Raw genomic sequence first — 56,270 nt, forward strand, 5'->3', positions numbered from 1 at the left:
CCCTCCCCCGCCATTATCCCTGCCCTCAAGCTCTTCTCACCGTCTTGCACTGTTTTTTCAGCAGTCCCCCAAACCAAGACACCCCCGTGCCCACAGCGCTGTGGACCCACCCCACTCCATGCCGAACTGGGTCGTGAAACGCAGCCGCGCCAATGATACTCGGATGGCAGCATCCCGGAAAAGTCGGTCAGCGCGGGGGTTTTTTTTATCGCGGGAGTAGCTCAGCTGGTAGAGCACTACCTTGCCAAGGTAGATGTCGCGCGTTCGAATCGCGTCTCCCGCTCCAACTTTGCCCCCCTCCATCAGAGGGGGGCTTCTTCGTGCCTTCTTATCTATAAAGCAGCATACGTAGGTCAACTGATGGAGCCATTTTTCAGCCTGAGTACGGCAGAATAGAATCAATGTTCGAGTTCGAGATTCAGCACCGGGATGGTCGTGCACGGGTGGCACAGTTTCACACCCCACGTGGCACTGTTACCACACCTATGTTTATGCCTGTAGGAACACAGGGCACAGTCAAAGGGATCAGTCCACAGGAATTGATAGAGATCAAATCTCAGATGATTTTGGGCAATACATATCATCTGATGTTGCGGCCCGGCGAAGAGCTGGTGAAGGCGCACGGCGGGCTTCCCGGATTTACAGCCTACCCTGGCCCTTTCCTGACCGATTCCGGCGGCTTTCAGGTCATGAGCCTCGGCCACATGCGGAAAATTACGGAAGAAGGCGTCACCTTCAAAAGCCATTTGGACGGCAGTATGGTTAAACTGACGCCTGAACGCAGCATAGAAGTGCAGCAGGCATTGGGTGCAGACGTCATCATGGCGTTCGACGAGTGCCCACCCTTTCCAGCAGAGCGGGAATACATCACGCGCAGTCTGGAACGTACCATTCGCTGGCTGGAGCGTTGCGTCGCTGTGCAGCATAATGACCACCAGGCCCTATTCGCCATCGTACAGGGCGGCATTCACGAGGACTTGAGACAGCACAGTCTGGATTTGACGCTGTCCTTTCAAACGCCTGGATTCGCTATAGGCGGCCTCGCGGTGGGTGAGAGCAAGGCAGAAATGTATCCAGCAGTTGCCTTCACCGCCGCCCGGCTTCCAGAAAACAAGCCGCGTTACCTGATGGGTGTGGGACATCCGGAAGACCTGGTCGCGGGTATTGCTCTGGGCGTAGATATGTTCGACTGCGTGTATCCAACCCGCACCGGACGCTTTGGTTACGCCCTCACCGACGATGGACGATTGAATATGAACTCTAGTGCCCCCAGAAAACAGCTGGAGCCGATTGACGCCGACTGCGACTGCTATGCCTGCAAACATTACACCCGGGCTTATCTGGCGCATCTTGTCCGGGCAGAAGAATTGTTGGCTCCGAGGATGCTGTCCTTGCACAATTTGCGCTATTTACACCGATTGGTCGAGCGGGCCAGGGATGCAATCGCGGTGGGTGAGTTCAGACAGTGGGCCACCACCTGGGCTGAACGCTACTTCAAGGGGCAGATTCCGGACTGGTTTCAGGCCACACTGCAGCAAGATCAAGTAGGCACAAGGTAATCAGACGAATTCTGATCATTATTGCGGTTTAATGAGAGAGGTAAGGATTGGCCAGCAGACTCAACGGTTGATCTCAGAAACCTTCCCAAATTAATCTCACAGTAAGAAAGCGGTCAGATAGCGTCCCATACGCTTAACTTGCCTATATTGCCGCCCCAGGTGTCTCGGGATTGCTCTCTCTGGCGATGACCTTGCTAACTGCATTTGTGAGAACTTCTTCGCACTGTTTTTCTCATAGACCTTCACAGGTTGGTCAGAAACACGCGTTATGGCCTAAAAATGGATGTTTATGTCCCTCTCAGGGTTGACCGTGAGATCTTCATGCCTGTATCATCCCCATGATCTGAACTTCTCACGGCCCTAGGGTTATGGGCGGTCAGGTTGCGCGAAAGAGACATGACACGGTGCCTTAGTTCGGGAGAGGAAACCCGGCAACTCGCCCCATCGTCATCTTTAGAGCCGGATCAGGTTTCCGACGCGCGACACCTTTTGGGGGTTTTCATGATGAAGAAGAGCTTGTTGGTTCTCACCGCCGCGTTGTCTTTCGGCTTCGCCGCCGCGCAAGACACCGCACCTGCCGCACCCGCGCAGGCACCCACCCTGACCGACGTTCCTGCTGGTCACTGGGCCAAAGATGCTATCGACCGTCTGGTCGAGCGCGGCATCATCCTCGGCTACCCCGATGGAACCTTCCGCGGCACGCAGAACCTGACCCGTTACGAAGCCGCCGTGATCATCGCCCGCGTGCTGGATCAGATCCGTACCGGTGAAGTGGTTGTTGCGCCTAACGAAGGCGGCATCACCGCCGAAGACCTGACCGCGCTTCAGAACGCCATTCAGGAACTCGCCGCCGACCTGACCGCCCTCGGCGTCCGCGTCAGCGACCTTGAAGAGAACGCCGTCAACCGCGACGACTTCACCCGCCTCGAAGCCCGTGTGGAAGAACTCGCTGGTGCTACTGGCGACGAAACCGCCATCACCGGCATTCAGACCCAGATTGACGAACTGAGCGCCCGCGCCGACGACTACGACACCCTGCGTGCCGATGTTGACGACAACGCCAGCTCCATCGCTGCTCTGAACGACCTGACCGTGTTGCTGAACCAGGACATCCTGAACCTTCAGGACCGTGTCAGCGCCGCCGAAGCCGCTCAGGCCGACTTTGTCACCCGCACCGACTTCGACAACCTGTCGGGCCGCGTGACCGCCGTCGACAACCGCGTGACCGGCGTTGCTGGCCGCGTGACCACCCTGGAAAACGCTCCCAAGTTCAGCGTGAACGGCACCATTGAAGCGACCTATGGACGCCTCGCTTTGATCAGTGGTACCCAGAACTTTGACGTTGATCGTCTGACCCGTCAGACCTTCGCTGATGGTGTGTTCAGCAGCGGTGCGGATTGCAATGATGCAAATGGCGTATTGGCCAACTACAACTCGAATGTTCGTTGTGTTGACACAGCCAATCAGGTCTTCAGTGGTGCGGGTGTTAGCTTCGGCGTAAATGCCAGCAACCTGACTACTGCCAACGGTGCCATTGTGGTCAACAATGCTTCCATCAACTTTTACACCAACAATGAAGGTTCGGGCACCAGCGATGTCACTGTAAACATTGACAACGCCAGCGCTAGCGGTACCATCAGTGGACAGAAGTTCGATGTTACTTACCAGCCGTACGACAGTAAATTCAAGTTCAATGACTACTTGTTTGCCAACGATGCCGATGCCGATAGCATTATCAAGCGTCGTGGCATTGTAGCCAACATTGAGGCCACTCAGCTGCCTCTTGCTCCTAAGTTAACCATCGTCGCTGGTAGTGCAACCGACGCTGCAGCGAACATCAGTGGTGTTGGTCTGCAGGGTAACTACTACGGGGTACGTGCCAGTGTCAATCCTGGTGGAATCGGCACCGTTGGTATCGCCTTTGCCCAGAATGATGGCAACCGTAGTGCTTATGGCGTTGACTATGACGTCAAGTTTGGTCCAGTAAGCGTAACGGGTGTTGGCGTTGCCAGCATTCCTAGCACTACAGCTAACTTCGTGGCCGGTGGAGGTACCCTGCAGAGCGCGTTTAATGCTGCTGACTTGGCTTTCTACACCGATGTCAAGGCTGACTTGGGTATTGTGAAGGCTGCAGCGAACTACCGTGCCATTGAGCCTGCTTATGCCGATGGTGTAGCCAGCATGTCCAGCAATTACGCCAAGTACTACACGCGCTTTAGTACCAATGGTTACCCCTATGGTGCAAACCAAGTCGGCTATGGTGCAGCTGCCGCAACCAACCTCGGACCGGTATCTTTGGCTGCGTACGTCGACAGCTCTACACCTTACATTGCCACTGAGCGCAACACCAGCTTCGGCGTTGCTGCGGGCGTTAAGCTGGCTGCCTTGAGCCTCACAGGCTTCTACAACCGTTCCACCAACACTACGAGCGCGAGAACTGCTCTTGCTGCTGGTGGCTACGACATCGGCTACAGCTACATGGACACTGCCGCTGTACCTTTTGGTGAGTCCAGTACTTTTGGCGGCGTTCTGAAGCACGATGGTGCAGCCTCCAACGCTTTGATTCCCGGTTTGACCTTCACTGTTGCCGACGCCTTCTTCTATGACCTGCGCCGCGACAACACGGCAACGCCCAGTACGACAGACACCCTTGCTGCCACCGCCAATGACTTCCAAGTCTACGGTAGCTACAGTGGAACCTTGGCTGGCATCAAGATTGAGCCGTTTGCCCGCTACCACTTGTTCAAGACTACAAATGACGCCCCTGCGTTTGATCAAGCAGCCACAGTCGGCGCAACGGCCACCTACAACACTGTGAAATATGGTGTGAAACTCAGCACACAGCCCTTGACTGGTGTACCTCTTCAGCCCAGTGTGTTTGCTAACTTTGCCAACCGCATCACGACGGCAGGCAGCACCCCTCGTGCCAACAGCACTACTGAGCTGTTTGCTCAGGGCGGCGTGACTTTCAACCAGTTCTTGGTTCCTAACATGACGGCCAGCATCGGCGGTGCTTATTACCAGGGCTTCGGTGTAAGCGATGGCAACGGCGCAACTTACTTGGCTTCTGCTACCAGCGCAAGCGGCGTCAGCGCTACCTATAGTGCCGCTGCAGACCGTATCTACAACAGCCCCAACGCAGGCCCCTTCGGTGGCAACGCATTTGGCGGCAACAACACTGGCTCGGCCAACGGTAAGGTATACGGCGTATTCGGCCAACTCAGCTGGAACGGCCTCGCTGCCAACTACGGCGTGTTCCGCAACACCGACCTGAACACCAACGCTACCAGCGTTGCTCAAGGCTTCAAGGTCAACTACACCTTCAAGTTCTAAACCGCTCTTCCCTGAGCCATCCGGTTCAGGATCAGCAACAGCAAAGGCCATCCTTCGGGGTGGCCTTTTTGCTTGCCTGTCTTGGCTGCTTGGTTGAGAGTGACACAGAACCGCTAAACTGCTGATTATGCTTGCTGTGTTTGGTCACCTGAATCCCGATACCGACGCCATCTCCGCCGCCTTGGTTTATGCCCGCCTTCTTACACGGCAGGGGACAGAGGCGCAGGCTTACCGCCTGGGCGAATTGAACTTTGAGACGGCGTTTGTGCTGCGTGAGCTGGGAGTGGAGGCACCTCCGCTGCTGCCCCAGCTTGCGCCCGGCTCAAAGGTGGCCCTCGTGGATCACAACGAGAGCGCTCAGTCGGTTGCCAACCTGAGTGAACTGGACGTTACGCGGGTGGTGGATCATCACAAATTGGGAGACCTGACCACCTCGCAGCCCGCTTACCTGCGTTTTGAGCCAGTGGGCTGCACCGGCACACTGCTTCTCAAGCTGCATCTGGAAGCCCATCTGTCTGTAGAGGTTATGGATGCCAAACTGATGCTGAGTGCGATTCTCAGCGACACGCTGCATTTTCGTAGCCCGACCACCACTCAGGCAGACCGGGAGGCAGTGGCCTTCCTCGCACCGATTGCGGGCGTGACAGATGTCGAGGCCTACGCACTCGCCATGTTCGCCGCCAAAAGCGATCTGGGTGATACACCCGCTGAAACGCTGCTGAGGATGGACTACAAGGTCTTTCCCTTTGGTGACCCGGCCCAGCCTCAAACGGTGGAGCGTTGGGGTCTGGGCGTGATTGAAACGACCAATCCTGCTTACGTGTTCGGGCGGCAGGCCGAATTATTGGCGGCCATGGATCAGGTTAAAGCTGCCGATGGGCTGAACGGCGTGCTGTTGAGCGTCGTGGATATTCTGAACGAGTCCAACCGCACGCTGGTTCTGAGTGCTACAGAAGAAAAAATTATGCAGGAGGCGTTCGGTGTGCCGACGGTGGGGCAGGTGGCCGATCTTGGCGCACGCATCAGCCGTAAAAAGCAGGTCGTGCCCACGCTTGAAGCCTACTTTGCAGCCAGAGCTTGAGCCTGCCTGATCTGCCCAACTCTGATCTGCCGGTTTCAGACCTGGACTGGCTGTTTGCCCGGCAGCGGTTTGGAGTGCATCCGGGTCTGGGAAGGGTGCGGGCGTTGCTGGCGCGGCTGAACAACCCACAGCAGGCTTACCGGGTGGTCTTGGTGGGGGGGACGAACGGAAAAGGAAGCACCGCCGCGACCCTCGCGGCCATCCTGAATGTGGCGGGAGAACGCGTTGGCCTGTTTACCAGTCCGCATCTGACACAGTTTGCCGAGCGGTTCCGGGTGGTGGAGCAGGACTTGTCTGCCGAGACGGTGGCCGATGCTCTGGCACGGGTGCGGCCTCATGCCGAGGCAGTCGAGGCGTCGTTCTTCGAAATCGTGACGGCTTTGGGCTGTCTCTTATTTGCCGAATCCGGCGTGACTTTGGCCGTGATGGAAGTCGGCCTTGGCGGGGAGCTGGACGCCACCAACGCACTTGATCCCGTGCTGAGCGTCATCACCAATGTGGCGCTGGATCATACCGACATTCTGGGCGATACGCTGGAGGCCATTGCCTCTGAGAAAGCCGGAATTTTGCGTGCAGGGCGGCCTGCTGTGACCGATATCGCTCCTGCGCTGAGGCCCATTCTGGAGAGCAAAGGGGCGGATCTGTGGGCGCTGGGTGACATACAGGCCCAATCTTTGGGCTGGGAAGGCTGGGCTGTGGTCATGCCGTTGCCGGACAACCGGAGCCTCAGCTTCCGCACACCGCTGCTGGGGGCACATGGAACCAGAAATGCAGCGCTGGCTGGCTTGGCCGCCTTCCGGTTGGGTGTGTCTGGGGAAGCTATCCAGCAAGGTGCATCGGCAGTCCGCTGGCCCGGACGGATGGAGGTGTTGCCCAGTGGCAATGGTGGGCGCGTGCTGCTGGACGGTGCACACAATCCAGCGGGCGCACAGGCTCTGGCCGCCGCCCTGCGCGACCTGTTGCCGCAACTGGGCCTAGAAGGTGTGCCCTTCATCTTCGGTGCCGCCGCCGACAAGGATCTGGGTGCTGTGGCAGAGGCGCTGCGCCCGCTCGCGTCGCGGGTCATTCTGACGCGGGCGGTGCTGAGTCCCCGTGCGGCCAACCCCGCTCTTCTTGCGCCGCTGTTTGGGGACTTGCCCGTTCACCTGACCGACTCTCCTGCCGAGGCGTTGACCCTCCTGAACAGCTTTTCAGAGCCGTTGGCCGTCGTGTGCGGCAGCCTTTACCTGATTGGAGAAGTGCGCCCCCTGCTGCTGAACGAGGCGGGGGAGTTGCGGGAGCGGTGGCAATAGCCCGCCTGACATCAGTGTCAAGCTCTGCGCTATTTGGCCTAATCCTTGCCCGGACACGCTACCCTGAGAGGCCATGACCACCTCATCGAACACGTCAGCCCAGACGCCAGATGTGCCCGCTGTCCCTACCGATTCGCCCGATCTGGCCTTGCCCGAACTGAAGCGCCGTCTGGGACAGATCAGCGATCTCGGCGCGGCGGCAGGTTTGATGTCCTGGGATCAGGAAACGCAGATGCCCGCTGAAGCGGCGCGGGTACGTGGGCAGCAGATGGCGACGCTGGAGGGCTTGGCGCACGAGATGTTTACTGCGGGCCGCACCGCCGAACTGTTGACCGAGGTAGGCGAACCCGCCGACCCCACCGATGCGGCCATCGTGCAGGTCACGCGCCGGGATCACGGCAAGGCCACCAAACTTCCCACCGAGTTTGTGGAGGAGCAGTCCCGCGCCCGCAACGAGGCCCACCATGCATGGATCGAGGCCCGCAAGCACAGCGAGTTTGCCACCTTTGCGCCGCACCTGACCAAAATGATCGATCTGGCGCGGCGGCAGGCCGATCTGCTGGGCTATGAGGCACATCCCTACGACGCGCTGATGGACGGCTACGAGCCGGGAATGCGGGCCGCGCACGTGCGGACGGTCTTTGCCGATCTGCGTGACCGCACCCTGCCACTCCTGCGCCGAATCGTGGCTGCCCCTGACGCTGCCGACTACAGCGTGCTGACGCGTCCTTTCGCGCCCGAAGCCCAGAAAGCTTTTGCATGGCGCATGGCGGGCGAGGCCTTCGGTCTGAAGTCCGATTTCGCGCGGCAGGATGAGAGTGCCCATCCCTTTCAGACCAATTTCAGCCGCAGTGACCTGCGTATCACGACCCGCGTGGAACCTTACTGGCCCGCCTGCCTGTTCGGCACATTGCACGAAACCGGGCACGCCATGTATGAGCGCGGCGTGGGCGAGCGTTGGGAGCGTACCCCGGTATCGAGCGGCACGAGTCTGGGCGTTCACGAGAGCCAGTCGCGCATGTTCGAGAATCTGCTGGCCCGCTCACGCCCGTTCTGGAACCGCCATTTTGCGGCGCTGGCCGAGGCTGCCCCCGAAGTCACGGCAGGTCTCGACCCCGAAACGCTCTACCGCGCCGTCAACCGCGTCAATCCCAGCATGATCCGTGTAGAAGCCGATGAGGTGACCTACAACTTTCATGTGATGCTGCGCTTTGAACTGGAACTGGCGCTGCTGGAAGGCAGTCTGAGCGTGGCCGACCTGCCGGAAGCGTGGAATGCCAAGATGGGCGAATATCTGGGTCTGACCCCTCCCAATGACGCCGAGGGCGTATTGCAGGACGTGCACTGGTCAGCCGGACTCATCGGCTATTTCCCCACCTACACGCTGGGCAATCTGCTGAGCGTGCAACTTCTGGAAGCCGCCCGCCAGACGCCGGACATCGCTGCGGGGATCGATCAGGCCGAGTACGCGCCGCTGCTGGCATGGCTGACCGAGAATGTGCATCAACATGGCCGCAGCCTCACGCCCGAGCAGATCACGGTGGCTGCCACGGGCCGCCCGCTGACTGCCGACCCCTATGTGGCTTACCTGCACGAGAAGTACGAGGGAATTTACGGCCTGAGCTGAGAGTGATTGGTGGAAAGAATTGGAAAGAAGGCCAGAGTGGGGAATCCCCCAAACTCTGGCCTTCTCTTATCTCTTATTCAGTCAGACGGCGTGTTTGCGTTCCGCCTGCGTGATCAGGTAGGCCCGGCTGGCACTCAGCCACGTCTGGGCCAGCGCGGTATGCGGATGCTGACGTTCGCGCAGAGCGTTGGTGCCCAGGCTCAGCTGGCGCTCGATCCGGCGCACGGCGCTCAGGCCGCCCTCGTTCTCGGCTTCGATCAGGGTATTTTTGACGGTCGTGGGATGCACAAAGCCGACACGAATGCTTTCGGCAATGATATCGAGGGCACGCATAGAGGTACTCCTTCCAGCGGGTAGGGCGCTGCGAGGCAACTGAAGAGTGTTGCTGAGTTGGTGCCGGTAAGGCCGGGGTCTGGACGGCGAATCCTGTTCTTGATTACGATAATAGCAGAGCGGCTCCGAGCTGGCAAGAAGCATGAGGCCACATTCTGTATTGACCGTAGCGGGAAGCGGTGTTACACTCCGACCAAGGATGCCTGATTCTGCTCACAGGCAAACGCAATTGCCGCGCCCCTTCAAGCGACCGCATCCCCAGGCAAACCGTGTCGTGTGGTCCCAGAAGCCCACCGATACGCACGCCGCAGCCTAGGAGGTGACATATGAAACTGCACGAACGACTTCGCGAACTCCGCAGTGAACGCGGGCTGCGGCTCAAGGACATTGCCGAGACCGCCGGAATCAGCGTTCCGTACCTCAGCGATCTGGAGCGCGGGCGCACCAACCCCAGTTTGGAGACCCTGCAAACGTTGGCCGGGGCTTACGCCATCACGGTCCACGATCTGCTGGAAGGGGTTGAATTTTACGGCGCGTCCACAGAAGGAGCCCTGCCCAAAGGTCTATCGGATCTGGTGGCCGACCCCACGCTGGGGCCGCAAATCACGCCCGATTGGGTTCGCACCCTGTCCCGCATCGAACTGCGTGGCAAGCGCCCCCGCGACAAGCAGGACTGGTACGAAATCTACCTGCACCTGAAACGCATCCTGAACTGAGCCAATTCGAGCACTTGAGATTGGTTTGGGATTCCAAATAACGAAGAAGGGCCGGAAACGTCGAGTTTCTGGCCCTTCTTCATGGACTTTTGATTTTATAGGCCTGTGCTCACGCAAGGTGTCGGCTTCCCTTTGCCCTCTGTCTTAGGCCGCGTCCACCCACACCGTTTCTGGCTTGGAGGTGCCCTGCCCACGCGTCAGCAACAGGGTTCCCGCACCCCACGTGCCGCCGATCAGGGCCAGTACGAAAGCCAATGTGGGGGCGCTGAGACAGGCAGCAAAGCTGCTCAGGCCTACGAGTGCCCCAACTGCGTCCGGCACGGGCAGGCGCACCCTGTAGGCCACCGCACGGCCCAGATCGTACACGCTGACGCTGAGGCCCGTGGCGATCAGGAGTGCAGCGAGGGCAGTGGCAATCAGGGCGGGGCCGAGCATTCCGGCCAGTGCGAGGCCGAAGGCGGGACCGACCAGAGCGGCCAACGCCAGTACCCCCAGTGCCAGGGTGCGAACTGGGGCATGACGTTGCCGCCGCGCCAGTGCCGGAGCCATTCCGCCCACGAACAGGAGCAGCAGCACGCCGCCTGTCAGGGTGAGGAAGACCTGCGGCCATGCAGCAGCGCCCAGCCAGCCCAGCACGGGGCGGAATGCGGCGGCAGTCGCCATGCCGATGCCCACCGGGGGAGGGGTTTGCAGGGCGTTCCTGTCGCCGGGGGCGCGGCCCAGCAGGGCATTCACGCGGCCCGCTACCTGTGCGCCGGGGTCGCGCCGCACATCACCCAGCAGCGTGACCACCTCGCCGCTGACCACCGCATTGGCCGTGAGGGTGATCTGACCGCCCACCGCAATCACGTTGCCCACCACCGGACCACTGACCGTGATGTTCTGGCCGAAGGTGACGCCGCTGCGCCCCGCCACGCTGTACACGGCGGGAACTGTCAGTACGGCTGAGAGCGCAAACGCCGCTGCCCCAAACCGCTGCACGGTGGGCCGGGGCCGCCAGGTGACCAGAGCGCTGGTTGCCAGCAGCAGCGCCAGCCCCACGCCTGCCAGCGGTGATACCTGCGCCAACAGGGTTTGCAGGACCAATGCCCCCGCCGCCAGGTTGGGCCAGGCCGAAGTGATCGCCAGCAGGATCAGGCCCACCAGCAGGGCCGAGACCAGCAGCAGCGGTGCAGGATTGCTGGCCTGCGGCTGAGTCAGGAAGGTGGACGCAGAAGGCACCGCCTGAACAGAGGCAGATGGAATGGGCGCAGAGGGAACGGGCGGCGCAGCAATCCGGGCCGTAATCCGCGCCGCCACCGAAGGAACAGCGGGCGGCGCAGTGCGGCTCAGAGTGGCCGAGGCTGCGATATCCGAAGCGATTTCGGTGGCGAGGCTGCGGGGTGAGACTGCGGTGTCCCGAACCAACCAGCGAGAAGCCCGGATGTCCTGTATCACATCGGCGGCGAGGCTGTGGGGCAGGGCGGGAGTGGCTTCCAGCGCCGCACTGACGCGCACGCCAGAAACGACTGCCGCTGCCACCGAGTGGGGGATGGGAGGGGGAATCAACTGGCCCGAGCAGGCAATATCGCTGGCAATCTGTGCGGCCAGCGATGCAGGCAGGGCAGGGGGTTGTAGGTCAGCACCGTCAAAACGCAGGCTCCAACTGATGTCATGCGTCACGGCTGCGGCCACACTGCCCGGTGGTGCGGGACGTTCCAGCGCAGACAGCACCGCCGTGATCTTCGTCAGGACCGCCCGCGTCTGCTGTACTTCCGGGTGGTCGTGCAGGGCTTCCAACTCGGCGCGTTCCTGCGGTGTCAGTTCATCTTCCGCCTCACGGTGCAGCAACTCCAGCCACGCCGGAGGGTTGCCCGCCGCGACCGAATGAAGTGAGTTGAGATGCTCCGCGCCCATACGTTCCTTCTACGTTAAAACACTGCGCCGGGTTCCCGCCTGACCGGGAAGCGCCGAGCTGTCCCAGATCACCGGACGCCTTTCTCAGTCTGCTGGGGCAGCCACGTAATCCCCGCTCTTGCCGCCCGTCTTGGTCAGAAGGCGTATTCCGGTGATCTCTATGGCTTTGCTGGCCGCCTTGAGCATGTCGTACACGTTCAGGGCGGCCACGGTCACGGCAGTCAGGGCTTCCATCTCCACACCGGTAGGCGCGGTGGTTCTGACCGTTGCCACGACCCGCACGCCCGCTGCTTCCAGCGTCACCTGTACGTCGGCCCCCGTGACCGGAATGGGATGGCACAGCATGATCAGGTCGGCGGTGCGCTTGCTGCCCGCCAGTCCTGCCAACCGCGCCACCGTGAGGGGATCGCCTTTGGGATTGGTTCCCGCTTCCAGTGCGGCGCGGGCCTCGGGCGGTAGGCGTACCCAGCCCTCGGCGGTGGCGGTGCGGGTGGTGGCGGCCTTATCAGTCACGTCCACCATGCGGGGCAAGCCGTCCCTGAAGTGCGTCAGTTCGGGCGCTGAAGAGTCAGCCATCAATCGTCGGACAACTTCAGGTCGCGCAGGGCCGCGAACGGGTTCTGACTGGCGTGCGTCGTTCCTTCGGGAATGCCCAACTGGTCGTCGATTTCTTCGACTGGAACCTGGGCCATATGCTCGCAGGGGCCTTCGTTCAGGTCATGGCCGCACACCTGGCACAGGCCCTTGCACGCTTCGTCGTGGACCACACTCAGGGGCGCGGCCAGCAGGGTCGTTTCGGCAAGGTAGGCACTCAGGTTCAGGTCGGGGTCGCCGAATACCAGGATTTCCTCGCCCGTGTCGGCCTCCTCCAAAAAGGGTTCCTGCACGGCGGGGTCGTAGCGCATCAGCGTTCCGAGTTCGATCTCCAGCGGTACCGGCACTTCGCGCAGGCAGCGGGCACATTCCATGATCAGGGTCGGCTCGAAGGTGCCCTGAAGGTACATTTCGTCGCCCTCGAGGCTGTTGATCTCGATGTCGAAGGGGGCAGGCTCGGCAAACTGAAGGGTCTGCGTCAGGTCGCCCTGCAAGTAGGTCAGGTGGTCAAGTTCGCCTTCTGCGTGGGCGTCGCCCGCCGTACGCAGCAGTGAACCAAGGTGAATCCGGGGCGTATCGCTCATCTCCGTATGATAGGGCGCAGCGCCCCACTTTACCGGGCACTGGGCACGATGCAGCAGGCCAGAAGACTTAGGAGCGGGGGGAATCCGTTTCAGGTGTTGGGCAGGCTCAGGCCTGCTGCTGAAGCCAATTCAGGACTTCCTGTGCGTTCTGGTCGGGTGGAAACACCGGATAGAAGACCTTCTCTATTCCACCGTCCCTGATGATCAGGGTCACGCGCCGCAGCAGCCGTTGCCCCTCTACCTCAAAAGTGGGCAGCCGCAACGCCCGCGCCAACTCGCCCGCTGTATCCGACAGCAGCGGAAAAGGCAGATGCAGGCGTGCGGCAGCCTCGGCCTGCTGGGGCGTGGTCTGGGTGCTGAGGCCAAAGACCCTGGCTCCCAGTCCCTGCAATTCGGCGTGGTGATCCCGGAAGGCGCACGATTGCGGCGTGCAGCCCCGCGCCCCCGGAATGACGTCCCAGTCCTGCGGCAGCGGCATTCCCGGCGTGGCTGTGCGCGGATAGACATACAGCACGGTACGGCCTGAGAGCGCGGCGATATCGACGAAACTTCCGTCTGTGGCAGGCAACCTCACCGAAGGAAACGTCAGGCCCGTGAGGTGATCGCAGGTTCCGTCATCCACAGGCGCGGGCAAATTTGGGGGCAGCAGGTGGAAGTCGGTCACTGCCCCATCATTACGCCAATTCCACCAAACTCGCGTCCGAAATGGTCAGTTTGTGTGTGCGCGGCAGCGTGCGCCCGCCCCGCACCTGGGCTTTGACCCCGATCAGGCAGTCTTGAAGGCGTGTATTCAGGTTCTCGATTTGGGCCTGCGTGTCGATGACGCTGTGTTCCACTTCCGCCATTCGGACCACCGTGCCGCTGCCGATGCTGGTAAAAGGGCCGATATAGGCGTCCTCGATCAGCACGTTTTCACCGAGCAGCACAGGCCCCACGATCTTGCTCCGCACCACCCTGGAGGAAGCCGGGATAACGACGCGGCCTGTCAGGCGCGAATCGGTCACCTCGCCCTGTAGGTCAGATTCGATGCGTTCCAGCAGCAGGCGGTTGGCATCCAGCAGGTCGGCGGGGCGGCCTGTGTCCTTCCACCATCCCTCCACGCGCTGGCCCACCACGCGCCGTCCACGCTCGATCAGGCCCTGAATGGCGTCAGTGATCTCGTATTCACCGCGTGCAGAAGGCGGCATCCCGTCCAGTACCTCAAAAATCTCGGGCGTGAAGCAGTACAGGCCCGCCACGGCCAGATTGCTGGGCGGCACTTTGGGTTTTTCGACCAGCCGCTTGATCTGGTTGTCGCCGTCCAGTTCGGCCACCCCAAAGGCGGTGGGGTCGGCCACCTCGACCAACGCGATGAGGGCGGCGGGACGGTTGGCCGTAAAAGCGTCGGTGAAAGGCTTCGCGCCATGCTCGAATAGGTTGTCGCCCAGGTATACACAGAAATCCTCGTTGCCTACCCACTCGCGTGCCGTCAGGACCGCGTGACCCAGGCCCAACTGCTCGTGCTGGTTGATCAGGGTGATCTGCATATTCGGCAGGCCGTCCAGCACATGCCGGATTTCCTCGCGGGTGGCATCCGAGACGACGATGCCCACCTCGGTGATCCCCGCCGCCTGAAGCGTGTGCAGGGCATGAACGATGATGGGCGCTCCGGCCACAGGCAACACAGGCTTGGGGCGCGTAAAGGTCAGCGGACGAAGGCGCGTACCCAGTCCGGCAGCGGGGATGATGGCTTTCACACCGGAATCATGGCACAGAGCACATGCAGGACAGCCGAAGGTCAACGTATCTCAAAGCAGACATGGGCAGTCAGATAAAGCAAAAACCCCCGCCGAGGCGGAGGTTTAGGTTGGTGACCCCAACGGGATTCGAACCCGTATCGCTACCTTGAAAGGGTAGTGTCCTAACCGTTAGACGATGGGGCCACACCACTTCAGTTTGCTCGGCGTTCTACAGAGATCAGTTTGATCCATGCATGAAGCTTCGCTGACTGCCTCTCAAGGCGTCCTTTCGGACAGGCGGAACTATAGCGTTACCAGCGAGGAAACGTCAACCCCACCCCGCGAAAAGACACAATCTGGGCGCGGGCCATTCGGATTTCGGGGCCATAAAGTCCCTGTGTTCCGAACAGCCCGCCGCCCGCTTTACATGTGCAGGGCGCGTTTGTCGGCAGCCAGGGCCGCTTCCTTGACCACTTCACTGAGGGTGGGGTGGGCGTGTACGGTGCGGGCCAGATCTTCGCTGCTGCCGCCGAATTCCATGATCGCCACCGTTTCCCCGATCAGTTCGCTGACATTTGGGCCGACCATATGCACGCCCAGCAGGCGGTCCGTCTGGGCATCGGCCACCACTTTCACGAAGCCGCGAGGGTCGCCGTGTCCGAGGGCGCGTCCGTTGGCACTGAACGGAAACTGTCCGGTCTTGACGGTGTGGCCCTTCTCCTTGGCCTGCTTTTCGGTCAGACCGGCCCACGCGATTTCGGGGCTGGTATAGATCACCCACGGAATCACGTCGTAATTGACGTGTCCGGCCTGCCCGGCCAGCATTTCGGCCAGTGCCACGCCCTCTTCCTCGGCCTTGTGGGCCAGCATCGCGCCGCCGATCACGTCCCCGATGGCGTAGATGCCCGCCAAGTTGGTGCGGTAGTGGCTGTCCACCTTCACGAAGCCGCGTTCATCCAGCGCCAGCCCCACGGCGTCGGCCCCCAGCCCAGCGGTATGCGGCACGCGGCCAATACTGACGATCAGCTTGTCGAACTGCGCCGTCACGGTCTGGTCTTTTTCGGTGTAGGTCACAGTCACGCCCGCGCCGTCTTGCTGCACGTCCGTGATGTTCACGCCGAAGTGGAATTCCAGCCCCTGCTTCTGAAACTGCTTGAGGGCTTCCTTGCTGATCGCGTCGTCGGCGGCCATCAGGAATCCGGGGAGGGCTTCCAGAATGGTGACCTGTGCGCCCAGACGCCGCCACACGCTGCCCAGTTCCACGCCGATCACGCCCGCGCCGATCACGCCCAGCTTGGCGGGGACTTCGGAAAATTCCAGTGCGCCGCTGTTTTCCACGATGTGGCCGCCAAACGGGGCCAGCGGCAGTGCGCGGGGGCTGCTGCCCGTCGCCACGATCACATGCTTGGCGTGCACTTCGGTTCCGGCGGCATTGATGACCCAGCCTTCGCCCTCTTGCCGCACCAGTTGGCCCAGCCCGTGAAACGAGGTGATCTTGTTTTTCTTGAACAGGTAGGCCACGCCGCCCGTCAGTTTGTCCACGACGCCAGCCTTGCGGGCCAGCATCTTGGAGAGGTTCACGCGTGCGCCGTCCACGTCGATGCCGTGATCGGCGGCGTCGTGCTGGATCATCTCGAATTTTTCGGAGGAATCCAGCATCGCCTTGCTGGGAATGCAGCCCACGTTCAGGCAGGTGCCGCCCAGACTGCCCTTGCCGTTGCGGGTAAATTCATCCACGCAGGCGGTACGAAAGCCCAACTGCGCGGCGCGAATCGCGGCCACATATCCTGCTGGGCCGCCGCCGATGACCATCACGTCAAAAGTATCCATAACCACCCCGGAGCCTACCACCCGGCTCTCATGCAGATGGTGGCGCGTTCCTGTAACGGGGACAGAACAGGTCTTCTCTGGAGCATTTCCCGACAGCCCACCCTTTACAACCTATTGCTGCTTTTCCCAATCGCTGTAACTGACCCGGTCTATGACGAACGTTTCCCGCGTCAGGGCGTAGCTGCCGCGCCCGCCCATGCGCCCGATCAGGTCCAGTGCGCCTGTATCCACGTGGTGGCGTTCGGCGTCCTGCACGGCGTCGGTCCGCAGGCTGAGGCCCAGAACCACGCCCAGAATGATGCGGGTGCGGCCAATCAGGATGGTCTGCACTTCGCGGCATTCCAGCGCGGCGGGGCTGGCGGCCACACGCGGCACGCGCACCTTGATGCCGTCTGCCAGCGGCACGTTCAGCGCGTGAGCCTCGCCCATGCCATGAGGAAAGTCGGTGGCGGTGGCGTTCATGGTGGTCGCCAACTCCGCCGACACCAGATTGACTGTGAATTCGCCGCCCGAGCCGATATTCAGCGCGGTGTCTTTGGGTACGCCATCGGCGCGGTCTCCGGGGGCAAAGGCCACCACGGGCGGATCGGACCCCATCAGGCCAAAGAAGGAATACGGCGCGAGGTTCACGTGCCCGCCCTCTCCCAGCGTGCTGACCCAGGCGATCGGGCGAGGCACCACGACGCCCGTGACCAACTTGTAGCAGGCAGAGGCGGGCAGAGAGGTCAGGTCGAAGTGGGTGAAGTCCGGGGCCGTAAAGTTCGGGGGTGTAGATTCTGGCGGCGTGGGGCTTTGTGACATAGATTTCAGCCTAACCTGCTGCGGCGCTAGAATCTGGCCTATGCCTGACGTTTCTGCCGCTCTCAGCTACCGCGACGCCTACGCGAAATTGTCGCGTATTGCCGCCGAACTGGAATCGGGTGAGGCCGACCTTGACCGCGTGCTGCCGTTGCTGGACGAGGCCAAAGCCGCCTATGCCGCCTGTGTGGGGCGCATAGAGGCGGTGCGGGCGGTGCTGGCCGGAAGCTGGGGCACCGAACTGGTCGGAATTCCCGAGACCCAGAGCGGGGAAGACCCTGACGCAGATGATGAAGAGAGAGATGAGGAAGACGAAACCGCCTAGCGCGGGTATGCTGCCCCTTATGAGCGACTCCGCCCCTTCTTCTCATTCGGGTGCCGACAGATTCAGTGCCGACACGGCCCGCTCGGAGGCTGATTCTTCAGCTTCGGCCCACACTTCATCTTCTGCACCAGCCACCAAGCCCAAGGAAGCGGAACTGGCCCCGGTGGTCAATCCCCGCGTGTACCGGTTCGTCGTGGATATCACCTACCTGCCCGTCCTGCTCAGCGGAATGCATCTGGAGGTGCATGGGCGCGAGCATGTGCCGCCGCCCGGAACGCCGCTGGTGGTGGCGGCCAATCACCGTTCCGGCCTCGATCCGTTTCTGATTGCCCGCGCCTTCCCGCCGGGGCGCTACATGCAGTTCATGGCCAAAAAAGAACTGTTCGGGCCGATCACGGGGCCGCTGATCACGGCGGGCGGCAGCTACCCGGTAGACCGCACCATCAGCGACGTGAAGGCCGTGCGAACCAGCGTGCGAATCCTGGCAGCGGGCGGCACGGTGGGCATTTTCCCCGAGGGCACACGCGGCGGCGGAGAACTTCACGGCGGCGTGGCCCTGATTGCCGCCAAAGGCCGCGCCCCGATCCTGCCCGTGGGCATCAGCCGGGTGGGGCGGCGCTGGATCGTGCGCTTTGGCCCGCCCATCCCCTCACGCGGGGGCATCAAGGCCCTGACTGTGGAAGTGGGCGAGCGGCTGGCAGAGTTGGCGCAGCCGGTAGGAGAGAAGATTTAAGGGGCAGAAAAGGCCGTCTGGGGGTTAGGGGTCTGAGAAGGGCAATCGCTGGCGCTCACTGTCCCAGCACCTTGGACCCCTGGGCAGCCCCCTCTCACCCGTGCGCCGTATACTGCCCCGGATAGGCGTGGGGGAAGTCCGGTGACTGCTGAGCAGTTGGCATGGTCAACAAATCAGCACAGTCCGGCACTGTCGCGCAACGGTAAAGCCCTGATTTCTATTGGCGGCAAAGTCCGAACACCCTGCCTGTCCCTGCCCCGCGCCGAGTGTCAAGACCCCGATGTCAAGACATAGTGCGCGGGCATGCGGCCACACCTCTCGCGGAAAGGAGGGACGCTTTAGGGCAAGGCTCCCATGTGTGGGAAGCGGCCCCGGACGTGTTCACTTTTCGCCCCCATGTCGGGGCGTTTTTTATTCTGCGGAGGATTGCCCATAAGGGAGATCCACCATGAAGATGATTTCAGCTTTTGCTCTGACCTCTGCTCTGGCCCTGTTTGCCTCGGCTTCGGCGACCACCTACCCCATCACCATCACCGATGATCTGGGCCGCAAAGTGACCCTGAAGGCCGAACCCAAGCGCATTATCAGCGTGTTGCCCAGTTCCAGCGAAACGCTGTGTGCCATCGGCGCGTGCAGCAAATTGGTCGGCGTGGACGACTACACCGATTATCCCCAGCAGGCCGCCAAATTGCCCAAAGTGGGCGGCCTGTACAATCCCAACATAGAGGCGATGGTGGCCCTCAAGCCCGATCTGGTGCTGATCAGTCAGTACGGCAAGCTGGCCGAACCGCTGACACAGGCCGGAATTACGGTCATTGCCATCAATCCCGAAACCTATGACGAAGTGTTCGGCAAAACGCTGCTGCTGGGCCGCCTCGTGAACCGCGAAGCGCAGGCCAAAGCGCTGGTGCTGAAGATGCGTCAGGACATTGCCCGGATCGAAATCCTGACCAAAAACGTGGTCAGAAAGCCTACCGCCTATCTGGAGATTGACCCCACGCCGTATTCCATCGGCCCGAATTCGTTTATGGGTGTGCTGCTGACCAAAGCGGGCGCACGCAACATCATTCCGGCCAGCATGGGCGACTTTCCCAAGGTCGATCCCGAATTTATCGTGAAGGCCAACCCCCAACTGATCCTGGGTGTGGATGCCAAAACGGTGGCTGCCCGCCCCGGCTGGAACACCACCTCCGCAGTCAAAACAGGCCGCGTAGTGGCCCTGCCCGCCGGACTGGACACGATCCTGTCTCGCCCCGGTCCCCGCCTGCCCGAAGCGTTGCGTGGACTGGCGCGGCTGGTTCACCCGGAATTGTTCAAGTAAGGGGTGGTGGTCGGAACGTGGATTGTGGAACGTGGGAAAAGCGGGAAGGGCCATTCAGAGATGATGTGCTCACACGCTTTTTCCACTAACCACCGACCACTTACAAAAATCCTCTTCCAAACCTCTGCTTCAATCCCCTCAAGGAATAAGGTGCTCTCCACGATCCACGATCCACGATCCATTCCCCCGCCCCGGCGCTTGCTGCCGCGCACATTGGCGCTGCTGGCTGTGCTGCTGGCGTCTATCGTGTTGGCGGTGGGCCTCGGCAGCGTGTTCATTCCTCCCAGCGAGGTCTTGGGAGCGCTGTGGCGCGGGCTGCTGAGCCTCGGCAGCGGGGCCGAACTCAGCGGAAACGACATCATCGTGTGGCAGATTCGGCTGCCCCGCGTGGTCATGGGCCTGATTGTGGGCGCGTGCCTCTCGGTCTGTGGGGCGGCCTTTCAGGGCGTGTTCCGCAATCCGCTGGCCGATCCTTACCTGCTGGGCGTCGCCAGTGGCGGGGCGCTGGGGGCCACCGTGGGCATTGTGGCGGGCTGGCCCCGCTCCAGCATTCCGCTGTCGGCGCTGGCTTTTGCCCTGGCAGCGGTAGGCACCACCTTGGCCCTTTCGCGGGAGGGGCGGCGCTTTCCGCCCACGCGCCTGATTCTGGCGGGCGTGGTGGTGGGCAGCGTCCTGAGCGCCTTTACCACCTTTCTGATCCTGCGCGGCGAAGACCGGGCGCGGCAGGTGCTGGCCTACACGCTGGGCGACCTCGGATTCAGCGGCTGGCGCGATGTGGTCACGGTGCTGCCCTACGCGGTCATCGGCTGCGGCGTGCTGATGGCGCTGGCCCGTGCGCTGGATACCCTGCAACTGGGCGACCTGACCGCCCGCAGCCTCGGCGTGCCCGTAGAGCGCCTGCGTCTGCTGGTGGTGCTGGCGGCCAGTGCAGCCACAGCGGCGGCGGTGGCTTATGTGGGCATCATCGGGTTTGTGGGGCTGGTGGTGCCCCATCTGGTGCGGTTGGTGTGGGGTGCGGGCCACCGCGTGTTGCTGCCAGTCAGTGCCGTGGCGGGCGCGGCCCTGCTGGTGCTGGCCGACCTGCTGTCGCGCACCACCATTCTCAGTCAGGTGGGCGTGGTCACGACCCTGCTGGGCGGCCCGTTCTTTCTGTGGCTGCTGGCGCGTGGGCGCAGTGACTGAGGGGGAGGAAGGGCGTCTGGGAGTCAGCAACGTGATGGCCTTTGCCCTGCCTCTTTTCCCCCAAAAGCGAGGTGACTGAAATCCAAGACATCCAAATCCAAGTAGCTCAGACCCCAGAACCCCAAACCGCAGAACCCCAGAGCCTAGAACACCAGACCCTCGAAGCCCGCGCCCTGCACGTCCGGGCTGGAACATTCGCCGCCGTGCAAGACGTGAATGCCACCTTTCCGGCGGGCGTATTTACTGCCGTTATTGGCCCCAACGGTGCGGGCAAAAGTACGCTGCTGCGGGCGCTGCTGGGCCTGAGTACCCCCGAACGCGGCGAGGTGCGCTTGCTGGGGCGCAGGCTGGCAGACTGGCCCCGTGCAGCGCGTGCCCAGACGCTGGCTTATCTGGCGCAGGGAGAAGGACTGCCCGACACGGCACAGGTGCGCGATGTGGTGGCACTGGGTCGGGGCGCGGGGGCGTGGCGCTGGGGCCTGATTCCCACCCGCCCCTGGACGGACGCCGACGAACTGGCCGTCACCGACGCCCTGACCCGCACCGATACCCTGAGGTTTGAACACCGCCGCGTGTCCGAACTCTCGGGCGGGGAACGGCAACGGGTGTCGTTGGCCCGTGCGTTGGCTTCTCAGCCCCGGTTCCTGCTGCTGGACGAACCCACCAACCACCTTGACCTGGCCTACGCGCTGGACGTGGTGCGCTACGTGCGCTGCGAAGTCGCGGGCGGCCTCGGTGTGGTGGCCGTGCTGCACGACCTGAATCTGGCTGCCCGTGCCGACGCCCTGCTGCTGCTGCATGAGGGCCGTGTGCTGGCGGCTGGCTCCCCCGCAGAGGTGCTGACGCCGGCGCTGCTGCACACCGCCTACGGCATTCAGGCGCAGGTCCTCCGGCATGAGGGACGGTTGGTGGTGCTGCCGCAGGGCTAGGGCAAGCAATTCAGTCTGAAGAAGCGACCCGCAGGACAGAGCGCCGGAAAAGAGTGCTCTGGATGGCGTGGTTTCGGCATTTCTGAAAAGGCACATCCGCCAGCCAGTCGGATCGGAAGTCGTTTTGCCTGTCGGTGTTCAGCACTATTTCCCTGGACTCTTGAGGCCCGAAGGCGGTCAGATCGGCAGAAAAAGAGACGGCCCTGTGCGCCTGAGCGGACCGCTGGTCGCACACCAATTCAGCTTTGAACTGACCACCAGACACCTGAAAGCCCGTGGCGTTTCTGAGCTGTGCCTTGATGACAGGTCGCCCTGTTCCAAGTTGTAGGGTCGATGACAGCCATTCAAATTCTATCGGCTCTTCCTCGGTATAGATCTCAGCAATGTTCAGGCGTTCCGAATTTTCTGGTTTAGCGTTATCGGTAGAGAGAATCAGATATTTCGTTTTGTATGTAAAATCTGAAATCCAATCTTTCGGAAAATGAAAACTGATGCTGTTTTTGTCATATTGAGGCTGGCCGATTAAATGGGAAGTATGGTTGAAAGTATTGAAAAGAATCAGATTTCGGTAATCTTTGACCCGAACAGAGTCAGGAAAGACCAAGATGGTAGAAGTCAGAGGCAGCTGCCTGACAAATCTCCGGGCAACACGGTGCCATACGTCATCCGGTGGCTCAAGCTGAAACATCTGAATCTGTGGGTTAGTCGGAGTCTTCTTCCTGGCCTGACAGCCGATCAGCAGAGGTGGGCAGATCAGTAGGACGATAGAAACCCATTTGAATGGCATGTCAGTTAAGAGTTTAGAGACTCTGGAAGCTTAAAGAACAGATTCTTACCCCTGCACCGCCCGCCAGCGCCCCAGCCACACGCCGCCGAAGACATGCACGATCAGGCCCACGAACACCAACGCGGCTCCCAGCAATTTCAGGGGCGGAAAGGTCTCCTGAAAATACAGGGCGCTGCTGACCATGCCGAACACGGGCACCAGCAAAGACAGCGGCGCGACCCGGCTGGCCCCGTGCTGCTGAATCAGCCAGTTCCAGATGCCGAAGCCCAGCACCGTATTGAAGTAGCCCATGAAGGCCACCGCCAGCCAGAAGCCGGGGCCGCTGTGCGTGAGGGTGCGGCCCACCGCGTCCCAACCGCTGGTGACGCCCGCCAGCAGGGTGAGGGGAATGGGCGGAATCAGGGCCGACCAGACCACCAAGCTCAGCATGTTGGCGCTGCCCGCCGCCCTGACCAGAATGTTGCTGATGGCCCAGCCGCCCGCCGCCACCAACACCAGCACAAACCCAATCGGACTGGTCTGATGGTCGGCCAGCAACCCGATCACACCCATGCCCGTGAAGGCCAGCGCCATGCCCAGCACCTGATTTGGCCCCAGCTTTTCTCGCAACAGGGCCGCCGCCAGCAGGGCCGTAAAAAAGGCCTGCATCTGCATCAGCAGGCTGGCGAGGCCCGCGCTCATGCCCAACTGAATGGCGAGGTACAGCAGCCCGAACTGCACCACGCCCACCGCCAGGCCGTAACCCACCAGCAGTTGCCAGCGCATCAGCGGGCGCGGCACAAAAAATACGGCGGGCAGGGCAGCCAGAGCAAAGCGCAGCGCGGCCACCAGCAGCGGCGGCGCGTCGGTGACACTGAGCTTGATCACCACAAAATTGACCCCCCAGATGAAGGTAATCAGGAGAGCCAACAGCAGACTTCTGGGGGGCATAGGCCCAATCTACCCGCCCCAGATTGAAAGCAAGCAGGCCAATCCAGTGCGCTTTGGTCTGTAGCCTAGGCATCTATGTCCGGTTCCTCTTCGTCTGGCCCCCTTTATTTTTCCACCCGTGGACACCTGTTGGTCTGTCAGGGCCAGAGTTGTCAGACGCGGGGTTCTGCGCTGCTGCACCGCGCCCTCTGGAATGCCCTGGAGCGCGAGTCTCTGGCCTACTACAAAAAGGGCGGCAGCGTGCGCCTCACCGAAAGCGGTTGCCTCGGCGCGTGCAGCTACGGCCCGACCCTCTGTGCCTACCGAACCAAACCCGAAGGCGGCCTGGAAGAAGGCTGGTACGCCGCCACCGACCTGCCGCAAGCCCTGAACGTGGCCCGCGCCATCCATGCGGGCGAGGCGTTGCCGGAGGGTGGGAAATATGGGCCGTAGAGCGCTGACGCGCTGTAAGTGGGGAGTGGTCAGTGGTGAGTGAGAAAGGCGGGCCTGTGCTGTGGACTGAATCTTCTTGGCCGCTCTACAGCTTCAAAAATAATCTAAATGCTCCTTTCCGCCTGCGCTTTTTTCACTGGACGCTACCCACTCGCCACTTACAGTCCCTCGGTGTCCCATTTGCTATCCTCGCCCCATGACGATGGTGCGGCAAACCCGGCAGCGGCAGGCGGTAATCGAGGTTCTTCGGGCCTCGCGTGCCCACCCTGACGCGGCGTGGATTCATGGACAGGTGCGGCAATCGCTGCCCAGCGTGAGCCTCGGCACCGTGTACCGTACCCTTGACGCCCTCGTGCGGGACGGCGTATTGCTGACCATCGAGCGTGCTGGTCAGGCCACCCGCTACGATTACAAACACGGCGGCGAGTACCACCACCACGCGGTTTGCCGGGGCTGCGGCGCAATTTTCGATGTAGACGCGGCGGCCATTCCCAGTATTCCGGCGGCGGCATTGCCCGCAGGCTTCGCGGTCACAGAAGTTCGGCTGGAATTTATGGGTGTGTGTACGGCCTGCGCCCACAAAGCCGCGTCAGACAGTCTCTGACTTCGGGACGCTCTGGGCCATGGGCCACGAACCCGCCCTCCAATCCCGCTGGATGACGGGCTGGCGTGGTCTTTCTGGAGTTCTGGACTTGGTGGCGGCAGAGTTTTCTCTGCCACGCATCTGGCGTTCTGCCTCTTTGTCCCCGCCCCGCCGCGCTAGCCTCAGCGCATGAGTCTGCCGCTTTCCCCTGCCCCCAATGAATTTCCGTCCTACCGTGCGGCGGAATTTCTTCCGGCCTTTTTGCTGGGATGGGGACTGGGCGCAGCGCTGGTTTTTGGCGTGCGGGCGCTGGGCGGGGCCTTGCTGCCCGATCCCTGTCAGGGCCATACTCTGCTGGCGCTGCTGCTGCCGCTGCTGCTGGGGCCGGGTGGACTGGGCTTTACGGCCCTCAACTTCCGGCGGCCCAGACGGGCAGCGCTGGGGCTGGGGCTGGTGGTGGCCTCGCTTCTGCCTGCCCTGTCAGTCGGAGCGCGGGATATCGGGGCGCTACGCGGTACGGGATGTGCAGGCGGCTATGTGGTGCTGTCTGTGGCCGGTGGCCCCAACGACCGCAGTTCATCTATCAGTACCCTCAGCCTGCGCGTGGGCGAGTCGCGCACCCTCACGGGCCGGGTCGGTGGCTACACGCCCACCACGCATCCGGGCCTGTTTACGCTGGCCGCCGAGAGCGATACGCCCGGAATTACGGTGCAACTCTCCAAAAAGCAGGTCAGGGCAGGCGAGCAGTTTCCAGTGCAGATCAACATCAAGGAGGGCACTGGCGTCAATACCTATACGGTGGGCGTGCAGGCCACCCAGACGGTGAAGGGCCAGTCGGTGGCTGCGGTGGGCACCCTGGAAGTCAACGCCCGTCCCTGAAGGTCTGACAGCGGCACATTGATCTGAAATTGATCTGGGGTGACGCTTCCGTGACGCCCGTCAGAGTACGCTACAGGGCGTGAACGTGGCCGAACTCTCCAGCATCAGCTTGCAAACCTTCCTGACCATGCTGGTGGTCATGGATCCCATCGGCCTCGCCCCCATTTTTATCGGACTGGCAGGCAACCGCCCCGCCTTCGAGCGTCGGCGGGTGGCGCTCAAAGCATCTGTGGTGGCGGGCATCATCATTTTACTGTTCGGGCTGTTCGGGCGTGCCCTGCTGGAGCATCTGGGCATCAGCCTGAGCGCCTTCCGGGTGGCGGGCGGCATCCTGCTGTTTCTGATCGCGCTGGACATGGTTTTTGCGCGGCCCAGCGGCAGCAAGGAAACGCCCGAAGAGGAACAGGAAGCCCAGGAACGCCAGGACATCAGCGTGTTTCCGCTTGCCATTCCCCTGATCGCTGGCCCCGGTACGCTCGCCAGCATCATGATTTTAGCCAGCGACGCGCACGGCGACGGCTTTTTGCTGAGTGCCGTCTTTGTCGTCACGTTCGGCGTACTGCTGCTGTGTTACCTGGCCCTGCGGTTGTCGGGCCAGATTGCCCGTCTGATCGGCCTGACCGGAGTGCATGTGGTCACGCGGGTGCTGGGCGTGCTGCTGGGCGCACTGGCCGTGCAGTATGTGGCCGATGGAGTACTGGAATTCATGCGCGGCGGCCTGAAGATTACTGGTTTGGAACTGCTGGGACTGGCCTGATCCCGCTTCCCTTTCCCGCGCTTGGTGTAAGCCACAGCTAAGCCACCCGGCGCAACAATTGGCTTACAGCCGCGCCGTATTATGCAAGGCATGAACACCCCGACGAGTGTGATCAAAACCGTGAATGGAGGAGAGGAAGCAGCGAGGCCGCCCGCCCGCGTTGCGCCGGATCTGAACGCCCCGCGTGTGCTGGTGCTGAACGCTTCCTACGAGCCGCTGCATGTCACGAGCGCCAAACGCGCCATTACACTCGTGCAGTACGGGGTGGCCGAGGTGCTGGAAGACAGTGCGGATGTCGTCAGGTCGCCCAGCACCACCATCAACGTGCCCAGCGTGATCCGGTTGCGCCGCTATGTGCGCCGTCCCCGCGTGCATCCAGTGCCCTTCAACCGCCGCAACGTGCTGCGCCGCGATACCTTTGCCTGTCAGTATTGCGGCTCGCCCGACGATCTCACGCTCGATCACGTCATGCCCCGTTCGCGTGGCGGGCGGCACAACTGGGACAACGTCACCACCGCTTGCAGGGTGTGTAACCAGCGCAAGGGGAGCCGCACCCCCGACGAGGCCGGGATGCACCTACGCACCCGGCCTCGTGCCCCAACGTTCGGCGTGTACGCGCATGGGCAGTTCGCACACTGGCAGCCGGGGTGGGCCAAGTACATCGGGCAGTGAAACTGTGAGTGGGTAGTGGTGAGTGGGAAAAGATAAAAAGAGTGGACTGCACACAGAATGTTGGTGCAGTCCACTCTTTTTAATCTCTTGACCTTCCCACTGACCACTTCCTACTCACCACTTACAGTTTTTCCTACTCCAGTCGCGTCACTTCCCGCTCCGGCTCCCCGGCCCGGTGCGCTTCCATCAGCGCGGCCAGTGCCCGCCCCCGGTGACTGATGGCGCGTTTTTCGGCCAGGCTCATTTCGGCCAGCGTGCGCGTTTCCCCGTCGGGCACGAAGAGGGGATCGTAGCCGAAGCCGCCCTCACCGCGTGGGCCTTCCAGAATCACGCCGGGCACTTCTCCCCGGTAGGATTCGAGGTGGCCGTCCGGGTAGGCCAGAATGACCACGCTGACGAACTTGGCGCGGCGGTTGGTTTTACCGCGCAGGCGCTCCAGCAGGTACATGTTGCGGTCCAGGTCGCTGGTGCGGTTGCCGTAGCGGGCCGAATACACGCCCGGTTCGCCGCCCAGGGCCTCCACTTCCAGGCCGGAATCGTCGGCCAGCGCGGTGCGGTTCATGGTAATGGCGGCGGCGCAGGCTTTCATGGCGGCGTTTTCTTCGTAGGTCACGCCAGTTTCTTCGGGCATCGGGAAGGCTCCCATGCCGTCCATCTGCCAGTTCAGGCCGCCGAGGGCTTCCTCAATCTCGCGCACTTTTCCGGCGTTTCCAGTCGCAACCACGACTCGTTTGCGGGTGGGGGCAGTGGGATTTCCAGTGGGACGGGAGTTGGCGTCGTTCGTCATCTCTCCGAGTGTAGGCGAGGCAGCCCCTCCTCCGCGTGAAGTTTCGTGATCCCCGTCGGCCAGGGCTGTTGCCCCCATCAGGGGGATGTCGGCCCGCACACGCCAGCGCGTCTCACCCGCCCGCCGCTCGAACAGGGTCACGCCCGCATAACTCTGGGAATGAAAAGGAGCCAGCCGCGCTTCCAACTCATGCCGCATCCGTTCGGGGTCGTGGCCGCTGTAGGGCTGCGCCAGCGTAAAGTGTGGCTGCCAGGAATCCAGTCCACGCGGGGTATGCAGCAGTTGCATCCGTGCCTGCTCGTGGGGGCGGGCGTATTTGCCCTCGCGCACCTCCCAGTCAAAGGGCGAGGCACTCACATACGGTGCGAGGCGGGCCGAGAGCAGCGTGTGCAGCACGGTCAGGGCTGGGCTGGCATTCAGGCGCAGCACCCAGACTTTGCCGTCTTCCCACGCTTCTACCCGTCCTCCCGACAGCCCCAGAAACGCGCCGGGCGTCAGGCAGGCCACGCACGCCCGCACCTCGGCCTCGATCTGCGGCCAGTTGGCTGGGTCGGTGCTGAACGCCTCCGTAACGGTCAGGTGAAACCCGTAGGGTCTGGCGTCAGTTTGCCATTCTGAGCGCATAAATTCAGGCATCGGCACGGTCTGACCCGCCCGCACGTCATAGCCCAGCAGCCCCGAGCCGACCCGGTACAGGTCGCTGACCGCCGGAGGACAGAGGTACACGGCAAACTTCGTTTCCTGATCAGGGTGGCCGAGAAGCGCGGGTTGAGGAGGGCCAGACGGTTGGTTTCCGGCTGAATCTGAAGTGGACATGAAGAAAGTCTAACGTTCTGCTCTGACTAAATTGGGACGCTACCTTTCCCCTGTAGAAAGTGCCGGAACCACAGCCTGAAAACGTCTCATGAAAGTGCTCTGGCTGCGGTGAATCTCAACCCCTGCTGTTTTCAAACAAGCTTCCGTTGTTTACAGCCGGGCGTCCAGCGGATCGCTTTCCAGCGCCAGGACACCCAGCACACATTCCTGTACGTTGCTGGTGCTTGCGCCCTCGGCCAGCCGCGCCAGCCCCTCCAGCCCCAGATGAAATTCGCGCAATGCCCGCGCTCGCTTGGCCCCCAGTGCCCGCGCCCGCAGCCGTTTGAGGTTGTCTGGGCGGGTGTATTCCGGGCCGTAGATGATTCGCAGATATTCGCGCCCGCGCACCTTCACGGCGGGTTGCAGGCTGCGGTTCTCGGCATCCAGAAAGGTGAGCGGCTTGACGACCATGCCCTCACTGCCCGCTTCCGTCAGCGCGTGCCACCAGGCCTCGGCCCCGGCCACGGCTGCCGGATCGCTGAGGGCCACCACGCGGTAATCGGTGCGGCCAAACAGCCCCGGATCGGCGTCGGCCAGCCTGCCCAGCGTGTTCAGGTGCCAGAGGTGGTCCTTGTCGCTGTGCACGCCCCCCGCCGAGGCCAGTAGGTGAAAGGGCCGAATCTGCACGTCGTCCACGCCGTCTACCCGGCGCACATAGGCGCGGTAAGCCTCGCGGTAGGCGTGCAGCGCGGCGGCCCGTTCCTCGGTACTCGTCTGAAGGGCGGCCACATCCAGCCCACGCTCGGCAGCCTGGGCCAGAGCAGCGGCGGCAGCGGGCAGCACGGCGTTTCCGGCGGCTCCCACGACGGCGTATTGCCCGCGCAGCAGCTCTCCGGCCTTCAGGCTCCACGGCAAGATTTCGGCGTCCAGCACGGCCCAGTCTGACTGGAGGGTGTCCCACAGGCCCGCAGCTTCGGCGGCAGCGTGGGCGCGGGCCAGAATGAGGGCTTCCCAGTCGGCCCCATTCCGACCAGACACGGCCCCAGCAAAAAAGGCCCGCCCGGTGCGCGTATAAATCCGGCCTGTGCGGTCAGGCGCACCTTCTCTCCCAAACACCCGCTGGGCGGCTTCCCCGGTGCGGGCCAGCACCAGCACGGCGCGGCTGCCCATGTGTTTTTCCTGACAGATGACTTCCGGCACGCCCTGAGCGCGGTAATAGGCCCACGCCTCGGCGGGATGTTCCAGATACTCGGGCTGGCTGCTGGTTTCCACCGGACTCATGGTGGGCGGCAGATACACGCCCCAGCCGGGTTCTATCCCGAATCGGCTCCACAGTTCCACGGCGGCCATGCGCTCGCCGCCCTTCACCAGAATGCCGCCAAAGGTGCGGGTATGAATCTTCCCCGGCTGGCTGAAGGTGGCGAGATCGAAGGTGGCGGCTTCGGCGGCCTCGGCTTCGGCCAGCGGGCGCGGGGGCACGACGTACTGGGCATGGGCCGCCACGCTCACCAACTCCTGCTCGGGGTAGCGCAGCGCCGTCAGGTGGCCGCCAAACGCGCACCCGGTATCGATGTCGATGGTGCGGTTGACCCACACCGGGCGGGCCACCGGGGTATGGCCGTAGATGACCTGTGCCGCGCCCTTGTAGGTGCGTGCCCAGTCGCGGCGCACCGGGAGGCCCAGATCATCTTTGCTGCCGTCTACATCGCCGTACAGGGCAAAACTCCGCACCCGGCCCGAGCTGCGGCCCTGATACTGTTCGGGCAACCCCGCGTGGGCGACCACCACCCGCCCGCCGTCCAGCACGAGGTGGCTTACGAGGCGCTCTATGAAGGTCTTGACCTCGCGTTTGAAGTCCTCGCCCTCTTTCTCCAGCGCGGCCAGAGTCGCGTCCAGACCGTGCAGCGCCCGAACCGCTTTGCCCTCCAGCGCCCGCTTCAGCTTTTCGTCGTGGTTGCCGGGCACGCACAGCGCCGCGCCTGCCCTGACCATCTTCATCACCAGCCGCAGCACGCCCACACTGTCTGGCCCCCGGTCCACAAGGTCGCCCACAAAGACGGCGGTGCGGCCCTGCGGGTGCATGAAGTGTTCAGTTTCTGGGCTTTCGCCGTGGGGCACGTAGCCCAGCCGGGTCAGCAGTTCGCGCAGTTCGGGCAGGCAGCCGTGGACATCGCCAATAAAGTCGAATGGCCCGGTCAGGTCGCGGCGGTTGGTGTGCAGGGGCACGCGCCGTACCTGCGCCGCATTGACCTCCATTTCCGAGCGCAAGACCCACACATGCCGGAAGCCCTCCTTGCCCAGCCCGCGCAGGGTGCGCCGAAGCTCGGTCATCTGCCGCACGATCACCGACGCCGGAAAATCCCGGTCAGGGCGGGCCGCGTGCCGTGCTTCCAGCGTGCTGCGCGGCAGATCCAGCACAATCGCCACAGGCAACACGTCGTGCGCCCGTGCTAAATCCACCAGCGTTCGGCGGTCATCGGGGCGTACGCTGGTCGCGTCTATCACGGTCAGGCGGCCCCGGCTCAGGCGTTTGCCCGCCACATAAAACAGGCTTTCAAAGGCGTCTTTGGTGGCCTCCAGGCTGTTTTCATCATCGCTGACGAGGGCGCGGAAGGCGTCGCTGCTCAGCACTTCCGAAGTTAGAAAGTGCCGTGCCGCGAAGCTGCTTTTGCCCGCCGACGACGCGCCGATCAGGGCAACGAGGGCCAGTTCGGGCAGGCCGATTTCGGGCGGGGTGGTGTCTGTGGGGACCAGGGCAGGGGCGGCGGGAGTGAGTGGATCGGTCATGCGGGAACCTCAGACCCGAATCCTTGCACATGCCGGGGTGGCGGGGCATGGGCTAGGTGGCTGAGGGGGATTTGGGGCTGAGTTGGGGTGGGGGAGAGAGGGGGGATTGTTGGTCTTCTGCCACGGCTTACCCCCACCCCCCAGCCCCCGCCCCCAAAGGGGTCAGGGGAGTTTTCGTTGCACTCGGCAGGAGTGATCTTGTTGCATTCTGGCTCGGTAGTTTCCCTCATCTGAAGCTGAATCGCCAGTTCATTTTGGGCTGGAATTGGCCCGCCCACTGCGTGGACGACGGCCTCACACGGATTCGGGCGGGGACGGTGTGGGGTGGGATAACCCCGGTCTGCTGTGCAGCCAGTCCCCCTTAGAGGGAGCACAAAAGCAGTTGTCCTCCCCTCTAAGGGGGGGCATTGCGTCAGCAACGGGGGGGTTTACCCTTGCCGCCCGTTACCCCTTATCTCCCACATGGATCGCCGCGATTCCCGCACTCAGCAGCTTGAAGCGGGTGCGGAAGCCCGTGGCCCGCATCAGGCCCGCCAGCCGTTCAGGGTCGGGAAAGGCCAGTACGCTTTCGGGAAGGTAGGTATACGCCCCAGCATTGCCGCTGACCAAGGCCCCGATGCGCGGTAAAATCTGGCGGAAATAGAAGCGGAACACGCTGCCGAACAGCCCAGCGCGTGGGGGCGGAAATTCTAGAATAACCAGCCGCCCATTCGGCCTCAAGACCCGGTGAAATTCGGCCAGCCCGCGTGCATAGTCGGCAAAGTTGCGGAAGCCGAACGCGCAGGTGATCACGTCGAAACTGGCGTCGGGGTACGGCAGATTCAGGGCGTCGCCCTCTTCCAGCAGAATGTCGATCTGGCGGGAGGTGGCCTTCTCGCGGCCAATCGCCAGCATTTCGGGCACGAAGTCGCTGCCGATGACCTCGGCTTCTGGGGCTGCGGTTTTAAGTTCCAGCGCAAAATCTGCCGTGCCCGTCGCCACATCCAGCACCCGTGCGCCCTTCCCGCTCGGCCCCGTCAGTGCCAGGGCTTCGCGGGTGGCTTCTCGCCGCCAGGAGCGATCTATGCCGAGGCTCAGCACCCGGTTCAGCAGGTCGTAGCGGGGCGCGATGCTGGCAAACATGGCCTGCACGTCGCGGCCCTTGTCCTGCTTGTCTCCGACGGGGGGCATCGAGGCGGGCGGCACGGAGCTGGGCGGCGGGGCATTCATGGCGTTGATGATAGGCGCGGGGGCGGGGGCGTGTGGCCCTGGGTGTTTACTTCAGACGAAATAAGCCCGCTGAGCTGATCTGAAACCCGCACCCGGCATAAAAGTCTGTCAGGTGCGGCTCGAAGTCCACATGCAACCATTCCAAGGCTCCGGTTCGGGCAGCCTCGGCAGCGCGGCGCACCAACTGGGTTCCGATGCCGCGCCGCTGCCAATCGGGATGCACGCTGGTGTCCAGCAAAAAGGCGTGTACGCCGCCGTCCCACGCCACATTGACGAAGCCCACCAAAACCGCGCCGTCGTGGGCCGTGATCCACGTCAGGCTGCGTTCCAGCACGGGTGTCCACCACAGCCCATCATCCGATCCGCCCCACGCCGCCTCCCGCAGTTTGCCCAACTCGGCAACGTCAAAGGCAGCCAGCTCGGGCGCGGTCCAGACGCGGTAACTGATGGGATTGGTGGTGGGGGTCATGCCCCGATGATGCCCAGCGCCTTGCCCACCCGTTCATAGGCTCCCAGCGCAAAGTCGAGGTCTTCTTTCGTGTGCTCGGCGGTCACGATGTTGCGAATCCGGGCCAGTCCACGCGGCACGGTGGGAAAGCCCAGCCCCACGGCAAAGACCCCTTCCGCCAGCAGGCGGCGGCTGGCCTCGAACGCGGCCTCCGGTTCTCCAAACAGCACGGGCGTGATGGGCGTCTGGCTGCCCATCGTGTCAAAGCCCAGCGTCGCCAGTTCTGCCTTGAAGTACCGCGTGTTGTCCCACAGGCGCTCCATCAGGCTGGGGTCGCGCACGACCAGTTCGAGGGCGGCGGCCAGAGCACCCACCACGGCGGGCGGCTGGGCCGTGGAAAACAGGTAGGGGCGGGCGCGGTTGATCAGCAGTTGACGCAGATCGGCGTGACCCGCCGCGTAGCCGCCCACTGCTCCCCACGCCTTGCTCAGCGTGCCCACCTGAATCACGTCGTCGGCTCCCTCCAGCCCAAAATGGTGTACCGTACCGCGCCCCTGTGCGCCCAGCACCCCGGAACCGTGGGCGTCGTCCACATACGTCACCGCGCCGTATTTGCGGGCCACGGCCACCAGTTCATCCAGCGGGGCGATGTCGCCGTCCATGCTGAAGACGCCGTCTGTGACCACCATTTTCAGGCCCTCGGTGTCGTTTTCGCTGAGCACGCGATCCAGGTCAGCGGGGTCGCTGTGCTTGTAAATCTTTTTGGTGGCTTTGGTCAGCCTCAGGCCGTCGATGATGCTGGCGTGGTTCAGTTCGTCGCTGACGACCACGTCGCCGGGTTGCAGCAGGGTGCCCAGCACGCCCTGATTGGTGGTAAAGCCGCTCTGCAACACCAGTGCGCTACCGGTGTGTTTGAACTCGGCCAACTGCGTCTCGAAGTCTTCATGAATTTGCAGCGTTCCGGCAATCGTCCGCACTGCGCCCGCGCCCGCGCCCCACGTCTGCACGTATTCGGTGGCCCGCGCCTTAATCTCGGGGTGGTCGGCAAAGCCCAGATAATTGTTGCTGGCGAGGTTCACCACATCCACGCCGTCAACGCGGGTGCGGGCACGCTGCGGGGCTTCCAGCACGCGTGGGCGGATCAGCAGACCGCTGTCACGCAGGGCCGAAAGTTCGGTGCTGAGGCGGGCCGAGAGGGTCACAGACATGCTGTGCAGTTTAGGGTGTGGGGGTGGAGGTTGTCCGGTTCGGGCAGACATGCCGCTATCAGTACATGCGGTGCGGGTTTGTGAATTGGTCGGCCAGTTGCGTACCCGGCTCTTTCCGTGGTCTGATTCACGTCCAGACCGTCAGAACCTTTGTGATAAATGCTCTAAAAGTGCCGCAGGTGAAACAAAAATGTAAGGCAGACGCTTTTATACTCGCGTGAGGATTTCTCACGTTGCTCACCCGTGTTGCTCCGGAAGAGGCCGATTCAGACGGGGTATGCCGCTCTTGCCGATGCGCCGCAGCCTCCTTCCGCCTGACCCCCTCGCCCTCCGGAGCACGCTCCTGATCCCTCCGCCCTTTTCTGCCCGCCCCTTCTTCTGAGGTTCTTGCCATGACGAACGCTGTGTACTCCATGATTGTGCGTGCCCTTGCAGGCAGTGTGTCTGAACGTGCCGCCGAAACAATGCTGCGTGCCGCGCTGCGCGAACAGAACCTGACTTCGGAAGGCGTCAGCGCCCTGGAGATGCAGCGGGTACTGTCGGGGCCGCTGCTCAACCGCCTGTCCACGGTGTTGCCGCAGGCCCGCGCCCGCGCCGAGTTGCAGGCTCTTGCCAGCCGCCTGGAGGTGCAGTACCCCAAAGCGCCGACCCTGTTCAACGACACCCGCCCGGTGGCTGCCTGGGATGAAAACCCCGTGATGACCAATACCCGCTGGGACGACCTGCCGCACCTGAACGCCGACGATTTTGAGTTTGACGACCCCGACTACACCGGGCCAGCGGAAATCAAGACCTACGCGCTCGACTCGGCCAGCGGTCAGGACGACCTGATTCTGGATTTTGCCCGGATGCAGGGCGTGCTGGGTGTGATGGTGTGCCGCTCTACCGGAGAGGTGTTGCGCGTGCGGGCGCTACGGGATGCGGCGGGCCTCAGCGGGGTCATTGCGGCCACCGCCATGCTGTTTCAAAAACGTTCCCTGACCCTGATGTCGGCGGATCTGGGCGGCCAGACGGTATGCATGAGGCCGCTGGGACAGTATTGCCTGGCCGTGGTGGCGGGGCCGAATATCAATGTGGGACGCTTACTGGCCGAGCTGGGTCAGGTTCAGGTCCGGGTGACCGCATGAAGCTTGGCGAGGCTGTCAGGAAGATTGAAGCGGCACACGCAATGAGGCACAGAGGCTGGGCCAAAGCTTCGGCCTGCGCCGCTGGCACGCTGATGCTGGCTGTGCTGGGCAGTGCGGGTGCCCAGGACCTGAGCGCCTATAACGCTGTTGCCACCAATCTGGACGCGGCCTATCAGACCAGCGGTACCAACGCGGAAGCCACCCTGACGCAGCTTGACCGGGCAACGGAATCGTTCAAGCAACTCGAACCGACCCTCAGGAACCGTCAGATCGCGGGCGGGATCAGCGACGCACTTGCGGGCGCACGGGCGGCCCTGGCCCGCACACCCGCCGAGGTGCAGGCACAGGTTTTGCTGGCACGCGGCCTGATGCGCCGTGCCCTGCAAGACCAGACCCTGACCCTCCTGGCAGGTGCGCCAGCCAACGGCGACGCTCAACTGCGCGTGTTGGCGCGTGAGTTCGGCCTCAGCACGGCGGCGGCGCAGGCCCTCAGCACCGATGCGCGGGCTGGACGGCTGGAGCGCGTGGCCTGGCGCCTGCAACGTTCGGCCGCCCTTCAGGTCAGTGCGGCTCTGGCCTCGGCCCGCCCGGTTCGCAGCGGCGCGGCTTACCTGAATCTGGCGCGGGCCACCGGTTGGTTTACGGTGGTTCAGAACGCGCAGGGCGTCGGGACCCTCAAAGTAGAGCAGTTTACGGGGGCACTCCAGCAACTGTCCGCAGGCGAGACAGCGGCTCTGACCCAGTCGTTGACAGCGCTCAGAACCGGAACGGCGGCCCTGAACCGCGCTCTGGCGAATCCGCCGAAAGCAGTGGCAACGGGCAGCACCGGTGAGGGCAGCAACACGCCTGATTCCACTCCCGCCCCCATTCCACCCCCCATCACCACGCCGGAGCCGACGCCTGATACCACTCCCACGCCTCCTACTACCCCTGCACCTGCCACCACCGGAGCGCGGAGCATGGACGGCGTGTACGGCGCACTGGGCCGCGCCCTGAATGCGGCGAGCTATGCCGACGGCCCCGCTGTGCGAGCGGCGCTCGTTTCGGCTACGACGGCGCTGGCGACCACTTCCGAGGCCGTCAGGAGCGACAGCAGCTACCCCGACCTCGTGCAAGACCTGACTGCCGCCCAGGGTCGTCAGGCTCTGCGCCCCAGCGATATTCAGGCGCTGATCGGAGAGGTGGGCAACCTGGAACGCCGGGTCGCCGGGGAGCCTGTCAGCCTCCTGAATGCGGTGTCGGCAGGCGTATCCCGCTCGTTTGGCGGCTGGCTGCGGGTGGTAATGTTCGCGCTGCTGGCACTGCTGGCCTTTGTGCCTCTGTACCTGCTTAACCTTGCCTTCGGGGGCCGCAACACCTACTGGCGGGCCATTTCCGGGGGCCTGATTCTGCTGTTGCTGCCGCTGCTGCTTGAGGGTCTGTTGGGCCTGCTGGGCGCGGTGGGAGACGCGGCGGGCGTGGGCTTCCTGCGTTCGGCCACCAACTTCAGCCTGTGGCAGGGCGCGTATGGATTACCGCTGTGGGCGCTGACCAGTGCGCTGGCTATCGGCCTGACCGCCTTCGGTTTCCGGGGCCTGTGCGAGCAGTTCGGACTGTTGGGCAAGCCCAGCATGCCCCAGAACGCCACCCAGCAGAGTCTGGACTGGGACGAGGAAGTATGAACTGGAGTCCGTCTGGGCACAGGAGTTTGACCAGTTCTGTCCTCGCCCGGAGCGCTGGCGGTGCAGCCACCACGTCTTCTCTGTTCACCCCTCGCCATTTCTTACAGGCTGAATGCAGCCACGGGGCACCCTCCGGGACACAGCCGATGTCAATGACGAAAGCGACAACGACACGCTGTGGGCGCGGCAGTAGGCTGGGCGCATGACTTCTCCCGCCTTGCACCGCCTGCCCGTGCGGATGTTGGGTGACCTGGTGTCGCCCCGCGCTCTGGAGCGCATTTTGCAAGACGCCGCCCACGCACGCGGCACCACATCCGACAAACTTGACGCCGTGATGCTGGAAGACATCCTGAAACGGGAAGTCTTCAAGCGCCTGCAACTGAGTGTTCCGGCAGCCCTCGCCAAGCGGCGCGTGTCGGACGTGATCGATCAGCTCCTGAAGACCACGCAGGAACGCCTGCTGCCCAGCTTTACCGAAAACGCCATCGCGCAACTGGAAGACGGGGCCAAGCGGTTCGGCCTGTATTTTGACTGGCCCGAGGCCCAGCGCCTGCGCGGAATCCTGGGCGTAGCACGCCAGGAAGAAGAGGCCGGAAAAGACACTGGGATGCTGCTGCAAGAAGGCCAGGACCTGATTGCCCGCATGGAGCGCCGCCTGCAAGAAGGGCTGGTGTCTCAGGCCCAGGACCTCGCGGAATTGCAGGCCACCTTCCGGCGGGTGCAGGCGATGGGCGGCAAGGAGGTTCGCCGCCTGGAGAACCTAATCACCCAGCTGGCCGATGCCCAGAAGCAGGGCACGCTGCTGCCTGCCGAGGTGGAACGCGCCCGCAACATCACGTTTAACCTCCGCAAGCAACTGGAATCCTCGGTGGTGCAGACCCTGACCGCCGAGGGGAACGTGGACGCCCCCCAGATGGCCCCCGTATCTCCCGAGGTACAGGCCGAAATGCAGGCCCGCGTGCTGGTGCTGGAGCAGGAGCACGCCACCCGCCAGCTGGCCGATCTGGGCCGTGAATTTGGGCCGCTGCTGCATGCCCGCGCCGATCTGGATGCCCGCCACAACAAACTGAAGAACCAGCAGCACGGCGGCTCGCTGATGCCCGAAGCGGTGAGCGCGTGGCGCAGCGAACTGGAAGCGGCGCGTGACGCGGCCCTGAGCGTGCAGCGTACCGAGCTGGACACCATCGCGGCTCAGCTTGCCGGACTGCCGAACAGCGCCGCAGTACAGGCCGCCCGCCTGACACTGGACGTGGCCCGCATGACCCTGTCGGGGGGTGGTCTGGCAACCGACGAACTGCGCGAACTGAACGTGACTCTGAGTGCCCTGACCAGCCCAGACCTCGATCAGGCCGCCGCAGAACTGCTGCTGGAACGCCAGCGCGAACTGATGGACGTGGAACGCGCCGCCCGCGACGTGCCCGGCGCAGATATGGACCTGGCCCCCGCGCTGGAGACTGCCCGCGCTGCACTGGCACGCGGCGAGGATGTGGATCCGGCCAAACTCTGGACGCTGCTGGAACGCCGGATGGGAGAGGCCGCCCAGCAACGCGAAGACTTCGACGCCCGCGCCGACCATGTGGTGCACGAATACGATACGGTGCGCCACCTGGCCGGAGAAACCACCCAGCGCCTTGGCCGCCTGGCCGATACGCTGCGTGCCCAGCGCCGCCTGGGGCCGATGTCGGCGGATGCCCGCGAGAACTACGCGCAGACCCTGGCCGAGGCCGAAGCCATGTTGCAAGAAGCCCGCGCCGAGTACCGCGCCGCGCAGGAAGTCACGTCTACCTTTGGTGCGGACGCCCTGAGCGGCCTGCTGGACGTATTCGATTTCGGTGAAGGATTGGGCGGCAGTGCGCTGGGCAGCCCGGTCGCAACGGGCGCGGCTGTGTTCGGTAACGGTCGCCCTCAAGACGCCTGGTTGGTGCAGGGCGGCGTGATTCTGGAAGGGATTCACGACGCTGGAGCCGTGCAACTGGCGAATCTGCTGGAGCAGGCCAGCGCTCTGGGGTTGCGTACCCTCAGTGCCCAGGGCGAGGCCTCTGTCTGGGCCGCCCAGCAAGATGCACAGGGCCGCTGGCGACTGGCCCGCGCCCGCGACGAAGCCAGCCTGAGCCTGAACGCCGGACGCTGGGTGGAACAGGGGTAGACGGCACGGTTGAGAACGGGCGGGCGCTTCACACGGACAGGGTGTGGAGCGCTTCCGTTTGGGAAGGTCGGTGGGCAAGTCATCTGGCAGAGGCGCGGCGAACGGGGAGGCTCTAGCCTGAGCATTGCCAGCCTGCTTTAAGCCGTGCTGCAAGGACAGCCATGACCCAGCCCGATTTTCCGACCGAACTGCTGAACATCATTGATATAGAGGCTACCTGTTGGGCCGCCCAGCCACCGCCCGGACAGGTCAGCGAAATCATAGAAATTGGCCTGTGCGTGCTGAATCTCCGCACGTTGGAACGCGTGGAGCGCCGCAGCATCAGGGTGCGCCCCGAGCGCTCGGAGGTGAGCATCTTCTGCACCGAACTCACGGGCCTGACTGCGGCGGATGTACGGAATGGGCTGAGCTTTGCTGAGGCGTGCGAGGTGCTGCGCCGCGACCACCACGCCGATTCCCGCGCCTGGGCCAGTTGGGGCGACTATGACCGCAATCAGTTCAGGCGGCAATGCAGCGCAACGGGCCTGCGGTATCCTTTCAGCGCCCGCCACAGCAATGCCAAACAGGTGTATGCCGCTGCCCACCACCTGCCCCGCCTGGGCATGGCGCAGGCGTTGGCTCATGCAGGCTTGCCGCTGGAAGGCCGCCACCACTGCGGCGAGGATGATGCGTGGAATATTGCCGCGCTGGTGGCCGGATTGGTGAAGGCTGGGCAGTGGCCTGCTGCGAGCTAAGGACGTCCTTTCTCGCTCTGCTCGGAGACCCTAAAGGGGATCAAGGAGCTACTTAATCAAACAAAGACCCGCGCCGCGCCGCCAATAACTCCAACGCCTTGTGATCCAGCCGCGACAGGGCGGCGTCCTGCACGGGCGTTTTTGGGTGCGCGGATTGGGCGGCGTACACGTCCAGCGTGATCTGGCGGTGGGTCATGGTGTGCGAAACCGTGCCCAACAGCGTCCCCGGTACGGCATCCAGACGGGCGCACAGGCGGGCCAGAGCCTGCGCCGCCGTTTCATCTGGCTCCCTCAGTTCCGATGGCAGGCCCATCAGACCGCCCAGCAGCGCTCCTTCGCGGCGTTCCAGTACGGCGCTGTGTTCGTTGCCGATCAGGACGGCTACCGCCCCCACTTCCCGCACCGCTGCCCGCACCTTGGGGGCCGGAAACGCTGTGGGCTGCCCGCTGGCCCGCGCCTCACACCACGCGGCCAGCGGGCAAACTGCGCAGCGGGGGGCTTTGGGCGTGCAAATCGTTGCGCCCAGATCCATCACTGCCTCGTTGAAGGCTCCGGGGCGGCCCGAGTCCAGCAGGGCATCGGCACGCGCCTGTACCCAGGGTTCGGTGGGCAGGCGTTCCCCGTACAGCCGCGCCAGCACGCGCCGCACGTTGCCGTCGTTCACGGCCCGTTGTTCGCCAAAGGCGAGGCTGGAAACTGCCGCCGCCGTGTACGGCCCCACCCCCGGCAGGGCCAGCCAGCCCGCGTAGGTGCTGGGCATTCCGCCCGCAACGATCACGCCCGCTGCCCGGTGCAGATTGCGGGCGCGGGCGTAGTAACCGCAGCCTTCCCACGCCTTCAGCACGGCGTCTATGGGGGCTTCGGCCAGCGCCTGCACACTCGGAAAGGCCGTCAGAAAGCGTTCGTAATACACCAGCCCGCGTGCCACCTGCGTCTGCTGAAGCAGAATTTCGGCCACCCATACCCGGTAGGGATCGCGTGCGCCTTCGGCCCCGGCCCGCCACGGCAGCGCCCGCCCAGAGTGGTCGAACCACGTCAGCAGCGCCTCACGCAGGGCGGGGATGGGAATGGCTTGTGGGGCTGAAGCAGCGTTCACGGGCCGAGTCTAGAGGGGAGGGGCGCGGGCTTCCGTAACCAACTCCCGCCTACCTCACCCCGCCCGTCCCGCCTCCGCTTTAGACTGTGCAGGTGAATGAATTGTGGGGGCAGGGGTCAGTGGAAATCGGTCAGTGGTCATTGCAAAAATACCGTCTGCTGGGGCCAACTTTGCCTCTGAGTCTTGCCCTGTACCCCACCACCGAGGCCGCCCGATGAGCGCCATCTATCAGCGGGCGCGGCCCATTCGTTGGGATGAAGTCGTGGGTCAGGAACACGTCAAGGATGTGCTGCGTTCGGCGCTGGAGCAGGGCCGGGTGGGGCACGCCTACCTGTTCTCGGGGCCGCGTGGCGTGGGCAAAACCACCACCGCCCGCCTGATCGCCATGACCGCCAACTGCACCGGGCCGCTGCCCAAACCCTGCGGTGAGTGCGAATCCTGCCTCAGCGTGCGGGCGGGCAACCATCCCGACGTGCTGGAAATCGACGCGGCTAGTAACAACTCGGTAGACGATGTGCGCGACCTACGCGAGAAGGTGGGTCTGGCGGCCATGCGCGGCGGCAAAAAAATCTACATCCTCGACGAAGCGCACATGATGACCCGCAACGCCTTCAATGCGCTGCTGAAAACGCTGGAAGAACCGCCCAGCCACGTCATTTTTATTCTGGCGACCACCGAGCCGGAAAAGATCATTCCGACCATTCTGAGCCGCTGCCAGCATTACCGTTTTCGCCGCCTGACCCCCGAAGAGATCGCCGGAAAACTGGCAGGTCTGGCCCAGCGTGAGGGCATGAATGCCGACCCAGACGCGCTGCAACTCATCGGGCGCCTGGCCGATGGAGCCATGCGCGACGGCGAAAGCCTGCTGGAGCGGATGCTGGCGGCGGGCACGGCAGTCACGCGGGCGGCAGTCGAGGACGCCCTGGGCCTGCCTCCCAGCGAGCGGGTGCGCGGCATCGCCTCGGCCCTGATGCTGGGCGATGCGGGCGGCGCACTGGCAGGCGCGGGCCACCTCTACCGCGACGGATTCGCGGCCCGCACGGTGGTCGAGGGCCTGGTGGCGGCCTTCGGGTTGGCCCTGCACGCCGAACTGGGTCTGGGCGGCGAGAAGATGGACGGCGCAGACGTGCCCAGACTGCTGAAATTGCAGGCCGCGCTGGACGAACAGGATTCCCGCTTTGCCCGCTCCGCCGATGGCCTGAGCCTGGAATTGGCCCTTACCCACGCGCTGTTGGCCGCCGATGCTGGACAGGGTGCGGCGACCAGTGCGGGGCGCACCCAGACCGCTGCCGCCGCCGTGCCTGCCGACGTGACCCAGCGCCTGAACCGTCTGGAAAAGGAACTGGCGGGCCTGAAAGCGGGCGGAGCAAGGGCGGTGGCTGGCCCAGCAGCGGTGGCCGACTTTGATCCGGGAACCCGGCAGGGTGTGGGCGGCAGAACGGGGTCTGCGCCCGTGCGCGAAGCAGTGAGCGCCGCACTGGAAGATCTGGGCGAGGCCGCGCCCGCCGCCCTGCAGGGCAGTTGGGCCGACGTGACCCGGCAGGCCAGTATGCAGCTCCGGGCCTTTCTGAAGCCTGCCCGCACGCACGCCGAAGCCGGATTTGTCAGCCTGACCTACGACGACAAAAACGCCTTTCATGCCAAGCAGGTCGTGAGCAAATACGACGAACTGGCCGCGCTGGTGCTGCGGGTGTTTGGCCCGGTGGCCTTTGAACTGGTGACGCCGGAAGGCACCAAACGGCAGAAAATGGGCGGGGGGGCAATGGCTCAGGCGGCCCCGACTGCGGCCCCAGCCCGTGCCAAGGCTGCCGCGCCCAGTCCTGCACCCCCCAATCCCGCCCCTGCCTCCATCCCGCCCGCCTCCGAGGTGCCCGCCTTTCAGCCCACGCGTACGCAGCGGCCTGCTAGCAGCAGCCGGGGGCCAGAATTTGCGCCCATAGAACCCGCAACCACTGCTCCGGCCCCCGCTTCTGCACCGCGTGCCGCCCCGGTTGCCACGCTGGAGCCGCCCGCCGAGATCGCGCCCGCCCGCGCCCAGCGCCCGCCGCAACGGTCCAGCCCCGACGATGTGGCCGCCGCGCCGCTGCCCACCGTTTCCCCCGCGCCCTGGGAGGCCGAACACACCGCCGACGCGCCCCCCGCACCCAGCGACGCCGCCGGAGGAGACCGCATTACGCCTGTGGGGGCCAGCCGGGAGCTGTATATCGTGGAAGCGATCACCGAAGAACCCGACTGGGGCGATTTCGGGGACGAGTTTCAGAGTGGCGCGTCATCAGTTCGCGCCTCCCCGCCGCCGCTGGACGACGCTCCCTACGCTTCCTTCATGCCCGAACGCGCTGCTCCGGCTCCGCGTCCCGAACCGGCCAGGCCCGCACCCCCGCTGACTCCGCCCGAACTCAAGGCCGCGCAGGGCCGCCCCGCCGACATCCGCGCCCACCCCATGTACGAGGAAATCAAGGGCAGATTCTCGGGCCGCGTGCGCGAAATTGGCAAAAACCGCAACCCCGCGCCTGTGGCCGCCGAAACCGATGCAGACGATGAGGAAGCGGGCGAGAGCTGAGGCCATTCCACTTCATTCACCCGCCGCCGACAGTGGTGCGCTAGCCTGAGCGCCGAACCTATGCCCCCTTTGCACCCCCTGCGCCGCGCCGCCGCTCTTGCCCTCTCTCTGGCTCTGGTGCTGCCCAGTCCGGGAGGTACGGCGGAAGGATCGGCGGCAGTTCCCCCACCCGTTCCGGTTCCTGCGCCTGCCCCCACAGACACCTCCAAACAGCCTGTGCCCGTATCTGCCGAACCTGCTCCCACGGCAACTCCGGCGGCGGGCGTTGGCGTGCGCGGCCTGTGGGTGGATGCCTTCGGCCCCGGCCTCAAAACCTCGGCGCAGGTGCGGCGCATGGTAGACGACGCGGCCAAGATGGGCATCAATACGCTGTTCGTGCAGGCCATTCGCCGCTCCGATTGCCTGTGCCGCCGCTCCAGCCTGCCAATGGTCACCGACGCCGATCTGCAACCGGGTTTCGATCCGCTGGAAGCCGTGATCAAGCTTGCCAAGCCGCGTGGGATTCGGGTCATCGCCTGGGCCAGCGTGACGGGCGTTGCCAACGCTGCCGTGCCCAACAGCAATCCGGCCCATATTTCGCGTACGCACGGGCCGAATATGGGCGCACAGTCCTGGTATTCCCGCCGACCCGACGGAACGTACCTGGAGGGCAGCGATGCCTGGCTGGACGTGGGCATTCCTGCCGCCGCCGACTACATCACGGCGGGCGTGGTCAGTCTGGTCAAAAACTACGCCGTGGACGGTGTCCAACTCGACCGAATCCGCTACCCCGACGGCGGGGTGTGGGGCTACGATCCCAAAGTCATCGCCCGGTTCAATGCCGAAACCGGGGCCAGTGGCCTTCCCGCCGCCGCCGATCCCGCCTGGCTGGACTGGAAACGCGATCAGGTCACGGCCCTCGTGCGCCGAATTGCGCTGGAAGTGAAGGGCGTGCGCTCCAATCTGTGGGTCACGGCAGCCACCATCACCTATCTGCAACCGCCGCGTGCGGGCGACCTGGTGTCGTTCCGGCGGACCCGCACCTATAACGACGTGTTGCAGGACTGGCCCACCTGGATGCACGACGGATTGATCGACCTGAATGTCCTGATGAACTACAAGCGTGACGGTGTGGCAGATCAGGCCGCGTGGTTCGACGGCTGGAATACATTTGCCGCTACCATGCGTCCCCGTGCCGATGGAGGGCAGGCTGAACTGGCGGTGGGTACGGCGTTGTATCTGAATTCTCCTGCCGTCATTGCTTCACAGGCCGCCCGCGCCGTGAATTCGGGATTGGGCTGGGTGGGCTACTCTTACCGCACACCCAACGTCGAGGTCTACGGCGGCAAAGCCACCACCGCGCAGGGGCTGGATGTCATCCGTGCCCTGCTGACGGCCCCCGGAGCCGCGCTGAATGTGCCTGCCCGCTGGACGGCCAACCCGCCCACCACACGGGGATTGTTGGGCCGGGTTACGGGCGCACCCGTGCTGGGCAACCGCGTGGTCGAGGCGCTGCAGGGCGGTGAGGTGGTGGCCCGCTCACTGACCGACGGAAGCGGCTATTACGGCTTCGCGGCCCTGCCTGCCGGAAGCACCGAAATCCGCGTGAGTGGGCAGCGCTGGACAGATACCATTCCGGCACGCGGCGTGGTGCGCCTGCCTGATCTGTTGGTCAGGGATTTACAACCTGTTCCAGCTCTGCCGCCTGCCAAAGCCGCGCCAGTGGTCGCGCCCGCCCAGCCTTAAGCTTTGGGGACACGGCGCATATTGACCCCCGTGCATCTTCAGGTGCTGTGCCTGCCGCGTTACACTGCCCGTCATGACCCACCAGAGCGCCACCCCCGAGGCCGACGGCGGCCTGACGCCCTTTGAATTTCGCCAGACCCTGGGCCGCTTTGCCAGCGGCGTGACCATCGTGACCACTCTGGACGGCCAGCAGCGCCGGGGCATGACCGCCAGCGCCTTCGTTTCGGTCAGCCTCGCGCCGCCGCTGATCCTGGTCAGTGTGGATCACCGCGCCCACATGCATGAGGTCCTGGGCCGCCCCGAAACCACCCGCTTCGGCGTGAACCTGCTCAGCAGCACCCAGCGTCACCTCTCCGACCACTTTGCCGGACGCCCCGGCCCCGAAGAAAACGTGCCCTGGTTCGAGCATGAGGGCCTGCCCCTGATCGGCGGCTGCATCGCTCAACTGGTGTGCCGCAAGCATGAGGTCATCGTGGCGGGCGACCACACCCTCTATTTGGGATTCGTGGAATACGCCCGCTACACCGACGACGATCCGCTGGTGTATTTCCGGGGCCAGTACCACGAGTTGGGGTAAGAGGGAAGAACCCACTGGGACGCGACTATGCCTCAGTGCATGAGAATGGAAGGAGAAGAAAAAAGACAGGCTGCGCGATATAGATGCGCAGCCTGTCTTTTTTGACCTTCTGATCTGACCTTTCCTCAGTGGCTGTGCCCTGCGCCCGTTCCGCGTTTGCCGCTCACTTCCTCGCGCACTTCGGCCACCAGGAAAGTGCAGGCTTCGGCGCACGGAATGGCTCCCGGCACACCGTCGAAGAAGGTACGGGGCAGGTTTTCTCCGGCCCACAGGCGCGTGCGGAGGCAACCGCTGCACACGTCCTCGGCCACATGCTCGACCTGTTCCGGGGTGGCCTTTTGCACCTTGGCATAGATTCCGGTCTGGCGGCGGGCGGTGGTGGCCCAGGGCGTGGCCCGCAACGCGTGTTGCTGGTGCGCGTAGCCTTCTTCCACAATTGCCGGATACAGCGCATGCATGGCGCGGGGCAGGTCGGTTTCGCTGAGTACGGCCCGCCAGCCACGCGGCAGATTCCGCAGGGTATGGACCGGGCGGTGGTGGCCGCCCTCATCGCGGCGGGTCTGATCGCGCAGACCTTCGGGCGTCACGGTGGTGGTCAGGTCGCCGCCGGGAATGCCTTCATCGAGGGCGTGACGAACCTCGAACATGCCCAGTTGCGGCGTAATCATCACCTCGCCCACACGCATTCCACGCCGGGCCATCGTCATGAAGGCCGTCCAGGCCTGGGCATGAAGCCGGTCTTCGTCGCCGCCGCGCCCACCTGTGCCGCGTGCTTCCTCGGCCAGTTGCAGGATCACCTCGGCAATGCGGGCGTGGGTGCCCACTGGGCGGGCATAGTGCACCGTTTGCGGCCCATGTGGGTTCTCGGGAAATTCGGTAACGGCCCCGGTCAGGCCCATATCTTCCGGGATGGTTTCCAGCGTGTGCCAGCCCTCTGAGGCAAAGAAGGGAACCACCACCACACGCGGCGCATGCACCCGCTCGGGCCACAGACCGACCTTGGGTTCTTCGTCCAGGAAGAGGGCCTCCACCTCGGTAAACAGCCCGGTATGCCGCAGCCGCTCGGCGTTCTCGTAGACCACGCGGTTGCTGTTTTCGTTGCGGGTGGTGCCGTGGCCCAGCACGACCAGAGCCGTTGGGGGCGTGCCTTCGTCACCCAGGTCGGGCAGGGCTTCCCGCGCCCGCTCCAGAATCACGTCGGCCATGCTGGAATGCACGCCGTAGGGCAGGGTATAACGCACAGTTTTGCCGCCCAGCACGCGGGCCACACCCTCGGGCGGCACTGGCCCCTGATGCCCGAGGCCCATTTCACGCGGGATCACCGTCTCGGTAAAATAGCCCTCGCTGATAAACATGGGAATCACAGTGACATCGGTGCTGGCCGTGGTTTTCAGCACCTGCCGAAGCGAGGGTTCTTCTTTCCAATACCCTTCTACCACTTCATCAAAGAGGCCGCGCTCGCGAATCAACTCGGCGTACCGGTAGACCGCGCCCGCCGACTCGCCGTTGAGGTGAGAACCATGACCGATCAGGACGAGAGAACGCATACGCCTGCCAATGTAGCGCCGTGTACAGCGCCAGATTGTCCCTCTTGCTGCCGTGCTGCTCGGGGACCCACCCCACGCGAGGTTCAGGCGCTGTAAAGCCCTGCCTTAGACTGTCCTCACCTATTTGACCGGGCGGCTTCGTAGCGTAAGAGCCGCACTCAATTCTCGGGTCTATGGTTTCTGGCACGCTGCCGGACATGGAGCCGCGCCCCCTCAGGAGGTTTCACCATGTTTTTCCAACAAAAAGACCGGCACGAACAGATGGCCCGCCTTGATCCCCGCGATACCAACGCCGACGGTGTGGTCAGCCCGGAGGAAGCCGCCGCCTATATTCAGGATTACCTGCAAAACGCCTCGCCGCAGGAGCGCGACGAGTTGTTGCGCGGCTACATGAACCAGATGACCCCCGATCAGCGCCAGCAGATGGGCGACGCCATCGTGCAGAGCAGCGCCAACCCCGTCCAGAGCGTGCGGGCCGATGATCCCAACGATCTCGCAGACGCCTTTACCCGTACGGCCCAGGCTCCTGCTCAGGATGGCCGCAGCCCCCTTGAAGCGGCCTTTGGTCAGGGAGGCATGCTCAGCAACCCGATGGTCAAGGCCGGACTGGTAGGCCTCGCCGCCATGATCGGCAGCAAGATGCTGCGCCGCTGAAGATCAGCGCGACCTGAATCTCTCCCCCTGGCCTGTGTGGTCGGGGGGAGTTGTGTTGGATCACCGGGTTGAGCTGCACGCGTTCGATCTGCACGGGTTTGATCTGCAATGGGCTGATGTACATGGCTCGATCTTCACCGTGATTGCTGAAACCTGTGCGGTGTAGGTGCCTTATGCGCCATTTAGAGGGGCCGCTGCCGGAGCAGGCTGGTCGGTAGGCCGTTTTCCTCCCCGGACATCGCCCAATCTCCCGGCGGCTGACCACTCGCCTTACTGTTCTGCGGCCTATAACCGTTAGAATCGCCTGTAATGCCTCTGTCGTACCTCCCGCGCATAGCGCAGACGCCTGCCCCTACATTCGAGGAGGGGGCGCGTGCTGATCTGATCACCCAACTGTGGCAGGAATTGGGGTTTACCTGCGAGCGCGACGAGGTGGGCAATGTCCTGACCCGCATCACCCCGCCCGGTACCGAGGGCAGACCCGCGCTGCTGCTGGCCGCCCATCTGGATACGGTGTTCGCGGCAGGCACCGACGTCACGGTACGCGATGAAAAAACGCGGCTGGTGGGGCCGGGTGTGGGCGACAACAGTGCCAGCCTCGCGGTGGTCACGGCGCTGCTGGAAGAATACGCCGCGCAGCCGGTGGCCCTGCGGCGGCCCCTCTGGGTGGCGGCCAATGTAGGAGAAGAAGGGCTGGGCGACCTGCGCGGTGCCAAGCACCTGATCGCCAAACACCGGGCCTCATTGGGTGCATTTGTGGCCGTGGATGGTTACCTGGGCATCGCAGTTACGCGGGCGGTGGGCGTGCGGCGCTACCGGGCCACCTTTATCGGGCCGGGGGGTCACTCCTGGGGTGATCAGGCTCCGAGTGCGCTGCACGCGCTGGGGATCGCCATTGCGGGCCTGTATGCCCTGCACCGCCCCAATACGCCGCGCACCACACTGAATGTCGGGCTGGCGTCGGGCGGCAACAGCGTCAATTCTATTGCCGGAAGTGCTGAACTGCTGCTGGACCTACGCTCGCTGGATGCGCGGGCACTAGCTGAACTGGACACCCGCGCTCAGGGCGTGCTGCATAACGCGGCGCGTGAGGCGGGCGTGAATGTGCGTCTGGAGCGCGTTGGAGACCGTCCGGGCGGTGACCTGCGCTCCGGCCCGCTGCTGGATATGGCCCACGAAGCGGCCCGCGAAGGCCGCATGGATCTGCGTCTGGCCTCCAGCAGCACCGATGCCAACGCTGCCGTGCCACATGATTTGCCCGCCATTGCAGTGGGCGTGTACCGGGGTGGCAATGCCCACCGTGAAGACGAATGGGTGCAGCACAGCAGCCTGACTCCGGGTCTGCGGTTCCTGCGCCGGATGGTGGAGTTGTACCAACACCGTCCGCTGTCTTAGGCCAAGTTTCTTAAGGCAGTCGCCGAAGATGTTGGTCGTTGATCAAGCAGAGTGAAAGTCTTGGGGAAAACCTGAGGAATGGAAGTGCCAGAAGCCTTTTTTCTGACCCTGTCATTCCCCAGATAATCCAGTGCAGGGTAGGCCCAGCAGAATCTCGCGATGTTTCGGGCAAAATTTGATCTGAGCAGATTGCCAGGGGGCGTTTCCTAGAGTTTTTCAGGCTGCCCCCAGCGGGACGGTAGCCCCCAAAAGTATCGGATAACACGGGATTTTTGTAACCCTGGTCGGGATTGCTTCCCACCCATTTCCCATCTGTTCAGAGCAGAATAAGGGTCAATATGAAGCTTACGCAGCGCCGCATCCCACGCGCCCCAAGGTCGGCGCTCACGTCTGCTCTTCAGCTCTCGTTGTCGCTGTCGCTGATGTTCAGTTTGCCCGCTCTGGCGCAGTCACAGGTGGGCAGGCCGGGGAGCGCTGGCAGCCAGTCCACCGGGACTCGGGCCATCTCCGACGTGTCTCCGGCACAGGCGGTGTTCGATCAGGTCAACATACTGCTGCAAAGCTCGTATGGAGGCCTATCTACCGTAGACCGTGCGGCCCTGAACCGTGAATATCAGGCGCGGTTGGACGCCGTCTGTGCGCCCACGCCCACCAACTGCGCCGAGGAAAAGGCCTACCCGGTCATAGAGGCCGAGATCACTGCGCTGGACGACGAACACACCTTCTTTCAGAACCCCGAGGATTTTCAGGAATTCGTCGCCAGTGCCACGGGCGGCAACCGCAGGCAATTCGGCGTGAAGCTGGCCCTGTTGGACGGTCAGCAGCGGGTGGTGCTGGAGGTGGTGCCCAATAGCGTGGCGGCGACAGCGGGGTTGCTGCGCGGCGACGTCCTCACCAGCATCGACGGTCAGCCCTACACCTACGACGCCCTCCGGGCAGCGCGGGAAGCGGGGCGGCCCATTGATCTGGGTGTGAGCACACGCGGCGTAGAACGGGTGGTCAACGTCACTTCTCAGGAAAGCAGCACCCGTGATCTGCCGCGCCTGACCTACGTTTCTTCGTCCGGCGGGACCGAAGACGTGGCTGTGCTGCGGATTCCCACCTTCATTTCGGGCGGGGGAGTGGCGCAGGGCGTGCATGATCTGGTGGGGCAGGCGCGGGCGCGGGGCGTGCGCGGCATCATCGTGGATCTGCGCGGCAACGGTGGCGGCAGCCTCCAGGAGTGCGACGGCGCAGTCAGTGCTTTTGTGCCCAGCTTTACGCGGGTGGCCCGCAGCGCTGAGGGCAACAGCCGCACGCTGGTCAGCCGGGGTGCACGGGTCGAGGCAGGCCGAACCAGCGGCATCGTGACCAATCCTCAACTCTGGACGGGGCCGCTGTCGGTGCTGGTCGATCAGGGCAGCGCCTCTTGCAGCGAATTCTTTGCCTTCGAGATCCAGAATGCGGCGCGTGGCCCGATTCTCGGTGAGCGCACGGCGGGCGTGGGCAACACCGCCACCCGCGTCTTTCCTATTGGAGAAGAGGCCGCCCTGCAACTGACGATCCTGAACTACGCCAAGCCTGACGGCACCCCCTATCCCACCCGCCTGACTCCTGACATTCCCGATGAGCAGGACGAATCCACCACCCGCCTGCTGACCCAGGGCCAGGACGAGTTGCTGAACCTGGGGGTAAGGGTGCTGGACGGCGCTCCGGTACTCTCGCAAGACCCCTTGCAGCCCAGCAGCCCCTGAGATTGCTCATCAGTCTCAGTCAAGTCAGCTAACCCACCCTGATGGGGGGGCCGTCAGCTCAATGCTGTGTTTGATCTTTCCGAATAGGCATGGTCTGAAGAGAGTTGAAAGTGCGCCCTGCGGTCAGGAAGTCCATCCTCGGTCTTCCTGACCAGGCAGTTTTTGTACCCTGATCAGAGCCGAGTCCCGGACCAGGATCAGGCCGAAAGGTATGGAATTACACAGCCCCCCCTGCTCCTGCCTGACAGCATGGCCCCTGTGGACACGCTCCTTCCTGATTTGCGCGCCCTTGCCGCCCTGGAGATGGGCGCACTGCACCGCGTTGCTGCAACGGGCAGTGAGAACTTTTATGCCGGGTACCGGAGCATTCCCGGAAGCGGTATTCCTGAACAGCCCCGGATCCATATGTCGGTGGCGCACGGCACCCAGGACATTCAGTGGCTGCGCGGAGACGCACCCAACCTGCTCCTGCACCTGATGCACTGGGCGGCCCGCCGCAACCACCGTGTGCGGCTGGAACTGGTCAACGAATTTGATGAAAACGGCGATCAGAGCGTTTACGAGGCCACTCTGCACGGCGGCATGGTCATGGCCTCTGCCCACGCACTTGATCCCCTGAGCGCCCTGCTGCGCGTTCTGGTGCAGGCCGAACGAAACGAGCGTGCTGCCTAGCGCGGCGAACCTCGCCGCCTCTGGCCCTGCCTCTAAAACTTGATCAGACTCAGGCTGACGAAGTATTTGTTGCCTTCCATCTTGCGGGCCGAGACATCCAGAAACCGGCCTGATTTGTCGCGCAGTCGCCGCCCCAGTGTGCCGCCGTAGTCGGTCTTCATCACGAAGGTGTACCCCCGGCGCGTCAGTTGCGTGATCAGGTTGTCGAATTTCAGCGCCTTTGCGTCCACGCTGTACATCTCGAACCAGCTCATTTTTTGTCCTGTTCCCAGGGAAGACTGTAGGCCCTCTTTGGAACTGGCCGCCCAGCCGTCACATTTGGGCGCGTAGCCCGCAGGCGTCGGCATCAGACCGCCCGCAATAAAGCCTTTTTTGACCGGGCAGGCCAAAGCCGACGACACGAACAACAGACCTACCAACGCCGTGACTGGTTTCATGGTGAGTTCAGCGTACAGGGTGAGGCGGGCAGGAAGCCATCACATAGCGGGGGGCAGATTCCTCTCGCCGCGCCTCATGCGGGAATGAGAGAATGCAGCCCATGACTGACCCTGCTTCTGCACCTGCACCTGCGCCCAAAGCGCGGGCACGGGTTCCCAAAACCGTCTGGGATCTGGTGTTCACCCTGCTCATTCCCATCCTGATCCTCAGTCCCAACATTCTGGGCAGCGGCATCAGCGTGGCCGACACGGTCTTTGGCGGCGGCACAGCGGGCAATATCCGGTCCTATCTGCTGGCCGCCCTGATCCCGGTCGCCTACGTGCTGTGGGATCTGTTGGTCAACCGCAACGTCAGCCCGGTGGCCCTGATCGGCGGCGTGGGCGCCATTTTCAGCGGCGCTCTGGCGTTCTGGTACGTGGACGGTTTCTGGTACGCCATCAAAGACAGCGCCCGCTCTTACCTCACCGGCATCCTATTTCTGATTTCGGCGGCCACCAGCGTGCCCCTCTTCCGGGTGTTTCTGGATGCCACCAGCATAGGTGAAAGTCCCGAACACCGCGCCGCCACCGCACAGGCCATGCGCGACCCTGCCGTGCACAAAGGTCTGGTTCTGGGCACGGTGGTCTTCGCCGTCTTCGATCTCATCGGCGGCGTGATCAACAGCATTGTGAACTATGGCCGGGTGGTGGCTAAATTTGGCTCGGACGCCTTCAATGCTCAGGTGGCCGAGGTCAATGCGCTGATGCGGGCGCCCTCGCTGGCCCTCAGTCTGGTGGGCGTGTTTGCCGCCGTGTGGCTGGTGCAGCGTGCGGTGAAAGCCCGTTACGGTGAGGGAGCCAACCTCTTTGAACCCGCCAAACTGACCCAGGCCATGCGCGAAAAAGGTGAGTTGCGGGCGTAAGTCTCAGAAACGCTGTTCCGCTCTGATCTGCATTCGGGTCAGGGCGGTTTTGCTTGAAAGAAGGGTTGGGCTTGAAAGGTGGGCTACCACGTACACAGGCCCTGATTCTTGGGCCACTCCACGTAGATTCCGCTGACCTCGTAGCCTCCGACATTCAGTCCTTCTCTGCCGCTCCAATTGATCTTGAGGGAGCCGACTTGCTGTTCTTGTTGCCCCAGATCAAGCCACCAGTTTTGCTGGGCTACCCTTTGCAGCGCCCTGCTTTGCTGCCGCGTGGAGGGGCCGTGACACCGGTTCAAGACATGTTTAACCACGGCCACCAGCGCCCGCTGCTGCTGAGGTGTCGCGTGCGGAGAGGATACCCAGACGCGGACAAGGTTGGGGGTGCTGCTGGATTCCAACGCGCCCAGTGTCAGGAAAACTGGCCCGACTCCCGGAAGGGTCAGGTGGTGGGTATAGTTCACGTTGCCGAGCTGTGGATCAGGAACTTTGGCCACCTGCCGCGCTCCCGGTAGCTCACGTAGGACGTACAACATAATTCGGGGTTGCGCTCCACTGCCCAAAGCTATGTCGCCTAATCCGGCAGCCCACCAAGCAGTCAGCCCAACAGCCCACCAAGCAACCTTCTGTCTCATTCTCCGCACTGTAGAGGACAACGGCGGAAAGGGCAGAAGGGCACTTCCTGCTCGCTATTCCCCCGTTCGCGCCCGCCGTTTCTGATAGGCCCCGGTCAGAAGTTCCGCGATGTATTCCCGCGTAAAGGGCATGCCACTGGCCTCTGCCGCGCTGATCTCCTCGTCACGGTCATAGGTGAGGCGTACGAAAGTCGCGCTGTGGGCGGGACTGTGGGGGTCAAATTCCAGCACCAGATAGCAGGGCAGGGTGCTGTCCAGTGGATTTCCCACGCTGCCGCAGTTGATCAGCGGGCGGCCTTCCACATCCAGCATCAGGGCCTCGTGGACATCGGCGTACACGAGGGCGTCGGCGTGCTGAGACAGGGCGTACTGGCTGTTGGGCAAGAAGGCGTCCAGTTGCTCGGCAAGGCTGCTGTGCGGGTACAGGCGGTGAAACAGACCGCGGCTGCTGGCATGCACGAACCGCCACCACGCGCCGCTGAACTGTTCCTCTATGCCGTAGGGCAATTCCCCGAGGTAAGACAGTTGCCCAGGTGTCAGGCGGCTACGCGGCCAGAGGTCCTGGGGGCGGTTGGTGGCCCCGGCAACGCGGGCGTCCCAGTTGCCCTGAATCACGCGGGAGGCGTGGGCCTGAGTCCACTCCACCACCTCACGCGGGCGCGGGCCTTTGCCCACCAGATCACCCAATACCCACATTTCAGAAATGCCGCGCCGCTCGACGTCTGCGTGAACCGCCAATGTTGCTGCCAGGTTGGCATGCAGGTCGGCGAGAATGGCTAGACGCATCATGGCGGGCAGTCTAGCCTACCCCCCTGTACCTTACCGGGCAAAACTAAAGGGAAACAGAAGATAAAGGTTCGGGCGGGTGCGGCTGAGGGCTGGATTCCGCGCGGTTTTCAAAGAGTCATTCGGGGGAACGGGTGAGCGGCGCAGGCTTGGTGGCCCAGAAGTTAGGGGTGTCTGTCGGGTTACAGCTGTGCAGAGCCGGGCTGAGCCGTCCAGTTCATCTCTTCGGCTCCTTTCACATCCTGTCCAGACTCAGCCCCACGGTGGGGGCTTGTATAGTGGGTGCCGTGCCGCCCAGCCCGCGTTTTTGTGCTGCGGCGGGAAGGAGTCGTCAACGCCCGTGCCGTCCCCCCTCGGTTCCCTGAGTGCCCGTGATGTGCTGGACATCGGTCTGGTCACGTTTTTGGTGTATCAGGCTTATATGTTGGTGGTGGGTACGCGGGCCGTGAACGTGGTGCGCGGCATTCTGGTGTTCGCGGGCGTGTGGGTGGCGGCACAACTGCTGGGCCTGACCACCCTCAGTTACCTGCTGGGACGGGCAGGCACGGTGGGTCTGTTTGCCCTGATCGTGCTGTTTCAGCCCGAGCTGCGCGGCGCACTGGAGCGGGTCGGGCGTCCCAGAGGCCGCGAAGCCAGCGGCGGGGCCGCCCTGCAGGACCTCGCGCGGGCGCTGGAACGCCTGGCCGAGCGCAAAACCGGGGCGCTGATCGCCATAGAGCGCCGCACACCGCTGGGCGAATATGCCGATACAGGTGTGCGGCTGGACGCCGTGGTCAGCGTGCCCTTTCTGGAAGCCCTGTTTGCCCGCAACGCGCCTCTGCACGACGGCGGCGTGATCGTGCAGGGGCCGAGGGTGGTGGCGGCGGGCTGCCTGTTTCCCCTTCAGGCCGGAGACGGGACCTACCGGCGCTACGGTACCCGCCACCGGGCGGCCATCGGGCTGTCGGAACTGACCGACGCGGTGGTCCTGATTGCCAGCGAGGAGCGCGGCAGCATGAGAATTGCGCTGGGAGGACGGCTGGGGCCAGACCTGAACGGCACCGAGTTACGCGAGCAACTCCGGACGCTGGTCTACGACCAACCCGATTCGCCGCCTGCCCGCCGCAAAGGAGAAGCGCCGCCCGACTCCGATGAGGTTTTGCCCCCGGAGAGAGCATGACCGGGTTGGACACGACGCGGCTCAGGAAGACAGTGCAGGCAGCATGAGCGGGGGCAGCAGTCATGACGGCGGATTGTGGGGCGCGGCCCAGCGTTGGCTCAGGCCGCGCTATGTGTGGGGCCGGATTATTCATAACCTGCTGCCCAAAGTGCTGTCGCTGGTGGTGGCCCTGACGCTGTGGTTCGTGGCGACCGCCGACCGCCGCGCCAATGTGGAACAGGGTTTCGATGTGCCCGTAACGGTGCGCGACACCACCGGGGGCCGCACCCGTCGCGCCACCAGCGACCTCAACCCCAGCACCGTGCGCGTGACCCTGTCGGGCCGCCCGGAGCGTCTGCGCGAACTCAGCGGCGAGACCATCGAAGCGGTGGTGGACGTGACAGGCGTACCGGAAGGCAGTTTCAACCGCCCGATCACGGTGCAGGTGCCGGGCGGAACCAGCCTGCGGCGGCAGGCACCGGAGCGGGTGCAGGGGTTCGTGGATGCCCAATTGACCCGGACCCTGGCTGTCACGCTCAGCGTGGCCTCTCCGTCCGATACCAGCCTGCTGCGCTACGAGGTCGCGCCTGCACAGGCCACCGTCAGCGGTGCGGGGCGCG

The 56,270-nt window shown here is 63.7% G+C and carries 52 protein-coding genes, 2 tRNA genes and 1 rRNA gene (1 of these 55 running past the window's edge); 34 read left to right on the top strand and 21 right to left on the bottom strand.

Going from position 1 to position 56,270, the window contains the following annotated elements:
• Positions 1 to 82 precede the first annotated feature (82 nt).
• From rrf to F561_RS0113770, 7 genes are all read left to right on the top strand, one after another.
• Positions 83 to 199, top strand: a 5S ribosomal RNA gene (rrf, locus tag F561_RS0113740).
• Positions 200 to 210: 11 nt separating this feature from the next.
• A tRNA-Gly gene (locus F561_RS0113745) sits at positions 211 to 286 on the top strand.
• A gap of 115 nt (positions 287 to 401) precedes the next feature.
• On the top strand, positions 402 to 1,559 hold the full coding sequence (tgt, locus tag F561_RS0113750) for a tRNA guanosine(34) transglycosylase Tgt (RefSeq protein ID WP_019010548.1): 1,158 nt from the start codon (positions 402 to 404) through the stop codon (positions 1,557 to 1,559).
• A gap of 501 nt (positions 1,560 to 2,060) precedes the next feature.
• The gene (locus tag F561_RS0113755; protein ID WP_019010549.1) at positions 2,061 to 4,892 is read left to right on the top strand and encodes an S-layer homology domain-containing protein; all 2,832 of its coding nucleotides are present in this window, start codon (positions 2,061 to 2,063) and stop codon (positions 4,890 to 4,892) included.
• A gap of 127 nt (positions 4,893 to 5,019) precedes the next feature.
• Positions 5,020 to 5,973, top strand: a complete 954-nt coding sequence (locus tag F561_RS0113760; RefSeq protein WP_019010550.1) for a manganese-dependent inorganic pyrophosphatase — start codon at positions 5,020 to 5,022, stop codon at positions 5,971 to 5,973.
• Positions 5,970 to 7,265: a glutamate ligase domain-containing protein gene (locus F561_RS0113765; protein ID WP_019010551.1), complete on the top strand. Its 1,296-nt coding sequence runs from the start codon at positions 5,970 to 5,972 to the stop codon at positions 7,263 to 7,265. The genes F561_RS0113760 and F561_RS0113765 overlap by 4 nt, the downstream gene beginning before the upstream one ends.
• Positions 7,266 to 7,338: 73 nt before the next feature.
• The gene (locus F561_RS0113770; RefSeq protein ID WP_019010552.1) at positions 7,339 to 8,892 is read left to right on the top strand and encodes a carboxypeptidase M32; all 1,554 of its coding nucleotides are present in this window, start codon (positions 7,339 to 7,341) and stop codon (positions 8,890 to 8,892) included.
• An 81-nt stretch (positions 8,893 to 8,973) separates the two neighbouring features.
• On the opposite strand, the gene F561_RS0113775 is transcribed toward F561_RS0113770, so the two are convergent.
• Positions 8,974 to 9,225, bottom strand: a complete 252-nt coding sequence (locus tag F561_RS0113775) for a hypothetical protein (protein WP_019010553.1) — start codon at positions 9,223 to 9,225, stop codon at positions 8,974 to 8,976.
• Positions 9,226 to 9,551: 326 nt separating this feature from the next.
• Between F561_RS0113775 and F561_RS0113780 the strand changes: the two genes are divergently transcribed.
• Positions 9,552 to 9,941: a helix-turn-helix domain-containing protein gene (locus F561_RS0113780; RefSeq protein ID WP_019010554.1), complete on the top strand. Its 390-nt coding sequence runs from the start codon at positions 9,552 to 9,554 to the stop codon at positions 9,939 to 9,941.
• Between the two features lie 144 nt (positions 9,942 to 10,085).
• Here the strand turns inward: F561_RS0113780 and F561_RS29525 are convergent, their stop codons facing one another.
• From F561_RS29525 to F561_RS0113820, 8 genes are all read right to left on the bottom strand, one after another.
• Positions 10,086 to 11,837 carry a polymer-forming cytoskeletal protein gene (locus tag F561_RS29525; protein ID WP_019010555.1) on the bottom strand — a complete coding sequence of 584 codons (1,752 nt, stop codon included), beginning with the start codon at positions 11,835 to 11,837 and terminating at the stop codon, positions 10,086 to 10,088.
• 84 nt (positions 11,838 to 11,921) lie between these two features.
• Positions 11,922 to 12,413, bottom strand: a complete 492-nt coding sequence (moaC, locus tag F561_RS0113790; protein ID WP_019010556.1) for a cyclic pyranopterin monophosphate synthase MoaC — start codon at positions 12,411 to 12,413, stop codon at positions 11,922 to 11,924.
• Positions 12,413 to 13,015: a YceD family protein gene (locus F561_RS0113795; protein ID WP_019010557.1), complete on the bottom strand. Its 603-nt coding sequence runs from the start codon at positions 13,013 to 13,015 to the stop codon at positions 12,413 to 12,415. The genes moaC and F561_RS0113795 overlap by 1 nt, the downstream gene beginning before the upstream one ends.
• 106 nt (positions 13,016 to 13,121) lie before the next feature.
• Positions 13,122 to 13,679: a peroxiredoxin gene (locus F561_RS0113800; protein ID WP_019010558.1), complete on the bottom strand. Its 558-nt coding sequence runs from the start codon at positions 13,677 to 13,679 to the stop codon at positions 13,122 to 13,124.
• A gap of 10 nt (positions 13,680 to 13,689) precedes the next feature.
• Positions 13,690 to 14,751 (bottom strand): glucose-1-phosphate thymidylyltransferase, encoded by a 1,062-nt coding sequence (locus F561_RS0113805; RefSeq protein WP_019010559.1) that lies wholly within the window; start codon positions 14,749 to 14,751, stop codon positions 13,690 to 13,692.
• Positions 14,752 to 14,862: 111 nt separating this feature from the next.
• A tRNA-Glu gene (locus F561_RS0113810) sits at positions 14,863 to 14,937 on the bottom strand.
• Between the two features lie 219 nt (positions 14,938 to 15,156).
• Positions 15,157 to 16,563 carry a dihydrolipoyl dehydrogenase gene (gene lpdA / locus F561_RS0113815; RefSeq protein ID WP_019010560.1) on the bottom strand — a complete coding sequence of 469 codons (1,407 nt, stop codon included), beginning with the start codon at positions 16,561 to 16,563 and terminating at the stop codon, positions 15,157 to 15,159.
• A 111-nt stretch (positions 16,564 to 16,674) separates the two neighbouring features.
• The gene (locus F561_RS0113820) at positions 16,675 to 17,364 is read right to left on the bottom strand and encodes a flavin reductase family protein (protein ID WP_019010561.1); all 690 of its coding nucleotides are present in this window, start codon (positions 17,362 to 17,364) and stop codon (positions 16,675 to 16,677) included.
• 40 nt (positions 17,365 to 17,404) lie between these two features.
• Between F561_RS0113820 and xseB the strand changes: the two genes are divergently transcribed.
• From xseB to F561_RS0113845, 6 genes are all read left to right on the top strand, one after another.
• Positions 17,405 to 17,686, top strand: coding sequence for an exodeoxyribonuclease VII small subunit (xseB, locus tag F561_RS0113825; RefSeq protein WP_019010562.1), 282 nt, complete (start codon positions 17,405 to 17,407; stop codon positions 17,684 to 17,686).
• 19 nt (positions 17,687 to 17,705) lie between these two features.
• Positions 17,706 to 18,419, top strand: coding sequence for a 1-acyl-sn-glycerol-3-phosphate acyltransferase (locus tag F561_RS25505; RefSeq protein WP_157451865.1), 714 nt, complete (start codon positions 17,706 to 17,708; stop codon positions 18,417 to 18,419).
• Between the two features lie 141 nt (positions 18,420 to 18,560).
• Positions 18,561 to 18,713, top strand: coding sequence for a hypothetical protein (locus F561_RS28890; RefSeq protein ID WP_157451866.1), 153 nt, complete (start codon positions 18,561 to 18,563; stop codon positions 18,711 to 18,713).
• Between the two features lie 154 nt (positions 18,714 to 18,867).
• A complete protein-coding gene (locus F561_RS0113835; protein ID WP_019010564.1) occupies positions 18,868 to 19,740 on the top strand; it encodes an ABC transporter substrate-binding protein in 873 nt (290 codons plus the stop codon).
• Positions 19,741 to 19,953: 213 nt separating this feature from the next.
• The gene (locus tag F561_RS0113840; protein ID WP_019010565.1) at positions 19,954 to 20,922 is read left to right on the top strand and encodes a FecCD family ABC transporter permease; all 969 of its coding nucleotides are present in this window, start codon (positions 19,954 to 19,956) and stop codon (positions 20,920 to 20,922) included.
• A gap of 173 nt (positions 20,923 to 21,095) precedes the next feature.
• Positions 21,096 to 21,851 carry an ABC transporter ATP-binding protein gene (locus F561_RS0113845; RefSeq protein ID WP_026298910.1) on the top strand — a complete coding sequence of 252 codons (756 nt, stop codon included), beginning with the start codon at positions 21,096 to 21,098 and terminating at the stop codon, positions 21,849 to 21,851.
• 10 nt (positions 21,852 to 21,861) lie between these two features.
• On the opposite strand, the gene F561_RS0113850 is transcribed toward F561_RS0113845, so the two are convergent.
• Both F561_RS0113850 and F561_RS0113855 read right to left on the bottom strand, forming a co-directional pair.
• A complete protein-coding gene (locus F561_RS0113850; RefSeq protein ID WP_157451867.1) occupies positions 21,862 to 22,638 on the bottom strand; it encodes a hypothetical protein in 777 nt (258 codons plus the stop codon).
• Positions 22,639 to 22,683: 45 nt separating this feature from the next.
• Positions 22,684 to 23,568 (bottom strand): EamA family transporter, encoded by an 885-nt coding sequence (locus F561_RS0113855; protein ID WP_019010568.1) that lies wholly within the window; start codon positions 23,566 to 23,568, stop codon positions 22,684 to 22,686.
• Positions 23,569 to 23,643: 75 nt separating this feature from the next.
• On the opposite strand from F561_RS0113855, the gene F561_RS0113860 reads away from it, so the two are divergent.
• From F561_RS0113860 to F561_RS0113880, 5 genes are all read left to right on the top strand, one after another.
• On the top strand, positions 23,644 to 24,000 hold the full coding sequence (locus tag F561_RS0113860) for a (2Fe-2S) ferredoxin domain-containing protein (RefSeq protein WP_026298911.1): 357 nt from the start codon (positions 23,644 to 23,646) through the stop codon (positions 23,998 to 24,000).
• Positions 24,001 to 24,196: 196 nt separating this feature from the next.
• Positions 24,197 to 24,604: a Fur family transcriptional regulator gene (locus F561_RS0113865; RefSeq protein WP_019010570.1), complete on the top strand. Its 408-nt coding sequence runs from the start codon at positions 24,197 to 24,199 to the stop codon at positions 24,602 to 24,604.
• 168 nt (positions 24,605 to 24,772) lie between these two features.
• On the top strand, positions 24,773 to 25,462 hold the full coding sequence (locus F561_RS0113870) for a hypothetical protein (RefSeq protein ID WP_019010571.1): 690 nt from the start codon (positions 24,773 to 24,775) through the stop codon (positions 25,460 to 25,462).
• A 79-nt stretch (positions 25,463 to 25,541) separates the two neighbouring features.
• The gene (locus F561_RS0113875; RefSeq protein ID WP_019010572.1) at positions 25,542 to 26,219 is read left to right on the top strand and encodes a MarC family protein; all 678 of its coding nucleotides are present in this window, start codon (positions 25,542 to 25,544) and stop codon (positions 26,217 to 26,219) included.
• Between the two features lie 81 nt (positions 26,220 to 26,300).
• Positions 26,301 to 26,891 (top strand): HNH endonuclease, encoded by a 591-nt coding sequence (locus F561_RS0113880; RefSeq protein WP_019010573.1) that lies wholly within the window; start codon positions 26,301 to 26,303, stop codon positions 26,889 to 26,891.
• A 133-nt stretch (positions 26,892 to 27,024) separates the two neighbouring features.
• Here the strand turns inward: F561_RS0113880 and rdgB are convergent, their stop codons facing one another.
• The 5 genes from rdgB to F561_RS0113910 form a co-directional block, all read right to left on the bottom strand.
• Positions 27,025 to 27,678, bottom strand: a complete 654-nt coding sequence (gene rdgB, locus F561_RS0113885) for an RdgB/HAM1 family non-canonical purine NTP pyrophosphatase (RefSeq protein ID WP_051096931.1) — start codon at positions 27,676 to 27,678, stop codon at positions 27,025 to 27,027.
• Positions 27,679 to 28,644: 966 nt separating this feature from the next.
• Complete coding sequence (locus F561_RS0113895; RefSeq protein WP_019010575.1) at positions 28,645 to 31,260, bottom strand: polynucleotide kinase-phosphatase; 2,616 nt, start codon at positions 31,258 to 31,260, stop codon at positions 28,645 to 28,647.
• Between the two features lie 444 nt (positions 31,261 to 31,704).
• Positions 31,705 to 32,430, bottom strand: a complete 726-nt coding sequence (ubiE, locus tag F561_RS0113900) for a bifunctional demethylmenaquinone methyltransferase/2-methoxy-6-polyprenyl-1,4-benzoquinol methylase UbiE (RefSeq protein ID WP_040380826.1) — start codon at positions 32,428 to 32,430, stop codon at positions 31,705 to 31,707.
• Positions 32,431 to 32,515: 85 nt separating this feature from the next.
• On the bottom strand, positions 32,516 to 32,938 hold the full coding sequence (locus tag F561_RS0113905; protein WP_019010577.1) for a GNAT family N-acetyltransferase: 423 nt from the start codon (positions 32,936 to 32,938) through the stop codon (positions 32,516 to 32,518).
• Positions 32,935 to 34,125, bottom strand: a complete 1,191-nt coding sequence (locus tag F561_RS0113910; RefSeq protein WP_019010578.1) for a glycine C-acetyltransferase — start codon at positions 34,123 to 34,125, stop codon at positions 32,935 to 32,937. Before F561_RS0113910 ends, F561_RS0113905 begins: the two co-directional genes overlap by 4 nt.
• Before the next feature lie 392 nt (positions 34,126 to 34,517).
• On the opposite strand from F561_RS0113910, the gene F561_RS0113915 reads away from it, so the two are divergent.
• From F561_RS0113915 to F561_RS0113935, 4 genes are all read left to right on the top strand, one after another.
• Positions 34,518 to 35,252: a roadblock/LC7 domain-containing protein gene (locus tag F561_RS0113915; RefSeq protein WP_019010579.1), complete on the top strand. Its 735-nt coding sequence runs from the start codon at positions 34,518 to 34,520 to the stop codon at positions 35,250 to 35,252.
• Positions 35,253 to 35,293: 41 nt separating this feature from the next.
• Positions 35,294 to 36,913 carry a hypothetical protein gene (locus tag F561_RS0113920; RefSeq protein ID WP_019010580.1) on the top strand — a complete coding sequence of 540 codons (1,620 nt, stop codon included), beginning with the start codon at positions 35,294 to 35,296 and terminating at the stop codon, positions 36,911 to 36,913.
• Positions 36,914 to 37,115: 202 nt separating this feature from the next.
• Complete coding sequence (locus F561_RS0113930; protein ID WP_019010581.1) at positions 37,116 to 39,059, top strand: coiled-coil domain-containing protein; 1,944 nt, start codon at positions 37,116 to 37,118, stop codon at positions 39,057 to 39,059.
• A gap of 161 nt (positions 39,060 to 39,220) precedes the next feature.
• Positions 39,221 to 39,793 (top strand): 3'-5' exonuclease, encoded by a 573-nt coding sequence (locus F561_RS0113935; RefSeq protein WP_019010582.1) that lies wholly within the window; start codon positions 39,221 to 39,223, stop codon positions 39,791 to 39,793.
• Between the two features lie 52 nt (positions 39,794 to 39,845).
• Here the strand turns inward: F561_RS0113935 and mutY are convergent, their stop codons facing one another.
• A complete protein-coding gene (gene mutY, locus F561_RS0113940) occupies positions 39,846 to 40,889 on the bottom strand; it encodes an A/G-specific adenine glycosylase (protein ID WP_019010583.1) in 1,044 nt (347 codons plus the stop codon).
• A 92-nt stretch (positions 40,890 to 40,981) separates the two neighbouring features.
• On the opposite strand from mutY, the gene F561_RS30335 reads away from it, so the two are divergent.
• The 4 genes from F561_RS30335 (at position 40,982) to F561_RS0113955 (ending at position 45,751) form a co-directional block, all read left to right on the top strand.
• The gene (locus F561_RS30335; protein ID WP_281166596.1) at positions 40,982 to 41,107 is read left to right on the top strand and encodes a hypothetical protein; all 126 of its coding nucleotides are present in this window, start codon (positions 40,982 to 40,984) and stop codon (positions 41,105 to 41,107) included.
• The gene (dnaX, locus tag F561_RS0113945) at positions 41,104 to 43,449 is read left to right on the top strand and encodes a DNA polymerase III subunit gamma/tau (protein ID WP_019010584.1); all 2,346 of its coding nucleotides are present in this window, start codon (positions 41,104 to 41,106) and stop codon (positions 43,447 to 43,449) included. The genes F561_RS30335 and dnaX overlap by 4 nt, the downstream gene beginning before the upstream one ends.
• 60 nt (positions 43,450 to 43,509) lie before the next feature.
• Complete coding sequence (locus F561_RS0113950) at positions 43,510 to 45,174, top strand: glycoside hydrolase family 10-like protein (protein ID WP_019010585.1); 1,665 nt, start codon at positions 43,510 to 43,512, stop codon at positions 45,172 to 45,174.
• A gap of 73 nt (positions 45,175 to 45,247) precedes the next feature.
• The gene (locus F561_RS0113955; RefSeq protein ID WP_019010586.1) at positions 45,248 to 45,751 is read left to right on the top strand and encodes a flavin reductase family protein; all 504 of its coding nucleotides are present in this window, start codon (positions 45,248 to 45,250) and stop codon (positions 45,749 to 45,751) included.
• 125 nt (positions 45,752 to 45,876) lie between these two features.
• Here F561_RS0113955 and F561_RS0113960 read toward each other — a convergent pair whose 3' ends face one another.
• Positions 45,877 to 47,298, bottom strand: a complete 1,422-nt coding sequence (locus F561_RS0113960; RefSeq protein WP_019010587.1) for a DR2241 family protein — start codon at positions 47,296 to 47,298, stop codon at positions 45,877 to 45,879.
• Between the two features lie 228 nt (positions 47,299 to 47,526).
• Between F561_RS0113960 and F561_RS0113965 the strand changes: the two genes are divergently transcribed.
• From F561_RS0113965 to F561_RS0113985, 4 genes are all read left to right on the top strand, one after another.
• Positions 47,527 to 47,952, top strand: a complete 426-nt coding sequence (locus F561_RS0113965) for a hypothetical protein (RefSeq protein ID WP_019010588.1) — start codon at positions 47,527 to 47,529, stop codon at positions 47,950 to 47,952.
• Positions 47,953 to 48,261: 309 nt separating this feature from the next.
• Complete coding sequence (locus F561_RS0113975; protein WP_019010590.1) at positions 48,262 to 49,347, top strand: M20/M25/M40 family metallo-hydrolase; 1,086 nt, start codon at positions 48,262 to 48,264, stop codon at positions 49,345 to 49,347.
• Positions 49,348 to 49,685: 338 nt separating this feature from the next.
• Positions 49,686 to 51,080 (top strand): S41 family peptidase, encoded by a 1,395-nt coding sequence (locus tag F561_RS0113980; protein ID WP_026298916.1) that lies wholly within the window; start codon positions 49,686 to 49,688, stop codon positions 51,078 to 51,080.
• A gap of 258 nt (positions 51,081 to 51,338) precedes the next feature.
• Positions 51,339 to 51,752: a hypothetical protein gene (locus F561_RS0113985; RefSeq protein ID WP_157451870.1), complete on the top strand. Its 414-nt coding sequence runs from the start codon at positions 51,339 to 51,341 to the stop codon at positions 51,750 to 51,752.
• 32 nt (positions 51,753 to 51,784) lie between these two features.
• Here the strand turns inward: F561_RS0113985 and F561_RS0113990 are convergent, their stop codons facing one another.
• Positions 51,785 to 52,189, bottom strand: a complete 405-nt coding sequence (locus F561_RS0113990) for a hypothetical protein (RefSeq protein ID WP_019010593.1) — start codon at positions 52,187 to 52,189, stop codon at positions 51,785 to 51,787.
• 101 nt (positions 52,190 to 52,290) lie between these two features.
• On the opposite strand from F561_RS0113990, the gene F561_RS0113995 reads away from it, so the two are divergent.
• On the top strand, positions 52,291 to 53,091 hold the full coding sequence (locus tag F561_RS0113995; RefSeq protein ID WP_019010594.1) for a VC0807 family protein: 801 nt from the start codon (positions 52,291 to 52,293) through the stop codon (positions 53,089 to 53,091).
• An 83-nt stretch (positions 53,092 to 53,174) separates the two neighbouring features.
• Here F561_RS0113995 and F561_RS0114000 read toward each other — a convergent pair whose 3' ends face one another.
• The gene (locus F561_RS0114000) at positions 53,175 to 53,627 is read right to left on the bottom strand and encodes a hypothetical protein (RefSeq protein ID WP_019010595.1); all 453 of its coding nucleotides are present in this window, start codon (positions 53,625 to 53,627) and stop codon (positions 53,175 to 53,177) included.
• 153 nt (positions 53,628 to 53,780) lie between these two features.
• Positions 53,781 to 54,515, bottom strand: a complete 735-nt coding sequence (locus F561_RS0114005; RefSeq protein ID WP_019010596.1) for a metallophosphoesterase family protein — start codon at positions 54,513 to 54,515, stop codon at positions 53,781 to 53,783.
• Between the two features lie 337 nt (positions 54,516 to 54,852).
• Here F561_RS0114005 and cdaA point away from each other — a divergent pair, with 337 nt between their 5' ends.
• Positions 54,853 to 55,671 (top strand): diadenylate cyclase CdaA, encoded by an 819-nt coding sequence (gene cdaA, locus F561_RS0114010; RefSeq protein WP_019010597.1) that lies wholly within the window; start codon positions 54,853 to 54,855, stop codon positions 55,669 to 55,671.
• A gap of 43 nt (positions 55,672 to 55,714) precedes the next feature.
• Positions 55,715 to 56,270, top strand: partial view of a CdaR family protein gene (locus tag F561_RS0114015; RefSeq protein WP_019010598.1) — the 5' portion only. It continues 494 nt past the right edge of the window; the window shows 556 of its 1,050 coding nt (coding positions 1-556); the start codon lies at positions 55,715 to 55,717; its stop codon lies off the right edge, out of view.

The sequence above is a fragment of the Deinococcus aquatilis DSM 23025 genome (assembly GCF_000378445.1).
Classification (GTDB): domain Bacteria; phylum Deinococcota; class Deinococci; order Deinococcales; family Deinococcaceae; genus Deinococcus; species Deinococcus aquatilis.

What these genes read in the sequence shown, in the direction of transcription:
- F561_RS0113955 (WP_019010586.1), top strand. Translation starts at nt 45,248, where the DNA reads ATGACCCACCAGAGCGCCACCCCCGAGGCCGACGGCGGCCTGACGCCC.
- F561_RS0113850 (WP_157451867.1), bottom strand. Translation starts at nt 22,638, where the DNA reads ATGCCATTCAAATGGGTTTCTATCGTCCTACTGATCTGCCCACCTCTG.
- F561_RS0113930 (WP_019010581.1), top strand. Translation starts at nt 37,116, where the DNA reads ATGACTTCTCCCGCCTTGCACCGCCTGCCCGTGCGGATGTTGGGTGAC.
- F561_RS0113975 (WP_019010590.1), top strand. Translation starts at nt 48,262, where the DNA reads ATGCCTCTGTCGTACCTCCCGCGCATAGCGCAGACGCCTGCCCCTACA.
- ubiE (WP_040380826.1), bottom strand. Translation starts at nt 32,430, where the DNA reads ATGCCCCCCGTCGGAGACAAGCAGGACAAGGGCCGCGACGTGCAGGCC.
- F561_RS0113895 (WP_019010575.1), bottom strand. Translation starts at nt 31,260, where the DNA reads ATGACCGATCCACTCACTCCCGCCGCCCCTGCCCTGGTCCCCACAGAC.
- F561_RS0113880 (WP_019010573.1), top strand. Translation starts at nt 26,301, where the DNA reads ATGCAAGGCATGAACACCCCGACGAGTGTGATCAAAACCGTGAATGGA.
- F561_RS0113855 (WP_019010568.1), bottom strand. Translation starts at nt 23,568, where the DNA reads ATGCCCCCCAGAAGTCTGCTGTTGGCTCTCCTGATTACCTTCATCTGG.
- F561_RS0113865 (WP_019010570.1), top strand. Translation starts at nt 24,197, where the DNA reads ATGACGATGGTGCGGCAAACCCGGCAGCGGCAGGCGGTAATCGAGGTT.
- F561_RS0113990 (WP_019010593.1), bottom strand. Translation starts at nt 52,189, where the DNA reads ATGAAACCAGTCACGGCGTTGGTAGGTCTGTTGTTCGTGTCGTCGGCT.
- dnaX (WP_019010584.1), top strand. Translation starts at nt 41,104, where the DNA reads ATGAGCGCCATCTATCAGCGGGCGCGGCCCATTCGTTGGGATGAAGTC.
- F561_RS29525 (WP_019010555.1), bottom strand. Translation starts at nt 11,837, where the DNA reads ATGGGCGCGGAGCATCTCAACTCACTTCATTCGGTCGCGGCGGGCAAC.
- F561_RS0113960 (WP_019010587.1), bottom strand. Translation starts at nt 47,298, where the DNA reads ATGCGTTCTCTCGTCCTGATCGGTCATGGTTCTCACCTCAACGGCGAG.
- F561_RS0113775 (WP_019010553.1), bottom strand. Translation starts at nt 9,225, where the DNA reads ATGCGTGCCCTCGATATCATTGCCGAAAGCATTCGTGTCGGCTTTGTG.
- F561_RS0113770 (WP_019010552.1), top strand. Translation starts at nt 7,339, where the DNA reads ATGACCACCTCATCGAACACGTCAGCCCAGACGCCAGATGTGCCCGCT.
- F561_RS0113780 (WP_019010554.1), top strand. Translation starts at nt 9,552, where the DNA reads ATGAAACTGCACGAACGACTTCGCGAACTCCGCAGTGAACGCGGGCTG.
- F561_RS0113995 (WP_019010594.1), top strand. Translation starts at nt 52,291, where the DNA reads ATGACTGACCCTGCTTCTGCACCTGCACCTGCGCCCAAAGCGCGGGCA.
- F561_RS0113795 (WP_019010557.1), bottom strand. Translation starts at nt 13,015, where the DNA reads ATGAGCGATACGCCCCGGATTCACCTTGGTTCACTGCTGCGTACGGCG.
- tgt (WP_019010548.1), top strand. Translation starts at nt 402, where the DNA reads ATGTTCGAGTTCGAGATTCAGCACCGGGATGGTCGTGCACGGGTGGCA.
- xseB (WP_019010562.1), top strand. Translation starts at nt 17,405, where the DNA reads ATGCCTGACGTTTCTGCCGCTCTCAGCTACCGCGACGCCTACGCGAAA.
- F561_RS0113820 (WP_019010561.1), bottom strand. Translation starts at nt 17,364, where the DNA reads ATGTCACAAAGCCCCACGCCGCCAGAATCTACACCCCCGAACTTTACG.
- F561_RS0113905 (WP_019010577.1), bottom strand. Translation starts at nt 32,938, where the DNA reads ATGACCCCCACCACCAATCCCATCAGTTACCGCGTCTGGACCGCGCCC.
- F561_RS0113965 (WP_019010588.1), top strand. Translation starts at nt 47,527, where the DNA reads ATGTTTTTCCAACAAAAAGACCGGCACGAACAGATGGCCCGCCTTGAT.
- moaC (WP_019010556.1), bottom strand. Translation starts at nt 12,413, where the DNA reads ATGGCTGACTCTTCAGCGCCCGAACTGACGCACTTCAGGGACGGCTTG.
- F561_RS0113835 (WP_019010564.1), top strand. Translation starts at nt 18,868, where the DNA reads ATGAAGATGATTTCAGCTTTTGCTCTGACCTCTGCTCTGGCCCTGTTT.
- F561_RS0113920 (WP_019010580.1), top strand. Translation starts at nt 35,294, where the DNA reads ATGAGGCACAGAGGCTGGGCCAAAGCTTCGGCCTGCGCCGCTGGCACG.
- F561_RS0113950 (WP_019010585.1), top strand. Translation starts at nt 43,510, where the DNA reads ATGCCCCCTTTGCACCCCCTGCGCCGCGCCGCCGCTCTTGCCCTCTCT.
- F561_RS0113915 (WP_019010579.1), top strand. Translation starts at nt 34,518, where the DNA reads ATGACGAACGCTGTGTACTCCATGATTGTGCGTGCCCTTGCAGGCAGT.
- F561_RS0113755 (WP_019010549.1), top strand. Translation starts at nt 2,061, where the DNA reads ATGATGAAGAAGAGCTTGTTGGTTCTCACCGCCGCGTTGTCTTTCGGC.
- F561_RS0113935 (WP_019010582.1), top strand. Translation starts at nt 39,221, where the DNA reads ATGACCCAGCCCGATTTTCCGACCGAACTGCTGAACATCATTGATATA.
- F561_RS0114000 (WP_019010595.1), bottom strand. Translation starts at nt 53,627, where the DNA reads ATGTTGTACGTCCTACGTGAGCTACCGGGAGCGCGGCAGGTGGCCAAA.
- F561_RS0114005 (WP_019010596.1), bottom strand. Translation starts at nt 54,515, where the DNA reads ATGATGCGTCTAGCCATTCTCGCCGACCTGCATGCCAACCTGGCAGCA.
- F561_RS0113860 (WP_026298911.1), top strand. Translation starts at nt 23,644, where the DNA reads ATGTCCGGTTCCTCTTCGTCTGGCCCCCTTTATTTTTCCACCCGTGGA.
- F561_RS0113910 (WP_019010578.1), bottom strand. Translation starts at nt 34,125, where the DNA reads ATGTCTGTGACCCTCTCGGCCCGCCTCAGCACCGAACTTTCGGCCCTG.
- F561_RS25505 (WP_157451865.1), top strand. Translation starts at nt 17,706, where the DNA reads ATGAGCGACTCCGCCCCTTCTTCTCATTCGGGTGCCGACAGATTCAGT.
- F561_RS0113760 (WP_019010550.1), top strand. Translation starts at nt 5,020, where the DNA reads ATGCTTGCTGTGTTTGGTCACCTGAATCCCGATACCGACGCCATCTCC.
- rdgB (WP_051096931.1), bottom strand. Translation starts at nt 27,678, where the DNA reads ATGACGAACGACGCCAACTCCCGTCCCACTGGAAATCCCACTGCCCCC.
- F561_RS0113870 (WP_019010571.1), top strand. Translation starts at nt 24,773, where the DNA reads ATGAGTCTGCCGCTTTCCCCTGCCCCCAATGAATTTCCGTCCTACCGT.
- F561_RS0113980 (WP_026298916.1), top strand. Translation starts at nt 49,686, where the DNA reads ATGAAGCTTACGCAGCGCCGCATCCCACGCGCCCCAAGGTCGGCGCTC.
- lpdA (WP_019010560.1), bottom strand. Translation starts at nt 16,563, where the DNA reads ATGGATACTTTTGACGTGATGGTCATCGGCGGCGGCCCAGCAGGATAT.